Annotated in this window: 50 protein-coding genes and 1 tRNA gene (1 of these 51 running past the window's edge); 38 read left to right on the top strand and 13 right to left on the bottom strand. The window is 64.2% G+C overall.

Features of this window, described 5'->3' with window-relative positions; all coding sequences use genetic code 11:
- Positions 1 to 157 precede the first annotated feature (157 nt).
- The 17 genes from Q4G22_RS06335 (at position 158) to Q4G22_RS06255 (ending at position 14352) form a co-directional block, all read left to right on the top strand.
- Positions 158 to 904, top strand: coding sequence for a sulfite exporter TauE/SafE family protein (locus Q4G22_RS06335; RefSeq protein WP_303385055.1), 747 nt, complete (start codon positions 158 to 160; stop codon positions 902 to 904).
- A 175-nt stretch (positions 905 to 1079) separates the two neighbouring features.
- Positions 1080 to 1928: a CoA ester lyase gene (locus tag Q4G22_RS06330; protein WP_303385054.1), complete on the top strand. Its 849-nt coding sequence runs from the start codon at positions 1080 to 1082 to the stop codon at positions 1926 to 1928.
- A 38-nt stretch (positions 1929 to 1966) separates the two neighbouring features.
- Positions 1967 to 2515 (top strand): NnrU family protein, encoded by a 549-nt coding sequence (locus tag Q4G22_RS06325; protein WP_303385053.1) that lies wholly within the window; start codon positions 1967 to 1969, stop codon positions 2513 to 2515.
- 1 nt (position 2516) lies between these two features.
- Positions 2517 to 2723, top strand: a complete 207-nt coding sequence (locus tag Q4G22_RS06320) for a DUF1737 domain-containing protein (RefSeq protein ID WP_303385052.1) — start codon at positions 2517 to 2519, stop codon at positions 2721 to 2723.
- Entirely contained in the window at positions 2720 to 3754 is a 1035-nt protein-coding gene (locus Q4G22_RS06315; RefSeq protein ID WP_303385051.1) for a MaoC family dehydratase, read from the top strand. Before Q4G22_RS06320 ends, Q4G22_RS06315 begins: the two co-directional genes overlap by 4 nt.
- Before the next feature lie 123 nt (positions 3755 to 3877).
- Positions 3878 to 5038 carry an isovaleryl-CoA dehydrogenase gene (locus Q4G22_RS06310; RefSeq protein ID WP_303385050.1) on the top strand — a complete coding sequence of 387 codons (1161 nt, stop codon included), beginning with the start codon at positions 3878 to 3880 and terminating at the stop codon, positions 5036 to 5038.
- A 59-nt stretch (positions 5039 to 5097) separates the two neighbouring features.
- Positions 5098 to 5589, top strand: a complete 492-nt coding sequence (locus Q4G22_RS06305) for a lysozyme inhibitor LprI family protein (RefSeq protein WP_303385049.1) — start codon at positions 5098 to 5100, stop codon at positions 5587 to 5589.
- 52 nt (positions 5590 to 5641) lie between these two features.
- On the top strand, positions 5642 to 6118 hold the full coding sequence (locus tag Q4G22_RS06300) for a lysozyme inhibitor LprI family protein (protein WP_303385048.1): 477 nt from the start codon (positions 5642 to 5644) through the stop codon (positions 6116 to 6118).
- 154 nt (positions 6119 to 6272) lie between these two features.
- On the top strand, positions 6273 to 7877 hold the full coding sequence (locus tag Q4G22_RS06295) for a carboxyl transferase domain-containing protein (protein ID WP_303385047.1): 1605 nt from the start codon (positions 6273 to 6275) through the stop codon (positions 7875 to 7877).
- A gap of 8 nt (positions 7878 to 7885) precedes the next feature.
- The gene (locus tag Q4G22_RS06290) at positions 7886 to 8323 is read left to right on the top strand and encodes an ASCH domain-containing protein (protein ID WP_303385046.1); all 438 of its coding nucleotides are present in this window, start codon (positions 7886 to 7888) and stop codon (positions 8321 to 8323) included.
- Positions 8320 to 8871, top strand: a complete 552-nt coding sequence (locus Q4G22_RS06285) for an O-acetyl-ADP-ribose deacetylase (protein WP_303385045.1) — start codon at positions 8320 to 8322, stop codon at positions 8869 to 8871. Before Q4G22_RS06290 ends, Q4G22_RS06285 begins: the two co-directional genes overlap by 4 nt.
- A 51-nt stretch (positions 8872 to 8922) precedes the next feature.
- Positions 8923 to 9870, top strand: a complete 948-nt coding sequence (locus Q4G22_RS06280; protein ID WP_303385044.1) for a glycosyltransferase family 2 protein — start codon at positions 8923 to 8925, stop codon at positions 9868 to 9870.
- Positions 9871 to 9900: 30 nt separating this feature from the next.
- Positions 9901 to 11835, top strand: coding sequence for an acetyl/propionyl/methylcrotonyl-CoA carboxylase subunit alpha (locus Q4G22_RS06275; RefSeq protein ID WP_303385043.1), 1935 nt, complete (start codon positions 9901 to 9903; stop codon positions 11833 to 11835).
- 11 nt (positions 11836 to 11846) lie between these two features.
- On the top strand, positions 11847 to 12053 hold the full coding sequence (locus Q4G22_RS06270; RefSeq protein ID WP_303385042.1) for a molybdopterin-binding protein: 207 nt from the start codon (positions 11847 to 11849) through the stop codon (positions 12051 to 12053).
- Complete coding sequence (locus tag Q4G22_RS06265; RefSeq protein ID WP_303385041.1) at positions 12050 to 12712, top strand: glutathione S-transferase family protein; 663 nt, start codon at positions 12050 to 12052, stop codon at positions 12710 to 12712. The genes Q4G22_RS06270 and Q4G22_RS06265 overlap by 4 nt, the downstream gene beginning before the upstream one ends.
- A gap of 4 nt (positions 12713 to 12716) precedes the next feature.
- A complete protein-coding gene (locus Q4G22_RS06260; protein ID WP_303385040.1) occupies positions 12717 to 13577 on the top strand; it encodes a hydroxymethylglutaryl-CoA lyase in 861 nt (286 codons plus the stop codon).
- Positions 13570 to 14352: a crotonase/enoyl-CoA hydratase family protein gene (locus Q4G22_RS06255; protein ID WP_303385039.1), complete on the top strand. Its 783-nt coding sequence runs from the start codon at positions 13570 to 13572 to the stop codon at positions 14350 to 14352. The genes Q4G22_RS06260 and Q4G22_RS06255 overlap by 8 nt, the downstream gene beginning before the upstream one ends.
- Before the next feature lie 100 nt (positions 14353 to 14452).
- On the opposite strand, the gene Q4G22_RS06250 is transcribed toward Q4G22_RS06255, so the two are convergent.
- From Q4G22_RS06250 to Q4G22_RS06240, 3 genes are read right to left on the bottom strand one after another with little or no spacing between them, the layout of a single operon-like run.
- Positions 14453 to 15097, bottom strand: a complete 645-nt coding sequence (locus Q4G22_RS06250; protein ID WP_303385038.1) for a uracil-DNA glycosylase — start codon at positions 15095 to 15097, stop codon at positions 14453 to 14455.
- Positions 15094 to 16122, bottom strand: coding sequence for an anthranilate phosphoribosyltransferase (gene trpD, locus Q4G22_RS06245; protein ID WP_303385037.1), 1029 nt, complete (start codon positions 16120 to 16122; stop codon positions 15094 to 15096). Before trpD ends, Q4G22_RS06250 begins: the two co-directional genes overlap by 4 nt.
- A complete protein-coding gene (locus tag Q4G22_RS06240) occupies positions 16119 to 16724 on the bottom strand; it encodes an aminodeoxychorismate/anthranilate synthase component II (RefSeq protein WP_303385036.1) in 606 nt (201 codons plus the stop codon). Before Q4G22_RS06240 ends, trpD begins: the two co-directional genes overlap by 4 nt.
- Positions 16725 to 16848: 124 nt before the next feature.
- Here Q4G22_RS06240 and Q4G22_RS06235 point away from each other — a divergent pair, with 124 nt between their 5' ends.
- From Q4G22_RS06235 to Q4G22_RS06215, 5 genes are all read left to right on the top strand, one after another.
- Positions 16849 to 17940 carry a hypothetical protein gene (locus Q4G22_RS06235; protein WP_303385035.1) on the top strand — a complete coding sequence of 364 codons (1092 nt, stop codon included), beginning with the start codon at positions 16849 to 16851 and terminating at the stop codon, positions 17938 to 17940.
- The gene (locus tag Q4G22_RS06230) at positions 17941 to 19128 is read left to right on the top strand and encodes an aminotransferase (RefSeq protein ID WP_303385034.1); all 1188 of its coding nucleotides are present in this window, start codon (positions 17941 to 17943) and stop codon (positions 19126 to 19128) included.
- A gap of 70 nt (positions 19129 to 19198) precedes the next feature.
- A complete protein-coding gene (locus tag Q4G22_RS06225; RefSeq protein ID WP_303385033.1) occupies positions 19199 to 21118 on the top strand; it encodes a peptidylprolyl isomerase in 1920 nt (639 codons plus the stop codon).
- Positions 21118 to 22620, top strand: a complete 1503-nt coding sequence (gene trpE, locus Q4G22_RS06220) for an anthranilate synthase component I (RefSeq protein ID WP_303385032.1) — start codon at positions 21118 to 21120, stop codon at positions 22618 to 22620. Before Q4G22_RS06225 ends, trpE begins: the two co-directional genes overlap by 1 nt.
- An 87-nt stretch (positions 22621 to 22707) precedes the next feature.
- Positions 22708 to 23799, top strand: a complete 1092-nt coding sequence (locus Q4G22_RS06215) for a Hint domain-containing protein (protein ID WP_303385031.1) — start codon at positions 22708 to 22710, stop codon at positions 23797 to 23799.
- Positions 23800 to 23892: 93 nt separating this feature from the next.
- On the opposite strand, the gene Q4G22_RS06210 is transcribed toward Q4G22_RS06215, so the two are convergent.
- From Q4G22_RS06210 to fabI, 5 genes are all read right to left on the bottom strand, one after another.
- Entirely contained in the window at positions 23893 to 24606 is a 714-nt protein-coding gene (locus tag Q4G22_RS06210; RefSeq protein WP_303385030.1) for a PRC-barrel domain-containing protein, read from the bottom strand.
- Positions 24607 to 24926: 320 nt separating this feature from the next.
- Positions 24927 to 25430: a xanthine phosphoribosyltransferase gene (gpt, locus tag Q4G22_RS06205; protein ID WP_303385029.1), complete on the bottom strand. Its 504-nt coding sequence runs from the start codon at positions 25428 to 25430 to the stop codon at positions 24927 to 24929.
- 10 nt (positions 25431 to 25440) lie between these two features.
- A complete protein-coding gene (locus tag Q4G22_RS06200; RefSeq protein ID WP_303385028.1) occupies positions 25441 to 26028 on the bottom strand; it encodes a LysE family translocator in 588 nt (195 codons plus the stop codon).
- Positions 26029 to 26128: 100 nt separating this feature from the next.
- Positions 26129 to 26605 carry a pyridoxamine 5'-phosphate oxidase family protein gene (locus tag Q4G22_RS06195; RefSeq protein ID WP_303385027.1) on the bottom strand — a complete coding sequence of 159 codons (477 nt, stop codon included), beginning with the start codon at positions 26603 to 26605 and terminating at the stop codon, positions 26129 to 26131.
- Between the two features lie 70 nt (positions 26606 to 26675).
- Positions 26676 to 27500 (bottom strand): enoyl-ACP reductase FabI, encoded by an 825-nt coding sequence (fabI, locus tag Q4G22_RS06190; protein WP_303385026.1) that lies wholly within the window; start codon positions 27498 to 27500, stop codon positions 26676 to 26678.
- A gap of 80 nt (positions 27501 to 27580) precedes the next feature.
- On the opposite strand from fabI, the gene pdxH reads away from it, so the two are divergent.
- From pdxH to Q4G22_RS06175, 3 genes are all read left to right on the top strand, one after another.
- Entirely contained in the window at positions 27581 to 28183 is a 603-nt protein-coding gene (gene pdxH, locus Q4G22_RS06185; protein WP_303385025.1) for a pyridoxamine 5'-phosphate oxidase, read from the top strand.
- A gap of 248 nt (positions 28184 to 28431) precedes the next feature.
- Positions 28432 to 29040, top strand: a complete 609-nt coding sequence (locus tag Q4G22_RS06180; RefSeq protein WP_303385024.1) for a cold-shock protein — start codon at positions 28432 to 28434, stop codon at positions 29038 to 29040.
- A gap of 3 nt (positions 29041 to 29043) precedes the next feature.
- Positions 29044 to 29538 (top strand): DUF192 domain-containing protein, encoded by a 495-nt coding sequence (locus tag Q4G22_RS06175; RefSeq protein WP_303385023.1) that lies wholly within the window; start codon positions 29044 to 29046, stop codon positions 29536 to 29538.
- Between the two features lie 11 nt (positions 29539 to 29549).
- On the opposite strand, the gene Q4G22_RS06170 is transcribed toward Q4G22_RS06175, so the two are convergent.
- From Q4G22_RS06170 to Q4G22_RS06155, 4 genes are all read right to left on the bottom strand, one after another.
- Positions 29550 to 29626, bottom strand: a tRNA-Pro gene (locus tag Q4G22_RS06170).
- A 170-nt stretch (positions 29627 to 29796) separates the two neighbouring features.
- Entirely contained in the window at positions 29797 to 30543 is a 747-nt protein-coding gene (gene tpiA, locus Q4G22_RS06165) for a triose-phosphate isomerase (protein ID WP_303385022.1), read from the bottom strand.
- Positions 30544 to 30594: 51 nt separating this feature from the next.
- Complete coding sequence (locus Q4G22_RS06160; protein ID WP_303385021.1) at positions 30595 to 30969, bottom strand: iron-sulfur cluster assembly accessory protein; 375 nt, start codon at positions 30967 to 30969, stop codon at positions 30595 to 30597.
- Between the two features lie 155 nt (positions 30970 to 31124).
- Entirely contained in the window at positions 31125 to 31481 is a 357-nt protein-coding gene (locus Q4G22_RS06155) for an SUF system Fe-S cluster assembly protein (RefSeq protein ID WP_303385020.1), read from the bottom strand.
- Positions 31482 to 31615: 134 nt separating this feature from the next.
- Here Q4G22_RS06155 and tgt point away from each other — a divergent pair, with 134 nt between their 5' ends.
- From tgt to Q4G22_RS06140, 3 genes are all read left to right on the top strand, one after another.
- The gene (gene tgt / locus Q4G22_RS06150; protein ID WP_303385019.1) at positions 31616 to 32743 is read left to right on the top strand and encodes a tRNA guanosine(34) transglycosylase Tgt; all 1128 of its coding nucleotides are present in this window, start codon (positions 31616 to 31618) and stop codon (positions 32741 to 32743) included.
- Between the two features lie 109 nt (positions 32744 to 32852).
- Complete coding sequence (gene rnd / locus Q4G22_RS06145; protein WP_303385063.1) at positions 32853 to 34007, top strand: ribonuclease D; 1155 nt, start codon at positions 32853 to 32855, stop codon at positions 34005 to 34007.
- 9 nt (positions 34008 to 34016) lie between these two features.
- A complete protein-coding gene (locus Q4G22_RS06140) occupies positions 34017 to 35006 on the top strand; it encodes a GNAT family N-acetyltransferase (protein WP_303385018.1) in 990 nt (329 codons plus the stop codon).
- 51 nt (positions 35007 to 35057) lie between these two features.
- On the opposite strand, the gene Q4G22_RS06135 is transcribed toward Q4G22_RS06140, so the two are convergent.
- The gene (locus tag Q4G22_RS06135; RefSeq protein ID WP_303385017.1) at positions 35058 to 35783 is read right to left on the bottom strand and encodes a PAS domain-containing protein; all 726 of its coding nucleotides are present in this window, start codon (positions 35781 to 35783) and stop codon (positions 35058 to 35060) included.
- A gap of 184 nt (positions 35784 to 35967) precedes the next feature.
- On the opposite strand from Q4G22_RS06135, the gene gmk reads away from it, so the two are divergent.
- From gmk to Q4G22_RS06085, 10 genes are all read left to right on the top strand, one after another.
- Complete coding sequence (gene gmk / locus Q4G22_RS06130) at positions 35968 to 36597, top strand: guanylate kinase (protein WP_303385016.1); 630 nt, start codon at positions 35968 to 35970, stop codon at positions 36595 to 36597.
- A complete protein-coding gene (locus Q4G22_RS06125; protein WP_303385015.1) occupies positions 36594 to 37115 on the top strand; it encodes a gamma carbonic anhydrase family protein in 522 nt (173 codons plus the stop codon). The genes gmk and Q4G22_RS06125 overlap by 4 nt, the downstream gene beginning before the upstream one ends.
- Before the next feature lie 5 nt (positions 37116 to 37120).
- Positions 37121 to 38209, top strand: coding sequence for an ATP-binding protein (locus Q4G22_RS06120; protein ID WP_303385014.1), 1089 nt, complete (start codon positions 37121 to 37123; stop codon positions 38207 to 38209).
- A 125-nt stretch (positions 38210 to 38334) separates the two neighbouring features.
- A complete protein-coding gene (locus Q4G22_RS06115) occupies positions 38335 to 39411 on the top strand; it encodes a microcin C ABC transporter permease YejB (protein WP_303385013.1) in 1077 nt (358 codons plus the stop codon).
- Positions 39411 to 40514 (top strand): ABC transporter permease, encoded by a 1104-nt coding sequence (locus Q4G22_RS06110; protein WP_303385012.1) that lies wholly within the window; start codon positions 39411 to 39413, stop codon positions 40512 to 40514. Before Q4G22_RS06115 ends, Q4G22_RS06110 begins: the two co-directional genes overlap by 1 nt.
- On the top strand, positions 40511 to 42109 hold the full coding sequence (locus Q4G22_RS06105; protein ID WP_303385011.1) for an ABC transporter ATP-binding protein: 1599 nt from the start codon (positions 40511 to 40513) through the stop codon (positions 42107 to 42109). Before Q4G22_RS06110 ends, Q4G22_RS06105 begins: the two co-directional genes overlap by 4 nt.
- Before the next feature lie 943 nt (positions 42110 to 43052).
- On the top strand, positions 43053 to 44276 hold the full coding sequence (locus Q4G22_RS06100; RefSeq protein ID WP_303385010.1) for a glycosyltransferase: 1224 nt from the start codon (positions 43053 to 43055) through the stop codon (positions 44274 to 44276).
- A 27-nt stretch (positions 44277 to 44303) separates the two neighbouring features.
- Positions 44304 to 45707: a cysteine--tRNA ligase gene (cysS, locus tag Q4G22_RS06095; RefSeq protein ID WP_303385009.1), complete on the top strand. Its 1404-nt coding sequence runs from the start codon at positions 44304 to 44306 to the stop codon at positions 45705 to 45707.
- A complete protein-coding gene (locus tag Q4G22_RS06090) occupies positions 45704 to 46468 on the top strand; it encodes a squalene/phytoene synthase family protein (RefSeq protein ID WP_303385008.1) in 765 nt (254 codons plus the stop codon). Before cysS ends, Q4G22_RS06090 begins: the two co-directional genes overlap by 4 nt.
- Positions 46469 to 46603: 135 nt before the next feature.
- Positions 46604 to 47008, top strand: the 5' end (the start) of a protein-coding gene (locus tag Q4G22_RS06085) for an ABC transporter permease (protein ID WP_303385007.1). Its footprint extends 462 nt past the window's final position; 405 of the gene's 867 nt are visible here — the first part of the coding sequence; it begins with the start codon at positions 46604 to 46606; its stop codon lies off the right edge, out of view.

The raw sequence follows: 47008 nt of genomic DNA, 5'->3' as shown, positions 1-47008 counted from the left end.
TATTGTCCTCCGATTGGATTGCCACGTTTGGCGGATGGGTTAGTGCCTTGCCGCGTCTGGTGCAAGTGCGGCAATGGCACCTGCGCAAGAATCGTGCTGAATCGGATTTATGTTGGCGCTAAATGTGCGCAGGTGGCGGTAAAGCGGCAGGAACGAGATGGACGAAACCGGGTTCTGGGGGCTGGCGGTGCTGGCTGCGGCGCTGGTCGGGATGGGCAAGGGTGGGCTGCCTGTCGTCGGGATGATGAGCGTGCCGGTGCTGGCCTTTGCCGTGCCGCCGGTGGTGGCAACGGCGATTCTGGCCCCGGTCTATGTCGTGTCGGATATGTTTGGGCTGTGGGCCTATCGCCGCGATTTCGACCGGCGGGTGGTGGCGATCATGGCTGCGGGGGCGACTTTGGGCGTTGCGCTTGGCTGGGCGACGGCGCGGATTGTGCCAGAGGCTGCCGTGACGCTGATGATCGGCCTGATTGGGGCGGTATTTGCGCTGCGGCTGATCTGGCAAAGCTGGCGCGGACGGGTGCCGCCGCCGCGTCCGGCACATGTCGGGCCGGGGGTGTTCTGGGGTGCGGTGACCGGGTTCACCAGCTTTGTCAGCCACGCCGGTGCGCCGCCGTTTCAGGTTTATGCCCTGCCGCTGCGCATGAACAAAGCGCGCTTTGCCGGGACGACGACAGTGCTGTTTGCCTATGTCAACGCGATCAAACTGGTGCCGTATTGGGCTTTGGGCGCGCTGAACTGGGGGAATATGTCGGTGTCGCTGCGCTTGCTTGTGCCTGCTGCTGCGGCGGTGTTTCTGGGCGTCTGGCTGGTGCGCGTTTTGCCCGAGCGGGTGTTTTTCGGCGCGGTGGTCTGGGCGCTGTTGCTGATTTCGCTGCGGCTGATCTGGGTGGCGCTAGTGTAAGTGGGGGCCAGCTCCCGTTCGCCGGGAAAAAGGTCCACTGGACCTTTTTCTGATCCGCCTCACCCCGTAAGATATTTTCAAACGAAAGACGGGCCGTGCTGCGCTGCGGCAAAGGGGCTTGCCATCTGTTGCGTGGCGGGTCAGTCTGACGCAACTTTTGATTTTGAGGTTGCTGATGGCCCGTCCTTACCGCTCTGTTCTGTATATCCCGGCTGCCAATGTTCGTGCGATGGAAAAGGCGCAAGGCTTGGCCGCAGATGCGATCATCTTTGATCTTGAGGATGCGGTGGCGCCCGATGCCAAGGTTGATGCGCGGGATGCGCTGGCGGCGGCTTTGACCAATGATTACGGGCGGCGCGCGCGGATCGTGCGGATCAACGGGCTGGATACCGAATGGGGCGCGGATGACGCCCGTGCGGCGGCGCAGATGGCCGGAGTGGATGCCGTGCTGATCCCCAAGGTGAACAGCCCCGCCGATCTGGACCGGGTGGTTGCACTGACCGGCGATCTGCCGTTGTGGGCGATGATGGAGACGGCCGCCGGGATGCTGAATGCCGCGGCCATTGCGGCGCATCCCCGTTTGCAGGGCATGGTCATGGGGACCAACGATCTGGCCAAGGAAATCGGCAGCCGGTTCCGGCCCGACCGTCTGGCGATGATGGCGGGGTTGGGCTTGTGTCTGCTGGCCGCCAAGGCGCATGGGCGGGTGATCGTGGACGGGGTGTTCAACGCCTTCAAGGACGAAGACGGGCTGCGGGTCGAATGCGATCAGGGCCGCGACATGGGTTTTGACGGCAAGACGCTGATCCATCCGGCGCAGCTTGAGGTGGCCAATGCCGCCTTTGCCCCGACCGAGGCGGAAATTGCGCTGGCCCGCCGTCAGATTGCCGCCTTTGACGAGGCGGTGGCAGCCGGGCAGGGGGTTGCCGTTGTAGACGGCAAGATCGTCGAGAACCTGCATGTCGAAACCGCCAAGGCCACGCTGGCCAAGGCGGATGCGATTGCCGCCATGGGCAACGCATGAGATAGTCGTCTCGACACATCCAGCCGAAAGGAAGCCAGATGTTACTGTTGATCCTGGGGGTGGCGCTGTGGTGGGCGTCGCATCTGTTCAAACGCATCGCACCCGGCCCGCGCGCGCGGATGGGGGATGCCGGGCGGGGGATGGTCACAGCGGGATTGCTGTTATCCATTGTGCTGATGGTCATCGGCTATCGTGCCACGGGCGGGCCGTATTGGTGGGGCGCGACCGGCGCGACCAAGGGCATCAACAACCTGCTGATGCTGATTGCGGTTTACCTGTTTGCCGCCTCGGGCATGAAAACCCGCGCGGCGCGGGTGATCCGGCACCCGATGCTGACCGGCTTTGCGCTGTGGGCCTTTGCGCATCTGTTGCCGAATGGCGACCTGCCCTCATTCGTGCTGTTCGGCGGGCTGCTGGCCTGGGCGCTGGTGGAAATCGCGGTGCTGAACCGGGCACAGCCGGGCTGGACCCCGCCGCCGCCCGCGCCGATGCGCAAAGAGATGATGGCCATTGCCGGCACCGTGATCGTTTACGCTGTCATGGCGCTGGTCCACATTTGGCTGGGCTATAACCCGTTCGGAGCGTGACATGCCGACCATCTACCGCCTGCTGACCGAAGACGACACATCGGCCTTTTGTCACAAAATCAGCCTTGCGCTGTCGAAAGGCTGGGCCTTGCATGGTGCGCCGACGATGGCCTTTGACCCGCTGCGCGGTGTGATGCGTTGCGCGCAGGCCGTGACCAAGGACATCGCCACCGATTATCACCCCGACATGAAACTGGGCGAACAATGAGCAAAACCAATCCCGGCCGTTTCTTTGAAGATTACCGCATGGGTCAGGTGATCCGTCACGCCGTGCCGCGCACCATCGCGGAAGGGGAACGGGCGCTGTATCATGCGCTGTATCCCGCCCGTCATGCGCTGTATTCCAGTGATGAATTTGCGGCGGATTGCGGGCTGGATGGCAGCCCGATGGATGATCTGATCGTCTTTCACACCGTATTCGGCAAGACGGTGCCGGATGTCAGCCTGAACGCGGTGGCGAACCTTGGCTATGCGCAGGGGCGCTGGCTGATGCCGGTCTGGCCGGGGGATACGCTGCGGTCGGAATCCGAGGTGATCGGGCTGAAACAGAACAGCAACGGCAAATCCGGCGTGGTTTACGTGCGCACGCGCGGGCTGAATCAGACCGGCGATGTGGTGTTGGAATATGTCCGTTGGGTGATGGTGCGCAAACGCGATGAGGCCGCGCCCGCGCCCGAAACCGTGGTGCCCGACCTGCCCGGCGTGGTGGACCCCGCCGATCTGGTGATCCCCGACGGGCTGGATTTCACCGATTACGACTTCGATCTGGCAGGCGAGCCGCATCGCTGGGGCGATTACGCCGTGGGCGAAAAGATCGACCATGTGGATGGCGTGACGATCGAAGAGGCAGAACATATGCTGGCCACCCGTCTGTGGCAGAACACCGCCAAGGTGCATTTCGACGCCACCAACCGCGAAGATGGGCGGCGGCTGATCTATGGCGGCCATGTCATCAGCATGGCCCGCGCGCTGTCCTTTAACGGGCTGGCGAATGCGCAGATGATCGTGGCGCTGAACGGCGGCGCCCATGCCAACCCGTGTTTTGCCGGCGATACCGTGCGGGCGTGGTCTGAGGTGCTGGACAAGACCGAGACCGATGCCCCCGGCGTCGGCGCGATCCGGCTGCGGCTGGTGGCGACCAAAGGGGACAGCGCCGCCTTTGCACTGAAAGGCGCGGATGGCAAATACGCGCCAGAGGTGCTGCTGGATCTGGATTACTGGGCGTTGATACCGCTCTGATCCCGGCCCGAATTTCGATTGACGCCTGCGCCCGCCACGCGCAGGCTTTTTCTTGACTCGCGCCGGGTGGATTGGGCATAAACCCGTTATCTGAACGAGCGTTCAATAACGGGGAGGGCCGGAATGTTCACGCAAGGGATGGAATTCGATCTGGGCGAGGATGTGAACGCGCTGCGCGATATGGTGCATCGCTGGGCGCAGGATCGGGTAAAACCGCTGGCGGCGCAGGCCGACAAGACCAACGAATTTCCGAATGAATTATGGACGGAAATGGGCGAACTCGGCCTTTTGGGCATCACCGTGCCAGAGGAATTTGGCGGCTCTGGCATGGGCTATCTGGCGCATGTGATCGCGGTCGAGGAACTGGCGCGGGCCAGCGCCTCGATCAGCCTGTCCTATGGCGCGCATTCGAATCTCTGCGTGAACCAGATCAAGCTGAACGGCACGGATGAGCAGCGCCGCAAATACCTGCCCGATCTGTGCAGCGGCAAGGCCGTCGGCGCGCTTGCCATGTCCGAGGAAGGCGCGGGGTCCGATGTCGTCAGCATGAAGCTGCGGGCCGAGAAAAAGAACGACCGTTTCGTGCTGAACGGCAACAAATACTGGATCACCAACGCGCCTGACGCGCAGACTTTGGTGGTTTATGCCAAGACCGACCCCGAGGCCGGGTCCAAGGGCATCACCGCATTCATCGTCGAACGCGGCATGGCCGGGTTTTCCACGTCGCCCCATTTCGACAAGCTGGGGATGCGCGGGTCCAACACGGGCGAGCTGATCTTTGAGAACTGCGAAATCCCCTTCGAAAACGTGCTGGGCGAAGAAGGGCGCGGCGTGCGTGTGCTGATGTCAGGCCTTGATTACGAACGTCTGGTTCTGTCGGGCATCGGCACCGGCATCATGGCCGCCTGTCTGGATGAGGTGATGCCCTACATGCGTGAACGCAAGCAGTTCGGCCAGCCCATCGGGAATTTCCAGCTGATGCAGGGCAAGATCGCCGATATGTATGTCGCGCTGAACACCGCCCGCGCCTATGTCTATGAGGTCGCCAAGGCCTGCGACGCGGGCAAGGTCACGCGGCAGGACGCGGCGGGCGCGGTGCTGTATGCCAGCGAACAGGGGATGGTGCAGGCGCATCAGGCGGTGCAGGCGCTTGGCGGGGCCGGGTTCCTGAACGACAGCGTGGTCAGCCGCCTGTTCCGCGACGCCAAGCTGATGGAGATCGGCGCGGGCACCAGCGAAATCCGCCGGATGCTGATTGGCCGCGAATTGATGGGCCTGACCTGACATGCCATGAACCGGCGGGCGCGCCCCGCGCCCGGCTTTGATGTGACAAGGAAATTATTATGCTTCGCCCTGCTTTGATCTCTATTGCCACGCTGATCACCCTGCCTGCCAGCGCGCAGGATGCGCGGAGCTATGACCCCGAAATCCTGCCCGCCTGTCTTGCGCAGCGACAGGGCGACGACCGCATGGCCTGCATCGGACTTGCCGCAGACGCCTGTTCCGACAGCTCGACCGCCGGAATGGTCCAGTGTCTGTCGGCCGAGGCGGCGGATTGGGACGCGCGGCTGAACGACGCCTATCAGGTGTTGTTGACTGACGCGCGGCAGGCCGACACCGAGGCCCGCGATCTGGGCAGCACCGCTGCCTCGATGGAAAAAACCCTGCGCGAGATGCAGCGGTCATGGATCACCTTCCGCGACGCCTCCTGCGCTTATGCGGCAGCGCAGTTTCAGGGCGGCACGGCGGCAGGCCCGGCGGTCGCCGATTGCGCGATGCAACTGACCGCCCGACAGGCGATCCTGCTGATGCGCCATGCGGGCGATGTGGAATAGCGCGCCGCCGCCCTTGTCACAGGGTGGCATGGAACGACCGAAAGGAGATGTCATGCGGTTGATCGCTCTTGCCGCCCTTGCCCTGGCCTCGCTGCCGGCGGCCCCGGCTCTGGCCGGCGATTCCTCGGGTTTCGATCCGGCTGCCATCGACCAGTGCCTGGCCGACAGTCCCGGCGCGACCTGTGCCACCGCAGGGATGCAGTTCTGCCTGGATTACGTTCAGAAGGAACACCCCGACGTCGCCAGTGCCGAGCGTGAACTGGGCTGTCTCGATGCCAGCCATCAGGCATGGGAGGCGCGGTTGACGCAAATCTATGACGCGCTGCTTGATCGCGCCGCCGAGAATAGCCCCGAGACCCAGGCCGCCGTCCGCGAGATGGAACGCGCTTGGATCGCTTTTCGCGACGCGCGCTGCGCCATGGCCGCGCGGCTGTCTGGCGATACCGCCGCAGAACCATCCTGCCTGCGCGACGAGGTGGCCCGCCACGCCGCCCTGTTGCAAGCCTATGTCGAGGCGACCCGCGAATGACGGGATTGCCCGATATACCGGCGCGCGGACGGTTTTCCCGCACCTGCGCAGCGATTCGGCCAGCACCGATCTGCGCAACCTCGCCCTGCGATACGTCCACCTGCGCCTTGCGCCCCTTGTCACATCCGCACCCTGATCCGAAAGGCATGGCCTCATGAAACTGATCTCGTCCGCGATTGCTTCATCCGATGCCTTCAAGGCCAACCGCGCGGCGCATCTGGATCTGTTGGACACCGCGCGGCAGGCCGCGCTGGCCGCAGCGGCGGGCGGTGGCGCTGCGGCGATGGAGCGGCATATCTCGCGCGGCAAGATGGCCCCGCGTGACCGGGTGGCGAACCTTTTGGACCCCGGTAGCCCATTTTTGGAAATCGGCGCGACGGCGGCGCATGACATGTATGACGGCGCGGCCCCCGGCGCAGGCGTGATTGCCGGGATCGGGCGGGTGCATGGGCAGGATGTGATGGTCGTGGCCAATGACGCGACGGTCAAGGGCGGCACCTATTACCCGATGACCGTCAAGAAACACCTGCGCGCGCAGGAGATCGCCGAGCAGTGCAACCTGCCTTGCGTCTATCTGGTCGATAGCGGCGGGGCGAACCTGCCCAATCAGGACGAGGTGTTCCCCGACCGCGACCATTTCGGGCGCATCTTTTACAATCAGGCCCGCATGTCCGCCAAGGGGATCGCGCAGATCGCGGTTGTGATGGGGTCTTGCACGGCGGGCGGCGCTTATGTGCCTGCCATGTCGGATGTCACGATCATTGTGCGCAACCAAGGCACGATCTTTCTGGCTGGCCCGCCCTTGGTCAAGGCCGCGACGGGCGAGGTGGTCAGCGCCGAAGATCTGGGCGGCGGCGATGTTCACACCCGCCTGTCGGGCGTGGCCGATTATCTGGCCGAGGATGACGCTCATGCCTTGGCCATGGCGCGGCGCGCGATTGGCAACCTGAACCGGCACCTGCCGCAGACCGTGGCCTGGCAATCACCCGAAGACCCCGCCTATGACCCCGAGGAAATCCTCGGCATCGTCCCCGGCGATCTGCGCACCCCCTATGACATCCGCGAGGTGATCGCGCGGGTGGTGGACGGGTCTCGGTTCGATGAATTCAAGGCGCGGTTCGGGGAAACGCTGGTCACGGGGTTTGCGCATATTCAGGGCTGCCCGGTCGGCATCATCGCCAACAACGGCGTGCTGTTTTCCGAGGCCGCGCAAAAGGGCGCGCATTTCATCGAACTCTGTTCACAGCGCGGCACGCCGATCATTTTCCTGCAAAACATCACCGGATTCATGGTCGGCCGGAAATACGAGAACGAGGGCATCGCCCGCCACGGCGCCAAGATGGTGACGGCGGTGGCAACGACCAATGTGCCGAAGATCACCATGCTGGTCGGCGGCTCGTTCGGGGCGGGCAATTACGGCATGTCGGGCCGCGCCTATAGCCCGCGCTTCCTGTGGACATGGCCGAACAGCCGCATTTCGGTGATGGGGGGCGAGCAGGCGGCAGGCGTTCTGGCCACCGTCCGCCGCGACGGGATCGAGCGCAAGGGCGGCAGCTGGTCCGCCGAGGAGGAGGCCGAGTTCAAGCGCCCCACCATCGAGATGTTCGACCGGCAGTCGCATCCCTTATATGCGTCGGCGCGGCTGTGGGATGACGGCATCATTGATCCGCGCAAGACCCGCGACGTGCTGGGCCTGTCCTTGCGCGCCAGCCTGAATGCCCCGATCGAGCCGACGCGCTTTGGCGTCTTCCGTATGTGAGGGTTGATATGGCGGGTGCCTCCGGCGGGGATATTTCTGGACAGAAGATGCGGCTGGCGGAGCGTTGGCCGGGGGCTTTGTGGTGCGATTTCGGGGATAGTCCGGAATTGTCGGCGCATTTGCTTGGGCTGATCCGGTCGGGGGCAAAGACGGCGACCTGCGGCGCTTTGCGCGATTATCAGGCGGTGGGCGATCCGCTGCCGCGCGCGGGTGATGTGATGATCGCGCGGGATCATAGCGGGCAACCGGCGCTGGTGTATGAGCTGACCGAGGTGGTTATTCGGCCCTTTGACGAGGTGCCCGAGGAATTCGCCTTGGCCGAGGGTGAAGGCGATTTCGCCGCCTGGCGCGCGGCGCATGAGGCGTTTTTCGCCCGGAACGGTGGATTTTCGTCCGATATGCCGGTGGTTTGCGAGCGGTTTCGTCTGATCGAGGTGCTGGCGTGATCCGGGTCTGGCAGGGGGATATAACGACGCTGACCGTGGATGCCATTGTCAATGCGGCCAACGAAAGCCTGCTGGGTGGTGGTGGTGTCGATGGTGCCATTCATCGCGCTGCCGGGCCGGGACTGCTGGCAGAGTGTCGCAAGATCGGCGGTTGTCCCACCGGGCAGGCGCGGATCACCGGCGGGCACAATCTGCCGGCGCGGCATGTCATTCACACGGTCGGCCCGGTTTGGCACGGCGGCGGGCAGGGCGAGGCGGCGTTGCTGGCCTCGGCCTATCGCAGCTCGCTGAAAGTGGCGCGGCAGGCGGGGCTGCGCAGCATTGCCTTTCCGGCGATTTCGACCGGGGTTTACCGCTTTCCGCCGGATCAGGCGGCGCGGATCGCGGTTGAGACCATCCGCGCCCATGGCGAGGGGCTGGAGGTGACGCTGGTTGCCTTTGATGCGGCGTCGGCTGCGGTGCTGGAACGGGCGCTGGCCGGGGGCAGGGATGATGCGGTTGGCCGTTTCTGTGGCGGGCGTTATAGTCCGGGCGTGTGTTTCAACTGATGAGTATGTCATGACCCGTGCCCCCGCCAACCTTTCACCAACAGGTGCCGTATGAGTGTCGGTGCCGTTATCATTGGCCGGAACGAGGGCGAACGGCTGGTTCGCGCGCTGGCCGCCGCCCGTCGTGATCTGTCGCCCATCGTTTATGTGGACAGCGGATCGACCGATGACAGTGTTCAGGCAGCCTTGGCCGCCGGGGCTGTGGTGGTTGAACTGGACATGTCGCAGCCGTTTACCGCTGCACGGGCGCGGAATGCGGGCTTTGCGGCCTTTGGTGACAACCCGCCGGACTTCGTGCAATTCATCGACGGCGATTGCGAGATGGTGCCGGGCTGGACCGACACCGCGCTGACTTTTCTGGCTGCCCATCCCAAGGCCGCCATTGCTGCGGGCCGGGTGCGCGAACGCCACCCCGAAGCCAGTGTTTACAACCGGCTGTGTGATGCCGAATGGGATACGCCCATTGGTGAAAGCGATGCGGTGGGTGGTATCTTTATGGCGCGTTCGGCGGCTTTCGCCGGGGTTGGCGGCTTTGATGCCAAGCTGATCGCGGGCGAAGAACCCGAGTTGTGCCGTCGCCTGCGGGGCGCGGGCTGGACGGTCTGGCGGCTGGATGCCGAGATGACCCTGCATGACGCGGCGATGACCCGCTTTGGCCAATGGTGGCGGCGCGCGCGCCGGGGTGGTCATGCGGCGGCTGAAGGTGCGGCCTTGCCGGGGCCGGTGCCCGATGTGATCGCGCAGGGGCAGGTGCGGCGGGCGCTGATCTGGGGATTCGGCATTCCTTTGGCGGTGCTGCTGGCCGGGCTGATCGTGTCGCCATGGGCCTTGCTGTTGTTGCTGATCTACCCCGTTCAGATCGTGCGTCTTGCGCGTCGGCGGGGTTTTGAATGGGCGCTGTTCAACACATTGGGAAAATTTCCCGAGGCATTGGGCGCCCTGCAATATCACTGGGGCCGGTTCACGCGGCGTCGCCAGACTTTGATCGAATATAAATAGCGGCCCGCGGATAGGGCAAAAGGGGGAGATATGTTCAGCAAGATCCTGATCGCCAACCGGGGCGAGATTGCCTGCCGCGTGATCGACACCTGCCGCCGTCTGGGGGTGTCCCCGGTCGCGGTCTATTCCGACGCCGACCGGGGCGCGCGCCATGTGGCCATGGCCGATGAGGCGGTGCATATCGGCGGCCCCGCCCCTGCCGACAGTTACCTGCGCGGAGATGTCATCATTCAGGCGGCGCTGGATACCGGCGCGCAGGCGATCCATCCGGGCTATGGCTTTCTGTCGGAAAACCCCGAATTCGTCGATGCGGTGCAGGCGGCGGGTCTGGTGTTCATTGGCCCGGATGCCGCTGCGATCCGCGCGATGGGCCTGAAGGATGCCGCCAAAGAATTGATGGACAAGGCCGGCGTGCCGGTCGTTCCCGGCTATCAGGGCGAAAATCAGGATGCCGCCCATCTTGAGGCCGAGGCGGGCAAGATCGGCTATCCGGTCCTGATCAAGGCCGTCGCGGGCGGCGGCGGCAAGGGGATGCGTCTGGTCGAACGCGCCGGTGATTTCGCCGCCGCGCTGGATTCGGCGCAGTCCGAGGCGGCGAAGGCCTTTGGCAACCCGAACGTGCTGATCGAGAAATACATCCAGCAGCCCCGCCATATCGAGGTGCAGGTGTTCGGCGATGGCACCCGCGCGGTGCATCTGTTTGAACGCGACTGTTCGCTTCAGCGCCGCCACCAGAAGGTGATCGAGGAAGCCCCAGCCCCCGACATGCCCGAAAACGTGCGCGCCGTGATGGGCGCGGCGGCGGTCCGCGCGGCCGAGGCGATCGGTTACAAGGGCGCAGGCACGATCGAATTCATCGTCGATGGCTCGGGCGGGCTGCGCGAGGATGGGTTCTGGTTCATGGAGATGAACACCCGCCTGCAAGTCGAACACCCCGTGACCGAGGCGATCACCGGCGTCGATCTGGTCGAATGGCAGCTGCGCGTTGCGGCGGGCGAACCGCTGCCCGCGCGGCAGGAAGATCTGTCGATCCACGGCCACGCCTTCGAGGCGCGGCTTTACGCCGAGGATGTTCCCGCAGGCTTTCTGCCCGCGACCGGCACGCTGGCGCATCTGGCCTTCCCGGATGCCGCGCGGATCGAAACGGGCGTGCGGCAGGGCGACACGATCAGCCCGTGGTATGACCCGATGATCGCCAAGATCATCACCCACGGCGCCACCCGCGCCATCGCCCTGCGCGCGCTTGAGGCGGCGCTGATCGACACCGAAGTGGCGGGGTCGGTCACGAACCTCGAATTCCTGATCGCCCTGACCCGGCACGAGGGTTTCCGCAAGGGCGAGGTCGATACCGGCCTGATCGGGCGCGACCTTGACGATCTGGTCGCCGCCAGCGAGCCTGACCCGCGCACCCGTGCCTTGGCCGTGGTGGGGCTTGCGGGCCTTGCCGATCCGGACGCGCGCGGCGGCATGACGCTGTGGCAACCCCTGCGCCGCACCGTAACGTGGGACGGCGGCGAGGCAGTGATCGAGGTGCAAGGCCCCGGCGCGGCCCGCGTCACGCTGGACGGTCAGGCCCATGAGGTCCGCTGGCAGGGCAACCGCTGGTGGGTCGATGACAGCCTGCGCCGGTCGCGCATCGTCAGCCACCCGGCGGGCGTCTCGGTCTTTGGCGGGCGCAGCCTGACGTTGGTGCCGCTGGACCCGTTGGATCGCAAGGGCGAGGAAACGGGCGGCGGGCTGACGCTTTCGCCGATGCCGGGCCTTGTGAAATCGGTCTTTGTGACGGCGGGCCAGCAGGTTGCGGCAGGCGACCGTCTGTGCATCCTAGAGGCGATGAAGATGGAACACACCCTGACCGCCGCCCGCGATGGCACGGTGGCCGAGGTGCTGGCGCAGGCCGGCGATCAGGTCGAGGCTGGCGCCCCGCTGATCCGCCTTGAAGACGACACCGAAGCAGCAGCATAAGGAACGATCCGATGAAACTCAGCGCAAGAAACGTCCTGAACGGCAAAGTGGTCGAGATTCAGAAAGGCGCGGTGAACGCCATCGTCCGCATCGACATTGGCGGGTCGGTCATCACATCGTCCATCACCAATGCGGCGGTCGAGGAACTGGGCCTTGCCGTCGGCGACAGCGCCGCCGCGATCATCAAGGCCAGCGATGTGATGATCGGCAAGGAATGACCAGCGTGCCGATGATCCACCTGCACCACGCCCCCGGCTCTCGCAGTTTCCGGGTGATCTGGCTGCTGGAGGAGTTGGGGCTGGACTATGACCTGACCGCCTATGACTTCACCGATGGCAGCCTGCGCAGCGCGGATCATCTGGCCCGGTCCCCGGCTGGCAAGGTGCCTGCGCTGGAATTGGACGACGCGGCGCTGTTTGAATCCGGCGCGATCATCCAATATCTGACGGAACGCGAAGGGCGGCTTGCCCCCGAGCCCGGCGACCTTGAACGCGCCGATTTCCTGCAATGGCTGCATTTCGCGGAAACGCAGGGCATCTGCATCCAGAACCTGAACATCCAGTATAACTTTATCCGGCCAGAGGCGGCGCGGTCTGTGCCGTTCATCAAGCTGGAAACCAAGCGGCTGGCGGTCAGCGCCCGCGCGTTGGAAAAGCGGCTGACCGGGCGCGATCACCTGCTGGACAGCGGCTTTTCCGCTGCCGACTGCATGTTTGGCTTTAACGTCCGCTCGCTGTTCCACTTCCTGCCCGCCGCCGATTACCCACACATCGCTGCATGGTGGGACCGCATGCAGGCCCGCCCCGCCTGCGCCCGCGCGCTGGCCCGCGAGGGCGGCGATATGCTGCACGGCTTTTACCAGATCCCCGAGGGCTGACCGCATGACCCAAGTTGAAATCTTTGAAATGGGTCCCCGCGACGGGCTGCAAAACGAAAAGCGGCTGATCCCGGCGGCGGAGAAGATCGCGCTGGTCGATCTGCTGTCCACGGCGGGGTTCCGGCGCATCGAAGTCACCAGCTTTGTCAGCCCGAAATGGGTCCCGCAGATGGGCGACGCGGCCGAGGTGATGGCCGGGATCACACGCGCGCCCGGCATCAGCTATGCCGTGCTGACGCCGAACATGAAGGGATACGAGGGCGCGCGCGCTGCCCGCGCGTCCGAAGTCGCGATCTTTGCCAGCGCATCCGAAGGCTTCAGCAAGGCCAATCTCAACGCCACCATCGCCGAAAGTCTGGACCGTCTGCGCCCGGTGGCCGAGGCGGCGCTGGCCGATGGCATCCCGGTGCGCGGCTATGTCTCGGTGGTGACGGATTGCCCCTTCGACGGCCCGACGCCGCCCGAAAACGTCGCCCGCGTGGCCGCAAGCCTGCGCGATATGGGCTGCTATGAGATCAGCCTTGGCGACACGATCGGACAGGGCCGCCCCGAAACCATCGACTCCATGCTGAGCGCGGTGCTGGACGAACTGCCCGCGACCCGGCTGGCGGGGCATTACCACGACACCGCAGGCCGGGCGCTGGCCAATATCGACGCCAGCCTCGCGCGCGGGCTGCGGGTGTTTGACGCGGCGGTGGGTGGGCTTGGCGGTTGCCCCTATGCGCCCGGTGCCAAAGGCAACGTGGCCACCGAATCCGTAGCGGCGCATCTGGCGGCACAGGGCTATGACACCGGGCTGGATATGGACATCATCGAACAAGCCGCCGCCATGGCGCGTGCGATGCGAGAGGGAACCCATGTTTGAAACCATCAGGATCGACACCGACACACGCGGCGTGGCCACGCTGACCCTTGCCCGCGCGGATAAACACAACGCCCTGTCCGCGCAGATGATCGACGAGCTGACGCAAGCGGCGAAACAATTGGGCGACGATCCGTCGGTGCGCGTCGTGGTGCTGGCAGCCGAGGGGAAATCCTTTTGCGCGGGCGGCGATCTTGCCTGGATGCGCGAACAGATCGCTGCTGATGCCGAAACCCGCGCGGCGGGGGCACGCAATCTGGCGATGATGCTGTTTGCGCTGAATACGCTGCCCAAGCCGCTGATCGCACGGGTGCAGGGCAATGCCTTTGGCGGCGGCGTCGGCATGATGGCGGTCAGTGACGTGGTGATCGCCTCTGATGCCGCTACCTTTGGTCTGACCGAGGTCAAGCTGGGCCTGATCCCGGCCACTATCGGCCCCTATGTTCTGGCCCGCATGGGCGAGGACAAGGCGCGTCGGGTGTTCTTTTCCGCGCGCCTGTTCGGCGCGACCGAGGCCGAGCGGCTGAACCTGGTCAGCCGCGTTGTCTCTGCCGATGCACTGGATCACGCGGTCGAGGCCGAAATCGCCCCCTATATGGCGGCAGCCCCCGGTGCCGTCGCTGCCGCCAAGGCGCAGTGCCGCGCCTATGGCCCGCAGATTGATCCGGCGCGGATCGAAGACAGCATCACCCGGCTGGTCGCCGCATGGGAGGGCGACGAAGCGCCCGAGGGCATCGCGGCTTTCTTTGACAAACGCAAGGCCAACTGGGTGCGCTGAACCTCTGCGCGGTTTTTGGGGAGGGGCAGGCGCGGCGCGGTCTTATACTGTGATTTTATACGGTGCCGCGCCCGCCGCTTTCTGTTAGTTCAACGCCCCTTTAGGCGTGCCCCGCCCAATTCACACCGACCTCGCCCCTTGTTGCCAACCAGTCGTTCACACGCCCAAACGGCCGTGATCCGAAAAAACCGCGCCGTGCCGACAGGGGCGAAGGATGGGCGGTTTCGATCACCAGATCAGCCGCCCGTGGCAGCCCGGCGGCGGCCTTTTGTGCCTGGCCGCCCCACAGGATAAAGGCGATGGGGCGGTGGCGCTGCGCCTCGGCTATGGCCTGACGGGCCAGACGGTCCCAGCCCCAGCGGGCGTGTGAGCCTGCCGCACCGGGGGACACTGACAGCGATGTGTTCAGCAGCAAGACCCCCTGATCGGCCCAATGCGACAGGTCGCCGGTTTCAGGCGTGACGCCAATATCGTCGCGCAATTCCTTGAAGATGTTTAACAAAGACCGGGGCAGGGGTGTCTGGGGCGTCACAGAGAACGCCAGCCCGTTGGCATGGCCCGGCGTGGGGTAAGGGTCTTGCCCCAAAATCACCGCGCGGACACGATCCGGTGGCGTCGCATCCAATGCGGCAAAGACGCGGGCAGGGCCGGGCAACCAACCGTCCAGCCCGGCCAGCCGGGTGCGGATCGCGGGCCAGTCATCGGTAAAGAACGGCAGATGCGCCCATGCGGCGGGGGGGATCATGCCTCGGGCGGGCCGGTCACATCGGCCAGCGCCGTCAGCTTGGCCTTTGCCGCGCCGCTGTCGATGGATTCGGCGGCGCGCGCGGCACCTTCGCGCAGATCGGCGGCAACACCCGCGATCACCAGCGCCGCCGCCGCGTTCAGCAGCACGGCATCGCGATAGGCCCCGGTCGCCCCGTCCAGCAGCGCGCGGAAGGCGGCCGCGTTTTCAGATGGCTCGCCGCCGATGATCGCCTCGAACGGATGAACGGGCAGGCCCGCATCCTCGGGGTGGAGGGTGAATTCTGTCACCTTGCCGCCGTCCAGTGCTGCAACCCAGGATTCTCCGGCGATGGACAGTTCATCCGTGCCGTCGCCGCCATGCACCAGCCAGGCTGCGTCGGACCCCAGATCGCGCAGCACCTCGGCCATGGGGCGCAGCCAGTCGCGGCTGAACGCGCCGGTCAACTGCCGCCGCACCGATGCCGGATTGGTCAGCGGTCCCAGCAGGTTAAAGATCGTGCGCGTGCCCAGTTCCGCGCGCGGCGGGCCGACATGGCGCATCGCCGGGTGATGCATGGGCGCCATCATGAAACAAATACCCGCCCGGCCAAGCGCGTTCTGCGCCACCGCCGGGCCACCCATGACATTGATGCCCATCTGGGTCAGCGCATCCGCCGCGCCTGATTTCGACGACAGGTTGCGGTTGCCATGCTTGGCCACCGGCACCCCCGCACCCGCGACGACAAAGGCGGTGGCGGTGGAAATGTTCAGCGTTCCCTTGCCATCGCCGCCGGTGCCCACGATGTCGATCGCCCCCTCGGGCGCGGTGATGCGGTTCATGCGGGCGCGCATACTGCGGGCGGCGGCGGCGATTTCATCGACCGTTTCCCCGCGCACACGCAGCGCCATCAGCAGGCCGCCGATCTGTGCCGGCGTAGCGGCCCCGTCGAACAGCGCGCCAAAGGCAGCCTCGGCCTCGGTTCCGGTCAGGGGGCGGGTGGCGGCAAGGCCGATCAGCGGCCGGATGTCTGCCGGGGCGGTCATGCGGCGGCCTTTCGCGGGGCGCAGCGGCCAAGAAAGGTTTCGATCATCGCATGGCCGTGTTCTGATGCGATGGATTCGGGATGGAACTGCACGCCTTCGATGGGCAGGTCGTTGTGGATCACGCCCATGATCGTGCCATCCGCCGCCCGTGCCGTGATCCGCAGCACATTGGGCAGGCTGTCCGGCGCGATGGTCAGCGAGTGATAGCGCGTCGCCCGCAAGGGCGAGGGCAGGCCGGTGAACACGCCGGTGCCGTCGTGGATCATATCGTCAACCTTGCCATGCAGGATGCGATCAGCCCGGATGATGCGCCCGCCAAACGCCTCGCCGATGGACTGATGGCCAAGGCAAACACCCAAGAGCGGGATGCGCGTTTCCGCCACCGCCGCGATCAATGGCAGGCAGATCCCCGCCTGAGCCGGATCGCAGGGACCGGGCGAGATCACGATCCCGTCGGGTTCCAGCGCCAGAGCCTGATCCACCGTCAGGGCATCATTGCGGCGGACATCCACCGTGGCCCCCGCCTCGCCCAGATAATGCACCAGATTCCATGTAAAGCTGTCGTAATTGTCGATCAGCAGGATGCGTGGTGTATGCTTCATGGCGGTTCCTTGGCCGGGGGTTGTTTTCCCCGCGAAAATGACCCGCTATAGATGGGCCATCCGGCGGCAGGGGGTCAACCCCGGCCGGGCGGGGTGAATAAAGAAACCACAATACGGCGGGCAGATGGCGAAAGGTTTTGCAGCGGGGCTTTTTCAGGGGCTGCTGGTCGGTGTCGCCGGGCTGACGGTGCTGTCACTGGCGCTGCCCTTGTCGCAGGACAGCGCGGACGAGGCACCGCAGGCGGTCGATTCCCTATCCCCTGCGGAACAGGTCGCCCCCCTGCAAACGCCCGAATCTGTCGAGGATGACAGCGCCGCGCCGCCTGTGGTTCCGCAACAGCCGACAGTCGCGCCGCAGGATGGTGCCCCACCGACCGATATGGGGGACGAATCTGTGGCTGCCCCCGATGTCCTCCCCACGCCCACGGCTTTGACTCCTGAGGCGCAGTCGGGTGATTTGCCGGTGCCTGCCGGATCAGAGTTCGGTCGTGGCCCGGATGGTCCGCCCGCCGCGCCCGCGCCGATGGAACTGCCGTCTGCGCGCGCCGCCGAAATCGCTCCGCCCCCGTCCGAGGCTGACGAGGCACCGCTTGCCGCTGTCTCGGATGCAGGCGATCAGCCCTTCACCCCTGAACCGGCGGCGCCGGTTGCCCCCTCGCCCGATGCCTCGCCACAGCCGATGATGCAGCCGAGGATGACGCCCACGCTGGAACGCCCCACGACACCGGATGCCCCCGCGCCTGCCATGCAGCCCGATGCTGTGCCGGATATGGCCGGGGCGTTCGGGGCAGACGAGGTTGCACAGCCTGATGCAGAGGCGGAATCCGGTATCTCGGTGCAAGATGCCGCGCCCTTGGCAGGGGCCGCGACAGAAACCCAGGCCCCCCCGTCCGACACCGACACGCAACTACAGCAAGACACGCAGCCGGAAACGCAAAGCGCCCCCGCGCAGGCGCAAGCGCCGCAGGATGCCGGGGCACCGCAGCCGGTGGACGTGCGGCCGTCGGCGGAATCCCCGACAGAAACGGTGACGCCATTGCAAAGCGACGCGGAAACCCAACCGCCGACGGTGGCGCTACCGCCCGCCACCGCCGAAACACAGCCGCAACCGCGACCCCTGCCGGAAACGCAGCCGCAGCTCCGGCACAGCCAGCCCGCCCTTGATCTGTCCATCCCGCCCGCCCTCGACCGGCTGGCACCTTTGCAGGGGAATTGAATGATCCCGCTTCATCCCAGTATCGCATCGACCTTCAGCCCGCCGGTGATGGAGGCGCGGCGGTGGTTGGCCGGGGTCTCGTTCCCGCCGGATCGGCCGTTGATGAACGTCTCGCAGGCGGCACCCGCCTTGCCGCCGCCCGATGATCTGCGCCGCGCCATGGCCGATGCGGCGCTGCGCGATGACGCCGCGCATCTGTATGGGCCGGTTCTGGGCAATGACGATCTGCGGCAGGCTTTGGCCGCTGACTGGTCGGCGTTTTACCGCGCGCCCGTCACGGCGGATCATGTCGCCATCACGCAAGGCTGCAATCAGGCATTCTGCGCGGCGATTGCCACGCTGGCCGGGCCGGGTGATGAAATCCTGCTGCCGGTGCCGTGGTATTTCAATCACAAGATGTGGCTGGACATCAACGGCATCCGCGCCGTGCCGGTGCCCTGCGACAGCCAGATGATGCCGCAGCCCGATCTGGCCCGCGCCCTGCTGAGCGATCGCACCCGCGCCATCGTATTGGTGACGCCCAACAACCCCACCGGCGCGGAATATCCCGCCGGGCTGATCCGTGCCTTTTACGATCTGGCACGCGAACACGGGCTGGCGCTGATCGTGGACGAAACCTATCGCGATTTTCACAGCCTTGCCTCGCGGCAAGGAGAGCCGCCACACGATCTGCTGACTGATTCCGATTGGGGTGAAACGCTGATCCAGCTTTATTCCTTTTCGAAAAGCTATCGTCTGACCGGGCACCGCACCGGCGCGGTGATCGCTGCGCCCGACCGGATGGTGCAGGTGGAAAAATGGCTGGATACGGTGGCGATTTGTGCCGGGCAGATGGGGCAGATTGGCGCGACCCATGGCTTGCGTCATCTGGGCGACTGGCTGGCGGGCGAGCGCGATGAAATCCTGCGCCGCCGCCTGGCCTGCCTGCATCATCTGGACCGGCTGCCGGGGTGGGGGCTGAAAAGCTGCGGGGCCTATTTCGCGTGGATCGAACACCCGTTCAAGGCAAGCTCGGCCGATCTGGCGCCGCTGCTGGTGCGCGATGCCGGGGTGCTGGCGCTGCCCGGAACGATGTTCATGCCGGGCGACAACCCCGACGGTCCGCGCCATTTCCGCATCGCCTATGCCAATATCGACAGCGATGGCATCGTGGCACTGGCGGAACGGCTGTCACAGTTCCGTGGATGACGCCGGGCTTGTGATGGCCGCGCCATCGCCCTAAAGAACCCGGACGAGCGAAAAACGACAAGAGGCTGGGATGAAGAACCTGCGCACCCACGGCAAATCCACCATCGTCTGGGTCTTGATGGGGCTGATGGTGCTGGGATTGGGCGGCTTTGGCGTCACGACTTTTTCCGGCGGCTCCAGCGCTGTCGGTTCGGTTGGCGAAACCGAAATCACGGCGGATCAATACGGGCGCGCCCTGCGCAGCGAGTTGAATAACTACTCTCAGCAGATGGGCCAGCATTTCACCATGGCGCAGGCACAGGCCATCGGTTTGCCGCAGGCGGTGCAGGGGCAATTGTTCGGTGCCGCCGCATTGGCCGAAGAGGCGCGCCGCATTGGCCTGTCGGTGGGAGATGAGCGTATCGCGCAGACCATCACGGCTGTTCCGGCCTTTCGCGGTCCTTCGGGCAGCTTTGATCGTGCGGCCTATGCCGATCTGCTGCGTCGCGAACGCCTGACCGAAGGCGAATTTGAACATGAGGTGCGTCAGGACGAGGCGCGGATGATCCTGCAACGCGCCGTCGCGGGCGGTATCGTTGCGCCGGAACCCGTGGTTAACCGAACCGCAGGCTGGATTCTGGAAACCCGCGATTTCACCTGGCGCGAGCTGACGGCGGCCGATCTGCCGCATACTGTCGAAGACCCCGATCAGGCCATTCTGGAGGCGTGGCATCAGGCCAATGCGCCGCGCTTTACCGCGCCCGAGGTGCGCAAGATCAGCTATATCTGGCTGACGCCTGAAATGCTGGCCGATACCGTGGAGCTGGATGACGCCGCGCTGCGCGATCTGTATCAGGCCCGCATCAACGATTATCAGCAGCCTGAACTGCGCATGGTGGAACGGCTGGTCATGCCCTCGGCTCAGGCGGCGGCGGATGCCAGGGCGCGGCTGGACGCGGGCGAGATTACCTTTGCGCAACTGGTTGCCGAACGCGGGCTGACGCTGGATGATATTGATCTGGGCGAGGTGTCGCAGGATCAGCTTGGCGTGGCGGGCGAGGCGGTGTTCGCGCTGGACGGTCCCGGCATTGCCGGGCCGGTGGACACGCCGCTGGGTCCGGCGCTGTTTTCAATGAACGCCATTCTTGAACCGCGCAACATCGCCTTTGAACAGGCCGAACCCGATCTGCGCGCCGAAGCCGCCGCAGATCGTGCCCGCCGGATCATCACCGAACGATCCGCCGCGATCGAGGACAGCCTTGCCTCGGGGGCTTCGCTTGAGGATGCGGCGCAGGAAAACGATATGCAGGTCGGTCTGATCGACTGGACCCAAGGGTTCACCGGCGACGATCACAGCACCATCGCCAACTATCCCGCTTTCCGCGAACAGGCCGCCGTCGTTGTTGCCGAGGATTTCCCGCAACTGTTCGAACTGGACGATGGCGGCGTGTTTGCCCTGCGTCTGGATGAGGTGGTGGCCCCGGCGCTGCGCCCCTATGACGAGGTGGCCGACGAGGTGCTGGCCGACTGGCGGCAGGCCGAAACCCTGCGCCTGCTGCGCCAGCAGGCCGAAGAAGACCGCGTGACGGCCGTTGCTGCGGCGACTCTGGCTCCGGCGAATGGCGACGGTAATGGCGCTGCGGCGGAACAGGATGACACAGCGGCCAGCCCACCGGCCACGCCGGGCACCGTGCAGCAAAACATGGGCCGGGATGGCTGGATTGAGGGCGTGCCGCCCGATGTCATCGCCCGCGCCTTTCGTATCACCGAACCGGGCGATGCGGAAATCGCCGAGGCACAGGGCCGGGTGTTTCTGGTGACGCTGGACGCCATTCACGCCGCCGATCTGTCCGCCGAACAGGCCGGGCCGGTGCTGGATGCGGTGCGGATGCAGGCGCAGCGGTCGTTGCAGCAGGATGTGTTCGATTACTTTACCCGCGCCATTCAGACCCAAGCCGGGGTGACGATCAATCAGAACGTCATCAACATGGTGCATACGCAGGCTCAATGATGGATCTCTCGCCCGATTTCGCAAGTTTTGAACGCGGTTGGGAGGCGGGTCGCAACCAGCTTGTCACCCTGCGGCTGGCCGCCGATCTGGACACGCCCGTCAGCCTGATGCTGAAACTGGCCGAGGCGCAGCCGCTGTCCTTCATGCTGGAATCGGTGACGGGCGGCGAGGTGCGGGGCCGTTACTCGATCGTCGGGATGAAGCCCGATCTGATCTGGGAATGCCGTGGCACGCAGGCCCGCATCAACCGACAGGCGCGGTTTTCCGACGAGTTTCAACCCGACGACCGCCCGGCGCTGGACAGCCTGCGCGCCCTGATCGCCGAAAGCCGCATCGACATGCCCGACGGTATTCCTCCGGTTGCGGCGGGACTGTTTGGCTATCTGGGCTATGACATGATCCGGCTGGTCGAACATCTGCCCGATGTGAACCCCGACCCGCTGAATCTGCCCGATGCAATGTTGCTGCGCCCCTCGGTCGTCGCGGTGCTGGATGGCGTCAAGGGCGAGGTCACGCTTTGCGCGCCCGCGTGGTTCGACCCGGCGCTGCCCGCCCGCGCCGCCTATGCGCAGGCCGCCGAACGCGTGACCGAGGCGCTGCGGTCGCTGGACCGCCAACCGTCCGAGCCGCGTGCCCTTGGCCGCGATGCGCAGGTGGGTGACCCCGTCAGCAACTTTGCCAAGGCCGATTATCTGGCCGCTGTCGAGCGCGCCAAGGAATACATCCGCGCCGGTGACATTTTTCAGGTGGTGCCGTCGCAACGCTGGCGGATGGATTTCCCGCTGCCGCCCTTTGCGCTGTATCGTAGCCTTCGCCGCACCAACCCGTCGCCCTTCATGTTCTTTCTGAACATGGGCGGGTTTCAGATCGTCGGCGCGTCCCCCGAAATTCTGGTCCGCCTGCGCGATGGCGAGGTGACGATCCGCCCCATCGCCGGCACCCGCCCGCGCGGCGCGAACGAGGCCGAGGATCGCGCGCTGGAGGCCGATCTGCTGGGCGATCAAAAGGAACTGGCCGAACATCTGATGTTGCTGGACCTTGGCCGTAACGACGTGGGTCGCGTGGCGAAAATCGGCACCGTGCGCCCGACCGAACAGTTCATCATCGAACGTTACAGCCACGTCATGCACATCGTCTCCAACGTGGTCGGCGAACTGCGCGAGGGGCAGGATGCGCTGTCCGCCCTGCTGGCCGGTCTGCCTGCGGGCACCGTCAGCGGCGCGCCCAAGGTTCGCGCCATGCAGATCATCGACGAGTTAGAGCCGGAAAAGCGCGGCGTTTACGGCGGGGGCGTCGGCTATTTCGCGGCGAATGGTGAAATGGACATGTGCATCGCGCTGCGCACCGGCGTCATCAAGGATGGCGCGCTGTATCTGCAATCGGGCGGCGGCGTCGTTTATGACAGCGACCCCGAGGCCGAATATCAGGAAACCGTCAACAAAAGTCGCGCCTTGCAGCGTGCAGCCGAAGGGGCCGCCCGTTTCGCGTCGGGCAACACCTGACAGGCACAGTTAAAACACGCGGCATCTTGTGATTGAAGCCGCGTGTTTTTTGCGCGACAAGACTGTTCTCAACCATAGGTTTCCGGCATGGCGCAGACCGATTATCATACGTGGATTTTCAACGTCGATGATTTTCCGCTGACAGATCCCGGCTATGATTTTTTCAAGAACAGCGACCGGCCTACGTTCGAAATCGGCAGCACGTTTTCGTTCGCCACCGTGGGGGAAGCGCAGCCTATTACCATCAGCGATGACAATAATTCGCTGACAGATAACGACTCGCCGACCGACAGCAACATCCAATTTATCAATTTTTCTGATCCAGATCAGACTGTTACCGTCAAGGGTGGTCAGGTTTGGGGCAATGATACGCAACTGGAAACAGCGTGGCAGGTCAGCCTTAGTGGATCAGACGGGTCCAGCCTGACGGTCTGGGGCGTGACCTTCAATCAGCACGACAATGATGTGCAGGCGTTCGTCACCACCGCCGATCTGAAAACCGGCGTTACCTATACGATCACCGCTTATTCCACCAACAGCGGGGCAGGTTATGCCTCGCTGGTGTGTTTTGTGGGTGGCACGCTGATCGAAACGCCCGATGGCCCGCGCCCGGTCGAGGGGTTGGGCAAGGGTGATCTGGTGCTGACCAACAGCGGGGCCGCCCGGCCAATCCGCTGGATCGGCGCCCGCCATGTGACGGCGGCGCAGATGCAGCATGATTCACGGCTGAAACCGATCCGCATCGGACAGGGCGCGCTGGCCCCCGGTGTGCCGCGTCGCGATCTGCTGGTGTCGCCGCAGCATCGCATTTTGCTGCGTTCCGCCATCGCCCGCACCATGTTCGGCACGGATGAGGTGCTGGCCCCTGCCGTTCACCTGCTGGCCGCACCGGGGATCGAGCGAGTAGAAACGCCGGGCGATTTGTCCTATCACCACATCATGCTGGACAGCCATGACATCCTGCTGTCCGAAGGTGCCGAAACTGAAAGCTTGCTGCCCGGTCCGGTGGCGCTGGCTGGTCTGTCATCTGCCGCCCGTATCGAAATCATAACGCTGTTTCCCGAACTGGCCACCATGGTCATGCCCGCTGCGCGCCCGATTCCGGCGGGCGGTCGGACGCGTCGTTTGGTCGAACGACACATACGCAATAACAAGCCGCTGTCCGGCGCGCGTCTGTAATCTACGTCTCGTGGTCAGCAAAAGGCCCGGTGGATTGCCGGGCCTTTCGTCATTGTAAATGCCCGCGCGGGGCGTCCTGCCACCGGGGCGGGATCAGTTCGACGTTTCGGTTTCCGTTTCAGCCGGTTCCATGGCCGGGGCCGGATCGACCGGATCGGTCGTGGTCGGAGCACTGGTATCGGCGGGCATATCTGTGCCGCCCTCGACCGGCGGGACAGGCTCTGCCGGAACCGCGCCAGCGGGCGGGGTCGTTGCCGGGGTCATCTCGACCGCCGGGGCAGCCGGATCAATCCCCGGTGCGGTTTCCTGCGCGCGGAACACATATTCCGGTGCGGCATTCGCTTCGTCCCGCGTCAGGTCCGAGGTGACTTCGCGCGCGTCATAGTTGATGGTCAGGCGATCCCATGGCACCGCGATCTGCTTTTGCCCGATACCCAGAAAGCCGCCCACGCCGATGATCGCCGCCGACATCTGGCCCGTCGTGCCGTCAAGGATCAGGTCGGTGATGTCGCCGATTTTTTCGCCGTCGGGGGCGTGGACCGAAGCGCCGGTGATCCAGTCCAGCCGCAGTTCGGTGGTGGTCTGTTCATGCACCACCTTGTCACTGGCGGCCATCTGCGTGGCCAGTGCATCCGCCTGCGCGGCGGTATCCGCCGCCTCGGGGGCGGTTCCGGTGGTCGTCGGATCGGCCGCCAGATCGGTGCTTGCGCCGCCCTGATCTTCGACCGGGGCCGCAGTATCCTGTGCCAAGGCAGTGCCGAGGCTGAAAGGAATAACAAGGGCGGTGGTCAACAAAATCTTATGCATCGCGTTCTCCTCCGAAGGGTTCTGCGGGCCGGTTGCCCGCATTCGGGGACTCAACCCCACAGAGTCGCAATGGTTTCGTCCGTTCACGGAAACTTAGGTAAGGCGGCAAAAAACTGCCTTGCCGGTCGCGCCAGATCAGACAGGGCCATATCTGGCAGGATCAGCCTCATCGGTGGTCCGACCCGTATCCGGCGGGCAGACAAGGACGATCAGGCACGCCAGCAACAGGACTGCTGGCTTGCGGCGGCGTTTGCAGGGCTTCGATCAGTTCATGGTAGGTCAGCCCCAGACCCACAGCAGCACCGCCCGGAACAGCCCGATCAGTCTTCGCCACGGAAGGGCTGAACGTATTGCAGCGCCATGTCCCAGGGGAAAAAGATCCATGTGTCCTGCGACACCTCGGTGACATAGGTCTGGACCATCGGCTTGCCCTTGGGTTTGGCATAGACGGTGCCGAAATGCGCCTTGGGATACATCTGGCGCACCAGTTCCAGCGTGCGCCCGGAATCGACCAGATCGTCAATGACCAGAATGCGGTCGCCGTCGCCCATCAGCTCCGGGTCGGGCGAGTTCAGCACCTGCAATTCGCCCTGACCGGCATTGGCCCCCTGTCCTTTGTAGGATTTGATGCTGATCGTGTCGATGGTGCGGATGTCCAGTTCGCGCGCCACGATCATGGCCGGAACCAGACCGCCACGGGTAATCGCGACGATGGCACGCCAGTCGGTGCCATCCAGCCGCCACGCCAAGGCGCGCGCGTCACGGTGAAGCTGATCCCAGCTGACGTGGAACCCCTTTTCATGTGGCAGACGGTCGGAAGTCATTCTATCCCTTTCAATGTTCAAGGATCAGCAGCACGCCCAACAGGGCCATGGCCACGGCACAAGCCCGGTCGATCCAGAATTTCGCCGCAAAATAGCGCAGTCGTATCGCCCCTGTCGATGCCAGAACGGCAACCAGCGCATACCAGAAATATTCTATGCCCAGACACATGGCATAGATCGCCGCCTGTTCGCCGCCGGTCAGGGCGCGGGGGAAAACCGACAGGATCAGCGTGGCATAGAACAGCGCGGGTTTTGGGTTCGACAGGTTCAACGCGATCCCGCCCATGAACCCACGCAGGGCACCGCGCTTTGGCCCCTCTGCCGCAGGGGGGAGGGGCTGGCGCGCCCCGCGCCACAGCCGCCAGGCGAACCACAGCAGATAACAGCCGCCAAAGATCATCATTCCCGACAGGAGCGCCGGGTTCAGCCGGAACAGCACCGCCAGCCCGAACAGGGCTGCCAGACACCACAGCGATGCCCCTGTGGCCAGCCCCAACCCATAGGGCAGGGCACGTTCGCGGCCATGGGCAAAGGCCGCCTGAATTGTCGCGATAATCGCGGGGCCGGGCGACAGGATCGCCAAGGACAGGGCCGACACCAACGTCAGCGTTTCTTGCAGTGAAATTGACAGCGGGTGTTCCTCCGTGATCGGCGGAATTTACCCGGTTGTAATGGCTCTGCAAGAGCTTGCGCGCAGCTTAGGGGAAGGTCAGTTCGAAATGCGCGCCCATGTCGGGCTGATCGCCCGTCACCCTGGATTTGGCGATCTGGAACAAAAAGCCCAGCCCGCCATGTGTGGCCCAGACCTCGGCCTGCGACAGATCCAGCCGCAGCAGACGGATGTCATTATCCTGGCGGCCGTCCTCGAACCAACTGGCGGCAATGGCGTTCCAGATTTCGTCCAGCTTGGCCTGATCGTCAGAGGCGGCAAGCTGCCCCTCGATCCGGGCAAACAATGCACCGCCCCCGTCGGCGATGGTATAGACCGCGCGCCGCGCGCCCGTGCTGACGACCTCGACCAGATCGGTGCCGGCGGCGGTGATGAACCACAATGCACCGGCATCGCGGTCGGCATAATGCGACATCGGCACCAGACGCCAATCCGGGTCACAGCCCAGCATTCCGGCGTTGATGTCATCCAGACGGTTCCAGAACGTGTCCCGATGGTCTGTCATGTCCCGTCCTCCTGAGGGTTACCCAAAAGAACGCCGCCGCGCCGTCCATGGTTGCGCGGGTTGATGAATATCAGTCCTTCACGACGGAAATATCGGGCGCGTCCACGGCCTTCATGCCGACGACATGATAGCCCGCATCGACATGATGGGTTTCGCCGGTGACGCCGCTGCCCAGATCGGACAGCAGATACAGCGCCGATTTGCCCACCTCGTCCTGCGTGACGTTGCGGCGCAGGGGCGAGTTCAGCTCGTTCCATTTCATGATATAGCGGAAATCACCGATGCCGCTGGCGGCCAGTGTCTTGATCGGGCCGGCGCTGATCGAATTGACGCGGATGCCGTCCTTGCCCAGATCTTCGGCCAGATAGCGCACGGATGCCTCCAGCGCGGCCTTGGCCACGCCCATGACGTTGTAATGCGGCATCACCCGTTCGGCGCCGTAATAAGTCAGCGTCACCATGCTGCCGCCGTCGGTCATCATCGCCGCCGCGCGACGGGCGACAGCGGTGAAAGAATAAACCGAAATATCCATTGTCATCATAAAGTTGTCGCGCGACGTATCGACATAACGGCCGCGCAATTCGGTCTTGTCGGAAAAGCCGATTGCGTGCACCAGAAAGTCAATCTTGCCCCAGCGTTCGCCCAAAGTGGTGAACAGCGCGTCCACCGACGCCTCATCCGCCACATCACATTCGGCCAGAATGTCCGATCCAAGCTGCGCTGCCAGCGGCTGCACCCGCTTTTTCAGCGCCTCGCCCTGATAGCTAAACGCCAGTTCCGCCCCCTGATCGGCCAGTGCTTTGGCGATGCCCCAGGCGATGGACTTGTCATTCGCCAGCCCCATGATAAGACCGCGCTTCCCGGCCATCAGCCCGGTGTTCTGGTTGCTTGACATGACCGTTCCTCATCGTTTCACACTTCCGACAGTTGATTAGGCCGAAGGTTGATGGTCATCAAGCGCAAAGGGGTTAACGCATGACGGAACGCAGTGGTATTTTTGCAGGTGACGATCCTTTTGCTATCGCACGCCGCTGGCTGGCCGAGGCGGAAAAGACCGAACCGAACGATCCCAACGCGATTGCGCTTGCCACAGTCGATGCCGACGGGCTGCCCGATGCACGTATGGTTCTGCTTAAGGAAATCGAGGCGGATGCCTTTGTTTTCTATACCAATTACAACAGTGCCAAGGGGCGGCAAATCACCGATACCGGGGTTGCCGCTTTTGTGATGCACTGGAAATCGCTGCGCCGCCAGATCCGGGTTCGCGGCACCGTCACCCGTGAAGAAGGGCGGCAGGCCGATGCCTATTACAACAGCCGCGCCTTGCAAAGCCGGATCGGGGCCTGGGCCTCGCGCCAGTCGCAGGTTCTGGAATCACGGTCCAGTTTGATGGCCGAGGTGGCGCGTCAGGGCATCGCCCACGGGTTGCATCCGGCGCGGCCACCGTTCTGGGGCGGATTTCGCATAAAACCCGTCCAGATCGAGTTCTGGGCTGACGGTGCATTTCGGCTACACGACAGATTTCATTGGCTTTGGTCTGATTCGCAAGGGTGGCAGGTGCAGCGTCTGTCGCCGTAACTGCGCGATATGCAAGATGAGCAACCCACAGTTGACATGGGATTTTGCCCATTTTGCCTGTATTTTCAGAATGAAAGAATTTAACCTTTAGTTTCGTCCAGTTACAGCAAGTTTCCGTTAGGTAAGCCTGTGCGGCGTGCAAAAAACTTGTCTATAACGTCAAGACAACCTACTGTTAACTTGTCCGGCGGACTTGCAAAAATGCAGGCGGCAAGTCACAAAACCGGGTGATGTCAGGGGTGTGCAGAATGACCGATCCGAAAGTCGGCGGAACAGTTGTCGACGGGCTTATCAAGTGGTTTGATCCAGCCAAAGGCTATGGCTTTGTGCTGGATTCAGGCGGTGGCCCAGACATTTTGCTGCACGCCAACGTCCTGCGCAACTTTGGTCAAGGGTCGGTTGCAGATAATGCACGTGTCCGGGTGCGGGTTGTGCCCACCACGCGCGGCCTTCAGGCGACCGAGGTTCTGTCGGTCGCCCCCCCCGAAGGCGACGGCACGCCGCCGATTGCCGACCTGGACGAAAGCGTCATCGCACAGCTGGAAAACCTGCCGCTGCGGCCGGCGCGCGTCAAATGGTTCGACAAAAGCAAAGGCTTTGGTTTCGCGAATATTTTCGGCCATTCCGACGATGTGTTCCTGCATGTCGAGGTGCTGCGGCATTCCGGCCTGTCCGATCTGGCCGTGGGCGAGGCGGTGGCCCTGCGCGTAATCGAAGGGCCACGTGGCCTGATGGCGGCACAAGTCAGCGCATGGGATCGGGCCGCCGTCCGCCACGAACATGGCGCCGAAGCAGACAGCGACAATCCGTCAGACCATGACGCGGGTGACGGTTTTTTGGCCGCAGTGGCTGAATAAGCCTTGCTTTCCAGATCGCTGACCCTGCTGTTTTTACTGATTGCGCCCGGTGCCGGTCTGGCCGCTGGCGTTGCCTGTGCACCCGATCAGGCCATTTTCCGCAGTAACGGCACCGACCAGCGTATCACGGTCGAAATCGCCGATACGTTGGAAAAGCGTGCGCGGGGGCTGATGTTCCGCCGCGATCTGCCGCCGGGGCAGGGGATGTTGTTCGTTTATGAACAGCCGCAGCCGGTCTCTTTCTGGATGCGTAACACGCTGATTCCGCTGGATATGCTGTTTATGGACGCAACGGGAACGGTGCGACACATCCATGCGCAGGCGCAGCCGCTGGACGAAACCTCCATTCCCGGCGCGATGCCCGGCGACCGTGATCCGAACCGTCTGCTGGTGCTGGAAATTGCCGGAGGCGAGGCCGCGCGCCTTGGCCTGACCCCTGGCGCACGGATGGCGCATCCGGCAGTGCCGCAAACCCGCGCCGCGCTGCCCTGTCGCTGATTTTCTGGAAATGGTCGGGGCGAGAGGATTCGAACCTCCGGCCTACGGTACCCAAAACCGTCGCGCTACCAGGCTGCGCTACGCCCCGACGGGCGTCGTTTAGCCTATCGCGCCGCGCTGCGCCAGCCCTGTCGGGCAGGAAGACGCACGCTAATTTCGCCACGATGCTGATCGTCTGGCAAACGCTTAGGCATCTTGCTTGCTGAAAATACCCTCAGCGGGCGGGGGCAGCGTGCCCCCGGTTGCCTTTTATCGCAATCAGGCCGCCGACAACGCGGCGACGATGGCGCCAAAGTCATCCGCCTTCAGGCTGGCCCCGCCGACCAGCGCGCCATCCACGTTCGGAATGGCGAAAATCTCGACCGCGTTCGACGGCTTGACGCTGCCGCCATACAGCACCCGAAACTCTGCGCCATCGCCAAAACGGGCGGTCAGGTCACTGCGGATCAGGGCGTGAACCTCGGCGATCTGGTCATTGGTGGGGGTGCGGCCGGTGCCGATGGCCCAAACGGGTTCATAAGCAATCACGGTATTTTCGGCGGTGGCGCAATCGGGCACCGATGCGGCGATCTGCGCACCGATCACGGCCAGAGTCTGCCCGCTGTCACGCTGCGCCTCGGTTTCCCCGACGCAGATGATGCTGACGACCCCCGCCTGATGTGCGGCGACGGATTTGGCGCAGACAGCGGCGTCATCCTCGCCGTGGTCGGCGCGGCGTTCGGAATGGCCGACGATCACATATTCGGCGCCTGCATCCCGTAACTGCGCGGCGGAAATATCGCCGGTATGCGCGCCGGAAACCTTGGCATGGCAATCCTGCCCGCCGACAGCCAGCGCGCCGCCACGCGATTTGCCGACCATCGGATGGATCAGCACGGCGGGCGGGCAGATCAAAACCTCGCATCCCGGTTCGGGATGCGCATCCAGCAGCCGGTCCACCTCGGTCAAGGCGGCCAGATCGCCGTTCATCTTCCAGTTTCCAGCGGCAAGTTTGCGCGGTGCCATCATCTTCTCCCGAATTGTGCGCCCAAGGCTTAGGACGACACGGGCCGGGGATCAAGCCGAGGCTGCCCCTCCGGCAACCGGCGCGGCAAAGCGAATGGATTCGCCACAACCACAGGTGTCGGTCACATTGGGATTGCGAAAGCGGAACCCGGAATCCAGCAGGCCGGTTTCATAGTCGATCTCGGTGCCGAACAGAAACATCTGCGCCATCGGCGCGATCAGCACCCGCGCGTCACCCTGCTGAACCACCTCGTCGCCGCCTGTGGCAGCCTCGGCCAGTTCCATGGTGTATTCCATCCCCGCACAGCCGCCTTTTTTCAGGCCGATCCGCAAACCATACGCGGATTTGGCCGCCATCAGCCGCGCGATCTGCGTTTCAGCGGCGGGGGTGATGCTAACCGGGGATTTGCCGGGAATACCGAACATGCCAAAGCCTTTCGCCTGTGTTAGAAAGAAAGATAGGCACGGCGGTGCCATCCCTCAACCCCTGCCGACATCGCGCGGCCCTGCGCATATTCAGGGCAAACAGGAAACCGCTTGCTGTTTGTCAAATACGCATCTTCTGGCGCGGCGGTGCCGATTTACATAAAGCCCAGTTCCAGACGCGCCTCATCCGACATCATGTCCATGCCCCATTGTGGTTCAAAGGTCATTTCGACATCGACCTGTTTCACGCCCGGCAACGGTTCCACGGCATCGGCGACCCAGCCCGGCATCTCGCCTGCGACGGGGCAGCCCGGCGCGGTCAGGGTCATGATGATCCGCACCTCGTTTTCCGGGGTGATGTCGATCGTATAGATCAGGCCCAGATCATAGATATTGACCGGAATTTCCGGGTCATAGACGGTTTTACACGCCTCGACGATCTGTTCATAAAGCGGGTGATCCGTGGTCGAGGGCCGGATCAGGGGGGCGCCTTCCATCAGGGGCTGGCTCATCGGGTGCTGCCTTTCGATTTCCGACAGATTATATAGGACGCCAAACCGTCAAGGTCCAGACGGCACGGGCCGTTGCGGCGCGGGGCAAGGAACGCTACACAACGGCGTTTGGGCACAGGTCGGGCAGGGCAGCTATGGACAAATTCGGCTTTACTCTGAAGGCGCGGGACGGGATGGCCCGCACCGGCACCATCACCACCCCGCGTGGCGAGATCCGCACGCCCGCCTTTATGCCCGTCGGCACCGCCGCCACGGTCAAGGCGATGCTGCCGGAATCGGTGCGTGAAACTGGTGCCGACATTCTGCTGGGCAACACCTATCATCTGATGCTGCGCCCCGGTGCCGAACGGATCGCGCGGCTGGGGGGGCTGCACAATTTCATGAACTGGCAGCGCCCGATCCTGACTGATTCCGGCGGGTTTCAGGTCATGTCACTGGCCGCCCTGCGCAAGCTGACCGAACAGGGCGTGACCTTCTCCAGCCATATCGACGGCAGCCGCCACATGTTGTCGCCCGAAACCAGCATGGAAATTCAGCGTCTGCTGGGGTCTGACATCGTGATGGCCTTTGATGAATGCCCGGCCCTTCCCGCGACCGAGGAACGCCAGGCCGAGGCGATGCGCATCTCGATGCGGTGGGCGCAGCGGTCGCGCGACGCCTTTGGCGACCGTCCCGGCCACGCGCTGTTCGGCATCATGCAGGGCGGCGTCATCCCCCACTTGCGCGAAGAATCGGCCACCGCCCTGAAATCCATCGGCTTTGACGGCTATGCCATCGGCGGGCTGGCCGTGGGCGAGGGGCAAGAGGCGATGTTCGGCGTTCTGGACTACGCCACCGATTTTCTGCCCGCCGATAAGCCCCGCTATCTGATGGGCGTTGGCAAGCCCGATGATATCGTCGGCGCGGTGCTGCGCGGGGTCGATATGATGGATTGCGTGCTGCCCAGCAGGTCAGGCCGCACCGGGCAGGCATGGACCCGGCACGGGCAGGTCAATATCAAGAACGCCCGCCACGCCGACGACCCGCGCCCGTTGGATCAGAATTGCACCTGTCCCGCCTGCCGGTCCTATTCCCGCGCCTATCTGCATCACGTCTTCCGCTCGGGCGAGATGATCTCGGGGATGCTGCTGACCTGGCACAACCTGCATTACTTTCAGGAACTGATGCAGGGCCTGCGTGATGCCATTGCCGCAGGGACCACGACCGATTTTGTCGCGCAATTCCACGCGCAGCGCGAAAAAGGCGACATTCCCCCGCTGTAATGCCGGGCGCGCGCCACAGCGGTCTTTCATTCTGTCGCTGTCAAGCATAAAGCGGATGGAATCAGGCAAAATGAACCGCCTGTCCGAAAAGGCCCCTATGACGACCCAGATCACAACCATCACCACGACCGAGGCGCTGGCGCAGTTCTGCGATCTGGCGCGCGGCGCGCCCTATGTCACCGTCGACACCGAATTCCTGCGCGAACGCACCTATTATTCGCAGCTGTGCCTGATCCAGCTGGCGCTGCCTGAAACCCATGGCGGGCAGGCGGTGCTGGTCGATCCGCTGGCCGATGGCCTGTCGCTGGAGCCGCTGTATGACCTGTTCCGCCACCCCGGCACGGTCAAGGTGTTCCACGCCGCCCGGCAGGATCTGGAGATTTTCTTTCATGATGCGGGCCTGTTCCCGCAGCCGCTGTTCGACACGCAGGTCGCGGCGATGGTCTGCGGCTTTGGCGAACAGGTCGGCTATGAAACCTTGGTGCGCAAGATTGCCAAAACCAATCTGGACAAATCCTCGCGCTTTACCGACTGGTCGCGCCGCCCGCTGTCGGATGCGCAGAAAACCTATGCGCTGGCCGACGTGACGCATCTGCGCGCGATCTATGAATTTCTGCGGGCCGAATTGGCACGGTCTGGCCGCACTGACTGGCTGGCCGAGGAAATGGCCATCCTGCAAGACCCCGAAACCTATCTGACCCGCCCGGACGAGGCATGGCTCAAGGTGCGCACCCGGTCGAACCAACCGCGTTTTCTGGCCGTGCTGCGCGAACTGGCCCGCTTTCGCGAGGCTTATGCGCAGGACCGCAACGTCCCCCGCTCGCGCGTTTACAAGGATGACGCGATGGTCGAACTGGCCTCGACCCGCCCGGCGGACGAGGCGGATTTGGGCAAATCCCGTCTGCTGCTGCGCGAGGCGCGGCGCGGCGACATTGCCGCCGGTATTCTGGCGGCGGTCAAGGCGGGCATGGAAACCCGCGACCTGCCGCGCGCCAGCGACCCCGAACCGGGCCGCCCCGGAAACCCGGCGCTGTCAGATCTGCTGCGCGTCCTGCTCAAGGCCAAGGCGGACGAGGCGGGCGTGGCCCCGAAACTGATCGCTTCGGCCAGTGATCTGGATGCCATCGCTTCGGGCGCGCGTGATCTGCCGGCGCTGTCGGGCTGGCGGGCCGAGGTGTTCGGTCAGGACGCGCTGCGTCTGGCCGAAGGGCGGATCGCGCTGTCGGCGCGCGGTGGCGCGGTGCGCGTCGTCTCCGTCAGCTAGGGGCGCGGTATGCAGGGCCGTGTCACGCTTGACCGCGTGCGCCCCGCAGATGCGCCCGCGATCCGCGACGGGCTGCGCGACTGGCAGGTGGCGCGCTGGCTGTCTTCGGTGCCGTGGCCTTACGGTCTGGACGATGCGATGGATTTCATCAAATCCGCCGGTGCCCGTGAATGGGCGATCCGCGTCGATGGCCAGTTTGCGGGCATGGTGCGGGCGCGGCGCGATTTCGGCATCTGGATGGCGCAGCCGTGGCAGCGGCGCGGGCTGGCGCTGCGCGCCTCGGTGCTGGCGCTCAGCCGGGCGTTCGCAGGCGGTTCGGCGCAGATTTCGGCCAGCCATTTCGAGGGCAACCACAGGTCCGCCGCCCTGTTGGCCAAGCTGGGGTTCCGCGACGCCGGGCCAAAGCAAATCCCGTCACGCGCCGAAGGAACGCGCCTGCCGGGCCGCCGCCTGCTGCTGACACGGGCCACCTTTGGCGCGCGCCACGGGCTGCGGCTGGAAACGCCGCGCCTGACCATCGACGGTATGCGCGCCGCCGACCTGCACGACCTGCGCCGCATCGGCACCGATTGCGCTGTTGCCCGGATGCTGCTGCGGTTTCACGCCGCCATGACCGAAACCGACCTGATCGCCCTGTTCCCCGACGAATCGCTGGTGCCGCCTTTCCGTCTGGTCGCGCGGCGGAAAAATCGGGTCTGCGGCTCTATCGGGATCGGGGCGGGCAAGGTGCCGCCGATCTGGTATTTCCTTGATCCGGCCATCGCAGGTGCCGGGCTAGGCACGGAAATGCTGCGCGCCTTTCTGGCCGAGGTGCAGCTGCGCTATGGCCTGACCGAAATCGAAGCTCAGGTGTTCGCCGACAACCCGGCCTCGCGCCATATGCTGGAACGGGAAGGTTTCAGCGTGACCGGCAACATCATGCTGAACTCAGCCGCGCGCAGCGTTCCCGCCGCGGGCTTGCTGATGCGCTGGCAGCCCCCGGCCCTGTCTTTCGTTTGAAAATATCCTCTGGGGGTCCGGGGGGCGAAGCGTCCCCGGCCTTTGGGCACCTCAGTCGTCGCTGCCGATCACGCGAAACCGGGCACGCCGTTCCTCGGGCGTTTCGGGCAAATTCGGCGTCGGGATGACAGGTTTGCGCCAGGGCGCCGCATCATCGGCAAAGCCACGGGCCGAGGGCGAAGGGATCATCACCTCGGCCCCGTCGATCACCGGCGTCACCTGTTCGCCCAACAGATCAAAACGGCGCGGTGCCAGCCCGATCTCACCCTCTGCGATCAGACAGCCAAGGGCGCGGGTGACATCGCCCAGATCCGACCGCAGCGGCAGCAACAACATTCGGCCACTGATCGCGGGACGACCGTAATCGGCAGGGCCGGACAGCCGCAATTCGGCGATCTGCGGGGCTTTGAACACGGTTTCCAGCACATCCGACAACCGCCCGCGCGAGGCAGGGTTCAGGAACGAACACACCGGCATCCCCCGCACCTCCATCCCCATCAGGTCAATCAGATGCCGCCCGGCCAGACGGAACCGCGCCGCCCCCGGTGCGATCCGTTCCAGAATGAAGGCATGGTCCAGTGCCCGGTGAATGCCGCGCGGTTCAATATCGGACCGCAGCGGAACCGCCCGCCCCTTGCGCAGCCCCTGCCAATAGGCGCGCAAATCGGATAATATCCGCGCGGGCTGTTCGGGATTGAAATCAACCATGCGCAGCACCTGACCGCCCTGTTCGGCCATAATGCCGGGCTGGTCGGCAGAACCATCGCTGTCAGACACAAGACACCTGCAAGAATTACTCATTGTTACCCTGCCGATATAACCATATCTCATATCGAAATCGATTCCCATATTAACAGATGGTTAAGACCGAGGGTGATCTTGACCCCCGCAGCGGGGCAGGGCATGTCAGGGCATCGGTTGCGCGGGGCGCGCGCGGCCACTCTGCTTTGGGATGGGCGCCATGGATCGCACCGGACTGCTTATCATTCTGTCGTCACCGTCGGGTGCGGGCAAATCGACACTGGCGCGGCGGCTGATGGACCGGGATGACAGCCTGCGCTTTTCCGTTTCGGCCACAACCCGCCCCCCCCGCGCGGGCGAGGTGGACGGCCAGCATTACCATTTCACCACCGTGCAGGATTTCCGCGACATGGTGCAGCAGGGCCGGATGCTGGAACATGCCGAGGTGTTCGGCAATTACTATGGCAGCCCGCGCGATCCGGTGGAAACGGCGATGCGGGCCGGGCGCGACACGCTGTTCGACGTGGACTGGCAGGGCGGGCAACAGATCCGCGCCTCGGCGCTTGGCGCGCATGTGGTGTCGATCTTCATCCTGCCGCCCTCGCTGCCCGAACTGGAACGTCGCCTGCGGTCGCGCGCGCAAGACAGCGATCAGGTGATCGCCAACCGCATGGCGCAATCGCGCGACGAAATCAGCCATTGGGCCGAATATGACTATGTTCTGGTCAATGACGATCTGGACAAGGCCGAGGCGCAACTGCGCGCCATCCTGACGGCCGAGCGTCTGCGCCGCACCCGCGCCGTCGGCCTTGGTCCCTTCGTCAAAAATCTTATGGAGGAGCGGGCATGATCTGGGAACTGGATGGCATCGCCCCCGACATCGCGGCGGATGCCTGGGTGGCGCCGGATGCGCAGGTCATGGGCCGCGTCGTGCTGGAACAGGGGGCCTCGGTCTGGTTCGGGGCGGTGCTGCGTGGCGATAACGATGAAATCCGTGTCGGGCGCGGCTCGAATGTGCAGGACTTGTGCTGCTTTCACACCGATCCCGGCTTTCCGCTGACCATCGGCGCGGATTGCACCATCGGCCACCGCGCCATGCTGCACGGTTGCACCATCGGTGACGGTGTGCTGATCGGCATGGGCGCCACGGTGCTGAACGGCGCGAAAATCGGCGCGGGCGCGCTGATCGGGGCAGGGGCGCTGATCGCCGAGGGCAAGGAAATCCCGCCCGGCGCGCTGGTCATGGGTGCCCCCGGTCGCGTTGTGCGCGAACTGTCGCCCGAGGCACGCGCCGGCCTGCTGAAATCGGCCGAGCGTTATCGCGCCAACGCTGCCCGCTTTCGCGCCGGGCTGCGCCCCGTGGTATAGCGCCGGTGTCGTCGCGCCCGGCAGTGATCGACGCCGCGCTGCAATCGGTGCCGGTGGCGATTCTGGTGCTGGACCGGCGGGCGCGGGTCGTTGCGGCCAGCGCCACGGCGCGGGCGATGTTCGGCGATGATCTGCTGGATCGCCCCTTTGTGACCGTGCTGCGCCAGCCGATGATCGTGGATGCGGTGGAACGGGCCTTGGCCACACAAGACCCGCGCGCTGTCACCGCGCATGGCACGCCTCATGCACATACGTTGCGGGTCAATATCGGCACAGCTGGGCGCGATCTGGCCTGTGATGTGACCGTGGCGGCCATCGACATGGCGGGCGGGGGGGTTACGGTGACGCTGCTCGACCGTTCCGGGCAGGAATATGCCGAACAGATGCGGCGCGATTTCGTGGCCAATGTCAGTCACGAATTGCGCACGCCGCTGACCGCGCTGATGGGCTTTATCGAAACGCTGCGCGGCCCGGCCCGCAATGATGCCAATGCCCGCGACCGTTTTCTGAAGATCATGGAATCAGAGGTCGGGCGGATGAACCGGCTGGTCATGGACCTGCTGTCGCTCAGCCGGGTGGAATCCGAAGAGCGGCGCAAACCGATCAACACCATCGATCTTGCCGGTCTGGTGCGCATGGTGGCCGCCACGCTGACCCCAACCGCGACCGCCGCCGGGGTGACGGTTCACGTTCAGGGCGCCGACATTCAGGCCTGGGTTGCGGGCGATCACGATCAGCTTGTGCAGGTGTTTCAGAACCTTGTCGAAAACGCGGTGAAATACGGCGGCAGCGGCGGCAGTGTCACCTTGCGCCTGTCGCATCTGCCGCACGAACCCGTATTGCGCGGCCCCGCATGGGCCGTCGTGGTCGAGGACAAGGGCGAGGGCATCGACCCGCTGCACCTGCCGCGCCTGACGGAACGCTTTTACCGCGTGGACAGCAGCCGGTCGCGGTCTCAGGGTGGCACGGGTCTGGGGCTGGCCATCGTCAAACACATCATCAGCCGCCATCGCGGGCGGCTGCGGATTGACAGCGAACCGGGCAAAGGCAGCCAATTCACCGTGATCCTGCCCCAAATCCAGCCGACGCCCTGATTTATCGCAGGCAGTTGTCTTGATTTCCGGGCGGGAAACGCGGACAAGACCATCCATTCGCACGCAAGGCTGGCAACAGACCGGCAGCGCAAGGCAAGGCAAGGCAAAAGGGGCACGAACGGCCAATGGGCGCCTATATCCTGCGGCGGTTGCTGCTGATAATCCCGACCCTTCTGGGGATCATGCTGGTCAACTTTACGCTGACCCAGTTCGTGCCCGGCGGTCCGATCGAACAGATCGCCGCGCGGATGCAGGGCGAAGGCGACGTGTTCCGCAACATCGCCGGTGGCGGGGCCGAGGCGGGGGGCGGTCAGCAGGATCAATACGCCGGTGCGCGCGGCCTGCCGCCGGAATTCATCGCGCAACTGGAAAAGGAATTCGGCTTTGACAAGCCGCCGGTGCAGCGGTTCCTGTCGATGATGGGCAATTATCTGACCTTCGATTTCGGGCGGTCGTGGTTCCGGTCGATCAGCGTGGTGGATCTGGTGCTGGAAAAGATGCCGGTGTCGATCACGCTGGGATTGTGGTCCACGCTGCTGGCCTATCTGATCTCGATCCCGCTGGGGATCCGCAAGGCGGTGCGCGACGGCAGCCGCTTTGACACATGGACCAGCGGCATCATCATCATGGCCTATGCCATCCCGGCCTTTTTGTTCGCCGTGCTGCTGATGGTGCTGTTCGCGGGCGGATCATACTGGAAAATCTTCCCCCTGCGCGGCCTGACCAGCGACAATTTCGCCGATCTGTCCACCTTGGGGCAGATCAAGGATTACCTGTGGCACATCACCCTGCCGGTGACGGCGATGACGATTTCCAGCTTTGCCACGCTGACGTTGCTGACCAAGAACAGCTTTCTGGACGAAATCAACAAGCAATATGTGATGACTGCCCGCGCCAAGGGTCTGACCGAACGCCGCGTCCTTTACGGCCACGTTTTCCGTAATGCGATGTTGATCGTGATCGCGGGCTTTCCGGCGATGTTTCTGGGTGTGTTCTTTGGCGCCTCGATCCTGATCGAGACGATCTTTTCGCTGGACGGCCTTGGCCGCCTGGGGTTCGAGGCCGCCGTGCAGCGCGATTACCCGGTGATCTTCGGCACGCTTTACGTCTTTGGATTGATGAGCCTTGTCGTCGGTATCCTGTCCGACATGATGTATGTGTTTGTCGATCCGCGCATCGACTTTGAATCGCGGGCGGGCTGATGGCGATGTCTGAACTCAACCGCCGCCGCTGGCGCAATTTCCGCCGCAATTCCCGCGCCTTCTGGTCGCTGGTGATCTTTTCGACGCTGTTCGTGCTGTCGCTGTTCGCGGAACTGATCGCCAATGACAAGCCGGTGATCGTGAACTATCGCGGCGAATATTACTTTCCCAGCTACAAGTTCTATCCCGAAACCACCTTCGGCGGCGATTTCGGCACGCAGGCGATCTATTCCGACCCGGCGGTGCAATGCCTTATCGTTTCCGGCGGGCGCGAAGAATGCTGGGACGAGCCCGAAGATTTCATGGCCGCTGTCCGCAGCGGATTAACCGACGTGCCGCGCGATGAGCAGGGCTGGATGATCTGGCCGCCGATCCCCTATCACTTCCGCACCATCAACAACGTCGGCACCGCGCCAAGCGCGCCTGACGCCAACCACTGGCTTGGCACTGATGACACCGCCCGCGATGTCACGGCGCGGGTGATCTATGGCTTTCGCACCTCGGTGCTGTTTGCGCTGATCGTGACGGTGGTGGCCAGCAGCATCGGGATCACGGCGGGGGCGATTCAAGGCTATTTCGGCGGGCGCACCGATCTGGTGTTTCAACGAATACTAGAGATATGGGCATCAACCCCCTCACTTTACGTCATTATCATCCTGTTCGCGATCCTGGGCCGATCTTTCTGGCTGCTGGTTTTCGTCACCATCCTGTTCGGCTGGCCTGCCCTTGTCGGCGTGGTCCGGGCCGAATTCCTGCGCGCGCGCAACTTTGAATATGTCCGCGCCGCCCGCGCCTTGGGCGTTTCCGACCGGATTATCATGTTCCGCCATATCCTGCCGAACGCCATGGTCGCGACGTTAACCATGCTGCCCTTCGTCGTGACCGGCACCATCGCCGGGCTGGCGGCGTTGGATTACCTTGGCTACGGCCTGCCCGCCGGGTCCGCCAGCCTTGGCGAAATGGCGCTGCAAGCGAAACAGAACCTGCAAGCGCCGTGGCTGGCCTTCACCGCCTTCTTCACCTTCGCGATCATGCTGTCGCTGCTTGTGTTCATCTTCGAGGGCGTGCGCGACGCCTTTGACCCGCGAAAGACATTCAGATGAGCGCCGTTCTGGACGTAAAAGACCTGCGGATCAGTTTCCGGCAGGAAGGCCGCATCACCCCCGCCGTCAAGGGCGTCAGCTTTCAGATCGGGCGTGGGGAAACCGTCGCGCTGGTGGGCGAATCCGGTTCGGGCAAATCCGTTACCGCGCTATCCACCGTGCAACTCTTGGGCGATTCGGCCATCGTCGAAGGCTCGGTCACCTATGAGGGGCGGCAGATGGTCGGCGCCCCCGAGGCGACGCTGCGCGACATCCGCGGCAATGACATCAGCTTTATCTTTCAAGAGCCGATGACCTCGCTCAACCCGTTGCACACGCTGGAACGGCAGTTGGCCGAATCGCTGGCGCTGCATCAGGGCTTGCGCGGGGATGCCGCCCGCGCCCGCATTGTCGAGCTGCTGACCCGCGTCGGCATCCGCGACCCGGAATCGCGGCTGGCCGATTACCCGCATCAACTGTCGGGCGGCCAGCGTCAGCGCGTGATGATCGCCATGGCCTTGGCGAACGGTCCCGACCTGTTGATCGCCGACGAACCCACCACCGCGCTGGACGTGACCATTCAGGCGCAAATCCTTGATCTGCTTGCCGAACTCAAGGCATCCGAAGGGCTGTCGATGCTGTTCATCAGCCATGATCTGGGCATCGTCCGCCGCATCGCCGACCGCGTGTGCGTGATGAAAGACGGCGAGATTGTCGAGCAAGGCCCGGTTAACGAAATCTTCGCCAATCCCCAGCACCCCTACACGCAAAAGCTGCTGGCCGCCGAACCCACCGGCACCCCCGACCCCATCCCCGAGGGGGCCGAACCCATCGTGCGCACCGAAAACCTGCGCGTCTGGTTCCCGATTCAGCGCGGGCTGCTGCGCCGCACGGTCGGCCACGTCAAGGCGGTGAACGACGCCAGCCTGACCGTCCGCGCGGGCGAAACCCTTGGGATCGTTGGCGAATCCGGCTCGGGCAAAACGACGCTCGCCCTTGCCATCATGCGGCTGATCGCCAGCGACGGCCCGATCCTTTACCTTGGTCAGAATATCGCCGGATGGACCTCGCGCCAGCTTCGTCGCCTTCGCCGCGACATGCAGATCGTGTTCCAGGACCCGTTCGGCAGCCTGTCGCCCCGCATGACCATTGAACAGATCATCGCCGAAGGGTTAACCGTCCACGGGGTTCAGCCGGGCCGCAACCGCCGCGACATGGTGGCCGAGATCATGACCGAGGTCGGTCTCGACCCCGCCGCCATGCACCGCTACCCGCATGAATTCTCCGGCGGCCAGCGCCAGCGCATCGCCATCGCCCGCGCCATGATCCTGCGCCCCAAGGTTGTCGTGCTGGACGAACCGACCAGCGCCCTGGACATGACCGTTCAGGTCCAGATCGTGGATCTGCTGCGCGGCTTGCAGCGCAAACACGGACTGGCGTTTTTGTTCATCAGCCACGATCTGCGCGTGGTGCGCGCCATGTCGCATCAGATCATGGTGATGCGCGCCGGTGATGTGGTCGAACAGGGCAGCTCCGAGGCGGTATTTACCGCGCCGCAGCAGGAATATACCCAGAACCTGCTGCACGCGGCCTTTTCCGGCTCGATTAAAAGCTGATGGGTTGTCATGTGCAATCATCTGGGCGTGCGGTATGTTTTTTGCCCACCCCTGGCGATCAAGGTGAATCAATAAAGGGGGCGTGGCGATAACTTGCGCAATAACCTCTGCGGTGGTGGCAATTTGATTTCTCGGGGGCAAGTGAGTTTTATAAGGTGGATACAGGAGATCCACTTGATGGTTGGTCGGTCCCAATCATGCAAGACTCCGCTCCCGTTCCGCCTTTTATGGGGTTTCAGCAAGAGGAATGCTGTTACCTTCTACCATATGCGCGACACGGACAAGATCAGCCTGAGGCAAACATTTTCTCGAATGCTTAGTCTGCGAAATAGCTGTCTGGCTTTGATTTCACTTCAGTTCCACGGAGCCGGGCTGAAAATGCGGCCGTGAATGCCACTGGGAACGGATTCGCGATTGATGGCAGCGCCGCCTATAATCGCGCGCCTGTCCGCCATCAATTCAGCTTCAGGCCGATCAATTTTGGCAATATATTGTTACAAAAACAATCTGCTTAACTATATGAATTGTCGGAAATCTTATAAATATCTGGCATCGACATTCCATTTCCGGACCGTCCCTTTACATGGACGTCGCCTGGGCCTGTTACCGAATATAGCCATCTGCCAACGCTGAACTTCAGCATTGACGGGCATCTCTACTCTGACTTCTTCAACGTCACCGCCCTTCTGTCGATCCGCTCCCTGCTGCCCTGCCACAACGCGGCCTGTTCCGACACTGACACAACCCAACCGCCCCGGCCCGTCCGGGGCGTTTTTCCGCGCAACACCCGCCCGGCTGTGCACGACCTGTGTACAGGCTGTGTACAGCCTGTGCACAGTCTGTGCGGCGCCAAACCCAGCATTTGCTGGCCTTTCCTGCCCCCGTTGCACCATCTACCGCACGCCGCGTTGCGCGAACGTTGCGCGGCGGCTATCACCCCCTTATGCGCATCCTGTTCGTCCACCAGAACTTCCCCGGTCAGTTCCCCCACCTCGCCCCGGCCCTGGCCGCGCGCGGCCATCAGGTGATCGCGCTGACCGACGAAAAGAACCAGCGTCCCAGCCCGGTGCCGGTGGTCCGTTATCAGGCCCCGCAACCATTAGAGAAGCCGCCGCAATTGGGCAAAACCTATGCCGAATATGCCGAACGCGGTTGGATGGCGGCGCGCGGATGCCGGGCGCTGCGCGACCGGCACGGGTTCACGCCCGACGTGATTATCGGCCATTCCGGCTGGGGCGAGACCTTGTTTCTAAAGGAAATTTACCCCGACGCCAAGCTGCTGATCTATGCCGAGTTGCTGTATCGCACCCGTGGTCAGGATGTCGGCTTTGACCCCGAATTCAGCAGCGCGACGGATGAGTCGCGGGTGCTGACCGTGGCCCGCTCCGCGCATCTGATTCAGGGCATCGTGCAGGCCGATGCCGCGCTGTCGCCGACCCGCTATCAGGCGGACAGCTTTCCCCTGGAACTGCGCCAGAAAATCACGGTAATTCATGACGGTATCGACACTCGCCACATCCGCCCCGACCCCGATGCACGCCTGATTCTGCCAGGTGGCCAGGCGCTGAAACCCGGCGATGAGGTGCTGTCCTTTGTGGTCCGCTCGCTGGAACCCTATCGCGGGTTTCATATCTTCATGCGCGCCTTGCCGCGGGTGCTGGCGGCGCGTCCGAACGCGCAGGTCGTCATCGTCGGCGGCGAAGGCGTCAGCTATGGCGGCGTGCCAAAGGATGCGGAAAGCTGGAAAATCAAGATGATGTCCGAGGTCGGCCCCCGACTGGACCTGTCGCGCGTTCACTTTCTGGGTCGGGTGCCCTATGTGCAATACCTGTCGCTGCTGCAAGTGGCGCGGGTGCATTGCTATCTGACCTATCCCTTTGTTCTGTCATGGTCTTTGACCGAGGCGATGGCCGCAGGCCCGCTGATCGTCGCATCCGATACCGAACCTGTGCGCGAACTGATTGTGGACGGTCAAAACGGTCGTCTGGTGCCGTTTTTCGACGTGGATGTGCTGTCTGACAGGCTGGTGCAGGGCCTTGCGGGCGACCCCGATGCGCCCCGCCTGACCACCGCGGCGCGCCAGACCATCACGGGCGGCTATGATCTGCACAACCACTGCCTGCCCGCGCAAATCGCATGGGTGGAAAGCTTTGCGTCGATGGGCTAGATCGCCCTCGAAAGAGAGGATGCCATCATGGTCACGATCCGCCTGACGAACAGCAAAACGCGCAAGAAAGAGGCGTTCACGCCGCTGAATCCCAACGATGTGCGGCTGTATCTGTGCGGCCCGACCGTCTATGACCGAGCCCATCTGGGCAATGCCCGCCCGGTGCTGGTGTTCGACGTTCTGGTGGGGCTGCTGCGCCATGTTTATGGCGACAAAGCCGTGACTTACGTGCGGAACTTCACCGATGTTGACGACAAGATCAACGAAGAAGCCTCGCGCCTCCGGGCCGCTGGCGCGCGCGGCACGCTTGAGGAATTGATCGCGCAGCGGACCAAGGAAACCATTAGCTGGTATCACGCCGACATGGACGCGCTTGGCGCCGCCCGTCCCGATCATGAACCCCGCGCGACCGCCTATATCCCGCAGATGGTGGCGATGATTTCCGGCCTGATCGCGCGCGGCCACGCCTATGAGGCCGACGGCCATGTGCTGTTCGATGTGCGGTCTTTCCCGGAATATGGCCGTCTTTCAGGGCGTTCCGTCGATGACATGATTGCCGGCGCGCGGGTCGAGGTGGCGCCCTACAAGCGTGATCCGATGGATTTCGTGCTGTGGAAACCCTCCAGCGACGAACTGCCCGGTTGGGAAAGCCCTTGGGGTCACGGGCGGCCCGGCTGGCATATCGAATGCAGCGCCATGTCGGCGGAGCTGCTTGGCCCGGCCTTTGACATTCACGGCGGCGGGATTGATCTGCTGTTCCCGCATCACGAGAACGAGGTCGCGCAAAGCTGCTGCGCCCATCCCGGCGCGGGGTTTGCGCAGATCTGGCTGCATAACGAGATGTTGCAGGTCGAGGGCAAGAAGATGTCCAAATCCTTGGGCAATTTCTTTACCGTGCGTGATTTGCTGGGCCTTGGCGTGCCGGGCGAGGTGATCCGCTTTGTGCTGCTGTCCACGCATTACCGCAAGCCGATGGACTGGACTGCCGCCAAGGCGAGCGAGGCCGAGGCGGTGCTGCGCCGCTGGCGCGACCTGACCGAAGGTGTCGAACCCGGCGACATCGCCCCCGCCGTGATCGAGGCGCTGGCCGATGATCTGAACGTCGCGGGCGCGATGGCGGTGCTGCACGATCTGGCCGGGCAGGGCGACGGGCCGGGGCTGCTGGCTTCGGCGCGAATGCTGGGGCTTTTGCAGCCGGGCATGGGCGCTTGGGCACAGGCGGGCGAGGATGCGGCGGCGCTGATCGACCGCCTGCTGACCGCCCGCCAAGACGCCCGCAAAGCCCGCGATTTCGCCCGCGCCGATGCGATCCGCGACGGCTTTGCGGCGGCAGGGGTCGAGGTCAAGGACACGCCGCAGGGCGCGGAATGGTCGCTGGCGCCGGGCTTTGACGTAGACCGTCTGCGCAGGCTGACCGAGGACATGGCGTGACCCTGAATGCCTGCGCCGAGGCGCTGCGCCAGCATGACCCCGAACGTTTCGGCATGGCCATGGCGGCGGCCCCGGCTGACCGCCCCTTGCTGCTGACGCTGTATGCGCTGAACCTGGAATTGGCCCGCGCGCCGTATCAATCTGCCGAACCGATGCTGGCCGAAATGCGGCTGCAATGGTGGGATGACCGGCTGACCGAGATGGGGCAGGGCACCGCCCCGCCCCTGCACGATGTGCTGACTCCGCTGTGGGCGGCATGGGGCGACCGCGCCGGCGGCCTGACCCCGCTGGCCGAGGCGCGGCGGCGTGATTGCGCACGCCTGCCGTTTCAGGACGCGGATCAGGTGGTCACTTATGTCGATGCCACGGCGGGCGGGCTGATGTTGGCGGCGACCAGCGCTTTGGGCGGCGCGGATGCGGCGGTTGTGGCCGATCAGGCGCGCGGGGCGGGGCTGGCGGCATGGTTGCGTGCGCTGCCGCAACTGACTGCGATCAACATGGGCTTTCCGCTGCCAGATCCGGCCCCGGCGCGCGCCCTGGCAGCCGAGGGGCTGGCGGCGCTGGATCGTGCCGCCCGCGCGCCACGCCGTGCCGTCCCGCGCCGCGCTGCGGCCGCGCTGTTTGCAGGCGCGGGGGCGCGGGCCGTGCTGCGCGATATTGCCGCCGGGACCGACCCGTTCGCTCCGCAACCGGCTGCGTCCGAATTCCGTCGCCGCGCCGCGCTGGCCCGGCTGGCGCTAACCGGGCACTGGCGCACCTGACCCCGGCTGGCGACCTGTGCACACAGCGCGTGCAATCCGCCAAAATGCCAGGCCGCCGCTGCGAAAGGTCTTTTCCTTGCGCCCGGCTTGTGAAAGGAATCCGCCAAAGCGCACAGGGCCAAATCAGAGGGGCATATGGCAATAAGCCGCAGATCCGAGGCCGCACAGGGCTATTCCCTGATCGCGCCGCCGTTCATCTATGCGGTGCTGGTGCTGGCCGCACCGCTGCTGACGATCCTGTCCTACAGCTTTCTGACCGATGGCTATCTGGAAATCATTCCGACGCTGACGTGGGAAAACTATCACTTTGTGCTGACCGATCCGGTGGTGCGGGCACTGATGTGGCGGTCGCTGTATGTGTCGGTTTCGGTCACGGCTGTGACCGTGCTGCTGGCCTTTCCGATTGCCTATTACGTCAGTTTTGTGGTGCGCCCCGAACGCAAGGCGCTGTGGCTGTTTCTGATAACGATCCCGTTCTGGACCAGCTATCTGATCCGGGTGTTTCTGTGGTCCGTCATCATGGAACAGAACGGCGTTATC

Source organism: Paracoccus sp. (in: a-proteobacteria) (assembly GCF_030538655.1).
Taxonomy (GTDB): domain Bacteria; phylum Pseudomonadota; class Alphaproteobacteria; order Rhodobacterales; family Rhodobacteraceae; genus Paracoccus.
This window is presented reverse-complemented; position numbering and strand designations above follow the sequence as displayed.

Excerpts from the sequence above, each read along its gene's own strand:
- gmk (WP_303385016.1), top strand. The coding sequence starts at position 35,968 with ATGGATCGCACCGGACTGCTTATCATTCTGTCGTCACCGTCGGGTGCG.
- cysS (WP_303385009.1), top strand. The coding sequence starts at position 44,304 with ATGGTCACGATCCGCCTGACGAACAGCAAAACGCGCAAGAAAGAGGCG.
- Q4G22_RS06105 (WP_303385011.1), top strand. The coding sequence starts at position 40,511 with ATGAGCGCCGTTCTGGACGTAAAAGACCTGCGGATCAGTTTCCGGCAG.
- Q4G22_RS06100 (WP_303385010.1), top strand. The coding sequence starts at position 43,053 with ATGCGCATCCTGTTCGTCCACCAGAACTTCCCCGGTCAGTTCCCCCAC.
- Q4G22_RS06250 (WP_303385038.1), bottom strand. The coding sequence starts at position 15,097 with ATGATCCCCCCCGCCGCATGGGCGCATCTGCCGTTCTTTACCGATGAC.
- Q4G22_RS06225 (WP_303385033.1), top strand. The coding sequence starts at position 19,199 with ATGAAGAACCTGCGCACCCACGGCAAATCCACCATCGTCTGGGTCTTG.
- Q4G22_RS06235 (WP_303385035.1), top strand. The coding sequence starts at position 16,849 with ATGGCGAAAGGTTTTGCAGCGGGGCTTTTTCAGGGGCTGCTGGTCGGT.
- Q4G22_RS06315 (WP_303385051.1), top strand. The coding sequence starts at position 2,720 with ATGAGCAAAACCAATCCCGGCCGTTTCTTTGAAGATTACCGCATGGGT.
- Q4G22_RS06125 (WP_303385015.1), top strand. The coding sequence starts at position 36,594 with ATGATCTGGGAACTGGATGGCATCGCCCCCGACATCGCGGCGGATGCC.
- Q4G22_RS06325 (WP_303385053.1), top strand. The coding sequence starts at position 1,967 with ATGTTACTGTTGATCCTGGGGGTGGCGCTGTGGTGGGCGTCGCATCTG.
- Q4G22_RS06140 (WP_303385018.1), top strand. The coding sequence starts at position 34,017 with ATGCAGGGCCGTGTCACGCTTGACCGCGTGCGCCCCGCAGATGCGCCC.
- fabI (WP_303385026.1), bottom strand. The coding sequence starts at position 27,500 with ATGTCAAGCAACCAGAACACCGGGCTGATGGCCGGGAAGCGCGGTCTT.
- Q4G22_RS06210 (WP_303385030.1), bottom strand. The coding sequence starts at position 24,606 with ATGCATAAGATTTTGTTGACCACCGCCCTTGTTATTCCTTTCAGCCTC.
- Q4G22_RS06270 (WP_303385042.1), top strand. The coding sequence starts at position 11,847 with ATGAAACTCAGCGCAAGAAACGTCCTGAACGGCAAAGTGGTCGAGATT.
- Q4G22_RS06155 (WP_303385020.1), bottom strand. The coding sequence starts at position 31,481 with ATGAGCCAGCCCCTGATGGAAGGCGCCCCCCTGATCCGGCCCTCGACC.
- Q4G22_RS06160 (WP_303385021.1), bottom strand. The coding sequence starts at position 30,969 with ATGTTCGGTATTCCCGGCAAATCCCCGGTTAGCATCACCCCCGCCGCT.
- Q4G22_RS06230 (WP_303385034.1), top strand. The coding sequence starts at position 17,941 with ATGATCCCGCTTCATCCCAGTATCGCATCGACCTTCAGCCCGCCGGTG.
- Q4G22_RS06115 (WP_303385013.1), top strand. The coding sequence starts at position 38,335 with ATGGGCGCCTATATCCTGCGGCGGTTGCTGCTGATAATCCCGACCCTT.
- Q4G22_RS06320 (WP_303385052.1), top strand. The coding sequence starts at position 2,517 with ATGCCGACCATCTACCGCCTGCTGACCGAAGACGACACATCGGCCTTT.
- Q4G22_RS06330 (WP_303385054.1), top strand. The coding sequence starts at position 1,080 with ATGGCCCGTCCTTACCGCTCTGTTCTGTATATCCCGGCTGCCAATGTT.
- Q4G22_RS06110 (WP_303385012.1), top strand. The coding sequence starts at position 39,411 with ATGGCGATGTCTGAACTCAACCGCCGCCGCTGGCGCAATTTCCGCCGC.
- Q4G22_RS06255 (WP_303385039.1), top strand. The coding sequence starts at position 13,570 with ATGTTTGAAACCATCAGGATCGACACCGACACACGCGGCGTGGCCACG.
- Q4G22_RS06275 (WP_303385043.1), top strand. The coding sequence starts at position 9,901 with ATGTTCAGCAAGATCCTGATCGCCAACCGGGGCGAGATTGCCTGCCGC.
- tpiA (WP_303385022.1), bottom strand. The coding sequence starts at position 30,543 with ATGGCACCGCGCAAACTTGCCGCTGGAAACTGGAAGATGAACGGCGAT.
- Q4G22_RS06305 (WP_303385049.1), top strand. The coding sequence starts at position 5,098 with ATGCTTCGCCCTGCTTTGATCTCTATTGCCACGCTGATCACCCTGCCT.
- Q4G22_RS06310 (WP_303385050.1), top strand. The coding sequence starts at position 3,878 with ATGTTCACGCAAGGGATGGAATTCGATCTGGGCGAGGATGTGAACGCG.
- Q4G22_RS06265 (WP_303385041.1), top strand. The coding sequence starts at position 12,050 with ATGACCAGCGTGCCGATGATCCACCTGCACCACGCCCCCGGCTCTCGC.
- gpt (WP_303385029.1), bottom strand. The coding sequence starts at position 25,430 with ATGACTTCCGACCGTCTGCCACATGAAAAGGGGTTCCACGTCAGCTGG.
- Q4G22_RS06240 (WP_303385036.1), bottom strand. The coding sequence starts at position 16,724 with ATGAAGCATACACCACGCATCCTGCTGATCGACAATTACGACAGCTTT.
- trpD (WP_303385037.1), bottom strand. The coding sequence starts at position 16,122 with ATGACCGCCCCGGCAGACATCCGGCCGCTGATCGGCCTTGCCGCCACC.
- Q4G22_RS06215 (WP_303385031.1), top strand. The coding sequence starts at position 22,708 with ATGGCGCAGACCGATTATCATACGTGGATTTTCAACGTCGATGATTTT.
- tgt (WP_303385019.1), top strand. The coding sequence starts at position 31,616 with ATGGACAAATTCGGCTTTACTCTGAAGGCGCGGGACGGGATGGCCCGC.
- Q4G22_RS06260 (WP_303385040.1), top strand. The coding sequence starts at position 12,717 with ATGACCCAAGTTGAAATCTTTGAAATGGGTCCCCGCGACGGGCTGCAA.
- Q4G22_RS06180 (WP_303385024.1), top strand. The coding sequence starts at position 28,432 with ATGACCGATCCGAAAGTCGGCGGAACAGTTGTCGACGGGCTTATCAAG.
- Q4G22_RS06300 (WP_303385048.1), top strand. The coding sequence starts at position 5,642 with ATGCGGTTGATCGCTCTTGCCGCCCTTGCCCTGGCCTCGCTGCCGGCG.
- trpE (WP_303385032.1), top strand. The coding sequence starts at position 21,118 with ATGGATCTCTCGCCCGATTTCGCAAGTTTTGAACGCGGTTGGGAGGCG.
- Q4G22_RS06290 (WP_303385046.1), top strand. The coding sequence starts at position 7,886 with ATGGCGGGTGCCTCCGGCGGGGATATTTCTGGACAGAAGATGCGGCTG.
- pdxH (WP_303385025.1), top strand. The coding sequence starts at position 27,581 with ATGACGGAACGCAGTGGTATTTTTGCAGGTGACGATCCTTTTGCTATC.
- Q4G22_RS06295 (WP_303385047.1), top strand. The coding sequence starts at position 6,273 with ATGAAACTGATCTCGTCCGCGATTGCTTCATCCGATGCCTTCAAGGCC.
- Q4G22_RS06195 (WP_303385027.1), bottom strand. The coding sequence starts at position 26,605 with ATGACAGACCATCGGGACACGTTCTGGAACCGTCTGGATGACATCAAC.
- Q4G22_RS06280 (WP_303385044.1), top strand. The coding sequence starts at position 8,923 with ATGAGTGTCGGTGCCGTTATCATTGGCCGGAACGAGGGCGAACGGCTG.
- Q4G22_RS06335 (WP_303385055.1), top strand. The coding sequence starts at position 158 with ATGGACGAAACCGGGTTCTGGGGGCTGGCGGTGCTGGCTGCGGCGCTG.